Source organism: Oceanisphaera arctica, from assembly GCF_002936955.1.
In the GTDB taxonomy this organism is placed as follows: Bacteria; Pseudomonadota; Gammaproteobacteria; order Enterobacterales; family Aeromonadaceae; genus Oceanimonas; species Oceanimonas arctica.
The window spans coordinates 1-47,416 of record NZ_MPZM01000023.1; the positions used below are offsets into that span (position 1 = coordinate 1).

38 protein-coding genes, 8 tRNA genes and 2 pseudogenes are annotated in these 47,416 nt (G+C 59.1%); 28 read left to right on the plus strand and 20 right to left on the minus strand.

Going from position 1 to position 47,416, the window contains the following annotated elements:
- Positions 1-227, plus strand: a pseudogene (locus UN63_RS17315) (3-oxoacyl-[acyl-carrier-protein] synthase III C-terminal domain-containing protein); the annotation flags it as partial.
- 36 nt (positions 228-263) lie between these two features.
- Here UN63_RS17315 and UN63_RS17480 read toward each other — a convergent pair.
- Positions 264-353: pseudogene (locus UN63_RS17480) on the minus strand (hypothetical protein); the annotation flags it as partial.
- 108 nt (positions 354-461) lie between these two features.
- Between UN63_RS17480 and UN63_RS10850 the strand changes: the two are divergent.
- Positions 462-546, plus strand: a tRNA-Tyr gene (locus UN63_RS10850).
- Between the two features lie 116 nt (positions 547-662).
- Positions 663-747 (plus strand) — tRNA-Tyr (locus tag UN63_RS10855).
- Positions 748-1,242: 495 nt separating this feature from the next.
- Here UN63_RS10855 and UN63_RS10860 read toward each other — a convergent pair.
- Together UN63_RS10860 and UN63_RS10865 are read right to left on the minus strand one after the other, a co-directional pair.
- Positions 1,243-4,338, minus strand: a complete 3,096-nt coding sequence (locus UN63_RS10860) for an efflux RND transporter permease subunit (RefSeq protein ID WP_104486780.1) — start codon at positions 4,336-4,338, stop codon at positions 1,243-1,245.
- Entirely contained in the window at positions 4,325-5,359 is a 1,035-nt protein-coding gene (locus UN63_RS10865) for an efflux RND transporter periplasmic adaptor subunit (protein ID WP_104486781.1), read from the minus strand. Before UN63_RS10865 ends, UN63_RS10860 begins: the two co-directional genes overlap by 14 nt.
- Positions 5,360-5,558: 199 nt before the next feature.
- Between UN63_RS10865 and UN63_RS10870 the strand changes: the two genes are divergently transcribed.
- Positions 5,559-6,320 (plus strand): SDR family oxidoreductase, encoded by a 762-nt coding sequence (locus UN63_RS10870; RefSeq protein WP_104486782.1) that lies wholly within the window; start codon positions 5,559-5,561, stop codon positions 6,318-6,320.
- Between the two features lie 48 nt (positions 6,321-6,368).
- Positions 6,369-7,175, plus strand: a complete 807-nt coding sequence (gene xthA / locus UN63_RS10875) for an exodeoxyribonuclease III (RefSeq protein WP_104486783.1) — start codon at positions 6,369-6,371, stop codon at positions 7,173-7,175.
- Between the two features lie 276 nt (positions 7,176-7,451).
- Here the strand turns inward: xthA and hda are convergent, their stop codons facing one another.
- From hda to upp, 4 genes are all read right to left on the minus strand, one after another.
- Complete coding sequence (gene hda, locus UN63_RS10880) at positions 7,452-8,174, minus strand: DnaA inactivator Hda (protein ID WP_373294608.1); 723 nt, start codon at positions 8,172-8,174, stop codon at positions 7,452-7,454.
- Positions 8,167-9,168 (minus strand): DUF2066 domain-containing protein, encoded by a 1,002-nt coding sequence (locus UN63_RS10885; protein ID WP_181068231.1) that lies wholly within the window; start codon positions 9,166-9,168, stop codon positions 8,167-8,169. Before UN63_RS10885 ends, hda begins: the two co-directional genes overlap by 8 nt.
- A gap of 63 nt (positions 9,169-9,231) precedes the next feature.
- The gene (locus UN63_RS10890; protein WP_104486785.1) at positions 9,232-10,500 is read right to left on the minus strand and encodes a uracil-xanthine permease family protein; all 1,269 of its coding nucleotides are present in this window, start codon (positions 10,498-10,500) and stop codon (positions 9,232-9,234) included.
- A 51-nt stretch (positions 10,501-10,551) separates the two neighbouring features.
- Positions 10,552-11,178, minus strand: coding sequence for a uracil phosphoribosyltransferase (gene upp, locus UN63_RS10895; protein ID WP_104486786.1), 627 nt, complete (start codon positions 11,176-11,178; stop codon positions 10,552-10,554).
- A 429-nt stretch (positions 11,179-11,607) separates the two neighbouring features.
- Between upp and purM the strand changes: the two genes are divergently transcribed.
- Together purM and purN are read left to right on the plus strand one after the other, a co-directional pair.
- Positions 11,608-12,645, plus strand: coding sequence for a phosphoribosylformylglycinamidine cyclo-ligase (gene purM, locus UN63_RS10900; RefSeq protein ID WP_104486787.1), 1,038 nt, complete (start codon positions 11,608-11,610; stop codon positions 12,643-12,645).
- Entirely contained in the window at positions 12,642-13,280 is a 639-nt protein-coding gene (gene purN / locus UN63_RS10905) for a phosphoribosylglycinamide formyltransferase (protein ID WP_104486788.1), read from the plus strand. Before purM ends, purN begins: the two co-directional genes overlap by 4 nt.
- Before the next feature lie 582 nt (positions 13,281-13,862).
- Here the strand turns inward: purN and UN63_RS10910 are convergent.
- Positions 13,863-14,642 (minus strand): class II glutamine amidotransferase, encoded by a 780-nt coding sequence (locus UN63_RS10910; RefSeq protein WP_104486789.1) that lies wholly within the window; start codon positions 14,640-14,642, stop codon positions 13,863-13,865.
- 5 nt (positions 14,643-14,647) lie between these two features.
- On the minus strand, positions 14,648-15,229 hold the full coding sequence (lpcA, locus tag UN63_RS10915; RefSeq protein ID WP_104486790.1) for a D-sedoheptulose 7-phosphate isomerase: 582 nt from the start codon (positions 15,227-15,229) through the stop codon (positions 14,648-14,650).
- Positions 15,230-15,479: 250 nt separating this feature from the next.
- On the opposite strand from lpcA, the gene fadE reads away from it, so the two are divergent.
- The 3 genes from fadE (at position 15,480) to UN63_RS10930 (ending at position 20,885) form a co-directional block, all read left to right on the plus strand.
- Positions 15,480-17,924: an acyl-CoA dehydrogenase FadE gene (fadE, locus tag UN63_RS10920; RefSeq protein ID WP_104486791.1), complete on the plus strand. Its 2,445-nt coding sequence runs from the start codon at positions 15,480-15,482 to the stop codon at positions 17,922-17,924.
- A 76-nt stretch (positions 17,925-18,000) separates the two neighbouring features.
- Positions 18,001-19,455 carry an AAA family ATPase gene (locus tag UN63_RS10925; RefSeq protein WP_104486792.1) on the plus strand — a complete coding sequence of 485 codons (1,455 nt, stop codon included), beginning with the start codon at positions 18,001-18,003 and terminating at the stop codon, positions 19,453-19,455.
- Between the two features lie 122 nt (positions 19,456-19,577).
- Positions 19,578-20,885, plus strand: a complete 1,308-nt coding sequence (locus UN63_RS10930) for a vWA domain-containing protein (RefSeq protein WP_104486793.1) — start codon at positions 19,578-19,580, stop codon at positions 20,883-20,885.
- An 8-nt stretch (positions 20,886-20,893) separates the two neighbouring features.
- Here UN63_RS10930 and UN63_RS10935 read toward each other — a convergent pair whose 3' ends face one another.
- A complete protein-coding gene (locus tag UN63_RS10935; RefSeq protein WP_104486794.1) occupies positions 20,894-21,331 on the minus strand; it encodes a GNAT family N-acetyltransferase in 438 nt (145 codons plus the stop codon).
- 267 nt (positions 21,332-21,598) lie between these two features.
- On the opposite strand from UN63_RS10935, the gene UN63_RS10940 reads away from it, so the two are divergent.
- Together UN63_RS10940 and UN63_RS10945 are read left to right on the plus strand one after the other, a co-directional pair.
- Positions 21,599-22,948, plus strand: coding sequence for an NfeD family protein (locus tag UN63_RS10940; protein ID WP_104486795.1), 1,350 nt, complete (start codon positions 21,599-21,601; stop codon positions 22,946-22,948).
- On the plus strand, positions 22,945-23,748 hold the full coding sequence (locus UN63_RS10945; protein WP_104486796.1) for a slipin family protein: 804 nt from the start codon (positions 22,945-22,947) through the stop codon (positions 23,746-23,748). Before UN63_RS10940 ends, UN63_RS10945 begins: the two co-directional genes overlap by 4 nt.
- 144 nt (positions 23,749-23,892) lie before the next feature.
- Here the strand turns inward: UN63_RS10945 and kdsA are convergent, their stop codons facing one another.
- Genes kdsA through hemA form a run of 5 tightly spaced genes read right to left on the minus strand, consistent with a single transcriptional unit; the run spans position 23,893 to position 28,783 of the window.
- Positions 23,893-24,741: a 3-deoxy-8-phosphooctulonate synthase gene (gene kdsA, locus UN63_RS10950; RefSeq protein ID WP_104486797.1), complete on the minus strand. Its 849-nt coding sequence runs from the start codon at positions 24,739-24,741 to the stop codon at positions 23,893-23,895.
- Positions 24,742-24,749: 8 nt separating this feature from the next.
- A complete protein-coding gene (locus UN63_RS10955; RefSeq protein WP_104486798.1) occupies positions 24,750-25,580 on the minus strand; it encodes a SirB1 family protein in 831 nt (276 codons plus the stop codon).
- On the minus strand, positions 25,558-26,415 hold the full coding sequence (gene prmC / locus UN63_RS10960) for a peptide chain release factor N(5)-glutamine methyltransferase (RefSeq protein ID WP_104486799.1): 858 nt from the start codon (positions 26,413-26,415) through the stop codon (positions 25,558-25,560). The genes UN63_RS10955 and prmC overlap by 23 nt, the downstream gene beginning before the upstream one ends.
- Positions 26,415-27,500: a peptide chain release factor 1 gene (gene prfA / locus UN63_RS10965; RefSeq protein WP_104486800.1), complete on the minus strand. Its 1,086-nt coding sequence runs from the start codon at positions 27,498-27,500 to the stop codon at positions 26,415-26,417. The genes prmC and prfA overlap by 1 nt, the downstream gene beginning before the upstream one ends.
- Positions 27,501-27,523: 23 nt before the next feature.
- Positions 27,524-28,783: a glutamyl-tRNA reductase gene (gene hemA, locus UN63_RS10970; protein WP_104486801.1), complete on the minus strand. Its 1,260-nt coding sequence runs from the start codon at positions 28,781-28,783 to the stop codon at positions 27,524-27,526.
- A gap of 122 nt (positions 28,784-28,905) precedes the next feature.
- Between hemA and lolB the strand changes: the two genes are divergently transcribed.
- The 3 genes from lolB (at position 28,906) to UN63_RS10985 (ending at position 31,537) form a co-directional block, all read left to right on the plus strand.
- Positions 28,906-29,484: a lipoprotein insertase outer membrane protein LolB gene (gene lolB, locus UN63_RS10975; protein ID WP_181068232.1), complete on the plus strand. Its 579-nt coding sequence runs from the start codon at positions 28,906-28,908 to the stop codon at positions 29,482-29,484.
- The gene (ispE, locus tag UN63_RS10980; protein ID WP_229793571.1) at positions 29,481-30,350 is read left to right on the plus strand and encodes a 4-(cytidine 5'-diphospho)-2-C-methyl-D-erythritol kinase; all 870 of its coding nucleotides are present in this window, start codon (positions 29,481-29,483) and stop codon (positions 30,348-30,350) included. The genes lolB and ispE overlap by 4 nt, the downstream gene beginning before the upstream one ends.
- A gap of 239 nt (positions 30,351-30,589) precedes the next feature.
- Positions 30,590-31,537: a ribose-phosphate pyrophosphokinase gene (locus UN63_RS10985; RefSeq protein ID WP_104486803.1), complete on the plus strand. Its 948-nt coding sequence runs from the start codon at positions 30,590-30,592 to the stop codon at positions 31,535-31,537.
- 557 nt (positions 31,538-32,094) lie between these two features.
- Here the strand turns inward: UN63_RS10985 and UN63_RS10990 are convergent.
- Positions 32,095-32,823: a sulfite exporter TauE/SafE family protein gene (locus tag UN63_RS10990; protein WP_104486804.1), complete on the minus strand. Its 729-nt coding sequence runs from the start codon at positions 32,821-32,823 to the stop codon at positions 32,095-32,097.
- 194 nt (positions 32,824-33,017) lie between these two features.
- Between UN63_RS10990 and pth the strand changes: the two genes are divergently transcribed.
- The 8 genes from pth to UN63_RS11030 all read left to right on the plus strand — a co-directional run bounded on the left by pth (position 33,018) and on the right by UN63_RS11030 (position 35,644).
- Complete coding sequence (gene pth / locus UN63_RS10995) at positions 33,018-33,614, plus strand: aminoacyl-tRNA hydrolase (RefSeq protein WP_104486805.1); 597 nt, start codon at positions 33,018-33,020, stop codon at positions 33,612-33,614.
- A gap of 29 nt (positions 33,615-33,643) precedes the next feature.
- Positions 33,644-34,735, plus strand: a complete 1,092-nt coding sequence (ychF, locus tag UN63_RS11000) for a redox-regulated ATPase YchF (protein ID WP_104486806.1) — start codon at positions 33,644-33,646, stop codon at positions 34,733-34,735.
- 265 nt (positions 34,736-35,000) lie between these two features.
- Positions 35,001-35,077: transfer RNA gene (locus UN63_RS11005), tRNA-Met, on the plus strand.
- Positions 35,078-35,081: 4 nt separating this feature from the next.
- Positions 35,082-35,156: transfer RNA gene (locus UN63_RS11010), tRNA-Gln, on the plus strand.
- Positions 35,157-35,202: 46 nt separating this feature from the next.
- Positions 35,203-35,277: transfer RNA gene (locus tag UN63_RS11015), tRNA-Gln, on the plus strand.
- Positions 35,278-35,390: 113 nt separating this feature from the next.
- Positions 35,391-35,467: transfer RNA gene (locus tag UN63_RS11020), tRNA-Met, on the plus strand.
- Positions 35,468-35,473: 6 nt separating this feature from the next.
- Positions 35,474-35,558: transfer RNA gene (locus UN63_RS11025), tRNA-Leu, on the plus strand.
- An 11-nt stretch (positions 35,559-35,569) separates the two neighbouring features.
- Positions 35,570-35,644 (plus strand) — tRNA-Gln (locus UN63_RS11030).
- A 211-nt stretch (positions 35,645-35,855) separates the two neighbouring features.
- Here UN63_RS11030 and UN63_RS11035 read toward each other — a convergent pair.
- The gene (locus UN63_RS11035; RefSeq protein WP_104486807.1) at positions 35,856-37,025 is read right to left on the minus strand and encodes an FAD-dependent monooxygenase; all 1,170 of its coding nucleotides are present in this window, start codon (positions 37,023-37,025) and stop codon (positions 35,856-35,858) included.
- A 183-nt stretch (positions 37,026-37,208) separates the two neighbouring features.
- Here UN63_RS11035 and miaB point away from each other — a divergent pair, with 183 nt between their 5' ends.
- The 5 genes from miaB (at position 37,209) to lnt (ending at position 42,663) form a co-directional block, all read left to right on the plus strand.
- The gene (gene miaB / locus UN63_RS11040) at positions 37,209-38,639 is read left to right on the plus strand and encodes a tRNA (N6-isopentenyl adenosine(37)-C2)-methylthiotransferase MiaB (protein ID WP_104486808.1); all 1,431 of its coding nucleotides are present in this window, start codon (positions 37,209-37,211) and stop codon (positions 38,637-38,639) included.
- A gap of 87 nt (positions 38,640-38,726) precedes the next feature.
- The gene (locus UN63_RS11045) at positions 38,727-39,758 is read left to right on the plus strand and encodes a PhoH family protein (protein WP_104486809.1); all 1,032 of its coding nucleotides are present in this window, start codon (positions 38,727-38,729) and stop codon (positions 39,756-39,758) included.
- A complete protein-coding gene (gene ybeY / locus UN63_RS11050) occupies positions 39,755-40,219 on the plus strand; it encodes an rRNA maturation RNase YbeY (protein ID WP_104486810.1) in 465 nt (154 codons plus the stop codon). Before UN63_RS11045 ends, ybeY begins: the two co-directional genes overlap by 4 nt.
- Positions 40,220-40,228: 9 nt before the next feature.
- Entirely contained in the window at positions 40,229-41,110 is an 882-nt protein-coding gene (corC, locus tag UN63_RS11055) for a CNNM family magnesium/cobalt transport protein CorC (protein WP_104486811.1), read from the plus strand.
- A 2-nt stretch (positions 41,111-41,112) separates the two neighbouring features.
- Entirely contained in the window at positions 41,113-42,663 is a 1,551-nt protein-coding gene (gene lnt, locus UN63_RS11060; RefSeq protein WP_104486812.1) for an apolipoprotein N-acyltransferase, read from the plus strand.
- A gap of 105 nt (positions 42,664-42,768) precedes the next feature.
- On the opposite strand, the gene UN63_RS11065 is transcribed toward lnt, so the two are convergent.
- The 3 genes from UN63_RS11065 to UN63_RS11075 all read right to left on the minus strand — a co-directional run.
- The gene (locus tag UN63_RS11065; RefSeq protein WP_104486813.1) at positions 42,769-44,886 is read right to left on the minus strand and encodes a site-2 protease family protein; all 2,118 of its coding nucleotides are present in this window, start codon (positions 44,884-44,886) and stop codon (positions 42,769-42,771) included.
- A 4-nt stretch (positions 44,887-44,890) separates the two neighbouring features.
- Positions 44,891-46,234: an efflux RND transporter periplasmic adaptor subunit gene (locus UN63_RS11070; RefSeq protein WP_104486814.1), complete on the minus strand. Its 1,344-nt coding sequence runs from the start codon at positions 46,232-46,234 to the stop codon at positions 44,891-44,893.
- A gap of 9 nt (positions 46,235-46,243) precedes the next feature.
- Positions 46,244-47,416: putative Ig domain-containing protein (locus UN63_RS11075; protein WP_146084740.1), on the minus strand; the 1,173-nt coding region annotated here is incomplete at its 5' end.

The window sequence follows — 47,416 nt, forward strand, 5'->3', positions numbered from 1 at the left end:
TCGCCCTCGTGCGAGGCGGCTGGAGCAGGGCCGAGTCAAACCCGGTGCCCTGCTGCTGACCGCCGCCTTCCGGAGCCGGCCTGACCTGGGGCGCCGGCGTGATCCGCTGGGGCGATCGCGTCACCCCGCTGAGCCAGTCCGACGCCATTCTGGCGCCCTGCGAGCACAGCGCCCTGGAACTGCTGGCGCCGGCCATCGCAGGCTGCCGCCTGGCTCACGGCGACTAACGCCAGCAGCAAACCAAAATCACTACGCCGGCCATCGATGATCGCCTGATTAAGGTAATCTCCGAGCTGGCTGTCGTTGACGAGCAGGTTGGTGTTAAGTTCTGGCAGCAGAAAAAGTGCAAATATTAGGCATTTGAATGGTTATTGGCAGCAAATGCCATTTTATTAGCAAAAAATTACATTTCAGGGGTTCACAAGCCAAATCATTTTGGTAATATGCGCCCCACAAAGTGTGGAGGGGTTCCCGAGTGGCCAAAGGGATCAGACTGTAAATCTGACGGCTCAGCCTTCGCTGGTTCGAATCCAGCTCCCTCCACCATCTATTGTCAATCAATGCATTCTGTTGTTCATCAACACATATAGTGCCTTGATGTGGAAAGTAAAATTTAAAAACTGTTTAAAGGTTTTTATTTAAACAGGTAGAAGTTAACTCGTGGAGGGGTTCCCGAGTGGCCAAAGGGATCAGACTGTAAATCTGACGGCTCAGCCTTCGCTGGTTCGAATCCAGCTCCCTCCACCATCCTTTGAAAGCCGGTGCTCAGCACCGGCTTTTTTTATGTCTACTGAAAACTAGAAGCCTATCTCTTAGTCATAAATCGGCTGGCGGAATAAAGAGGTAACAGGGTTGCCTCCTCCGACACGCTTCAAGTAAATCCATGTAACGTTCAGCACATGACATCCGATCGCCAGGGACGGCGGGAGTGCCAGCATTGCAGGAGCTTTTGTTGGCCCTGTCATGTGACGGTCGAATGAGGCAATCCCCGCTGCTCCTTCTTAACGCCCGAGTTAACTGTTGGCATCATAAGCAGGCGACGCCGGAGCTTCAAGTAAGACAAAGGGATCTGCTCAGCCGACCATCCGCGCCACGGATGGCGCGGTTGAGCCTACAGGGATGTATTCACGACGAGTCGGCGGAGCGGGCCCTTTGTCCGATGTGCAAACATTGAGCGACAAAAAAAGCTGTTCTCCAGCTCTGGATTTGTGACTAAGAGACAGGCTAGAAGCTTCCCGCTTTCTATCCTTCAGGCTTTTCCTCTAACGCCTCCTCCAGCAATCGCTGCTGGTACTCCGGCGACTGGGTATGCCGCGCCAGCAACCGGTACATGGCCGGCACGATAAACAGCGTCAGCAGGGTCGCCAGTGATACGCCGGCAAACACCACTATACCCACCGCCTGTCGGCTTTCGGCCCCGGCGCCGCTGGCCAAAATCAGCGGAATGGCACCTGCCACTGTGGTAAAGGCGGTCATCAGTATGGGCCGCAGGCGCCGCACCGATGCCTCTATCAGCGCCTCGTCGAAAGGCCGGCCTCTGTCACGCAGCTGGTTGGCGAATTCCACGATCAGGATACCATTCTTGGTGACCAGCCCTATCAGCATCACCATGGCTATCTGACTGTATGCGTTGAGGGTCATCCCCGTCAGATAGAGCCCCAGCAGACCGCCGAGCAGCCCAAGCGGCACCGTCAGCAGTACGATAAAGGGATGAACAAAGCTCTCGAACTGAGCCGCCAGGATCAAAAATACCACCACCAGCGCCAGACCGAACACGAAGGCCACATCGCCCTGGTTGCTCTTGTACTCCAGCGACTCTCCCTTGTAATCGACGATGGCATAGTCGGGCAACTGCTCGCGCACCAAGCCATCCAGGTAGTCCAGCGCTTCCCCCAGACTGTAGTTACCGACCAGGTTGGCACTCAGGGTGATCGCCTTCTTGCGGTTGTAATGGTTCAGCGAGGGCGAGGCACCCTGCTCGGTCAGGGTGACCAGGTTATCCAGCGACACCAGGTCGCCGCCACCGGTGCGCAGATAGATGCCGCCCAGATCACTGAGTTGCCTGAAGGCGTCCTGCTGCCCCTTGAGATAGACATCAAACTCTTCCCCCTGGCGCGCATAGGTGGTGATGGCCTGACCGCCGAGCATAACGTTGAGGCTGTCGGCCACTTCGGTCACCGAAATCCCCAGCTTGGCCGCCCTTTGCTGATCCACATCCACCAACAGCTCGGGCTTGGTCTGGGCATAATCCAGATCCAGATCACTCAGGCCTAGGTTGTTTCGCGCCAACCGCCGCAACTGCTCGGCCCAGTCGTAGAGTTCGTCGTAATCGGCTCCGCCCAACACAAATTCCACCGGCGAGCTGGAGCCGCCGCGAATGGATGAGGGCAGTATCGGGATCACCAGAACATCGGCCACGTCGCGGGTCATACCACGAATTCGCCCGACAATGGCCTCGGCCGAGGGCTCCCGTTTATCCCAGGTTTCCAGGCTGGCGATAACCATGCCGCTGTTTACCCCGCCACCGAAGCCCGGGGTACGTACCGTCAGGCTGGTCACGGTGCCGTCTTGCTGCAAGGGGGCCAGTCGCGCTTCCACCTCGCCCATGGCCCGGCTCATCCGTTCGAAGCTGGCCCCTTCGGCCCCGCGCACCATGACGAATACCACGCCGCGGTCTTCTTTCGGGGTCAGGCTCTGCGACACCTCCCGGAACAGCAGGGTAATGAGTCCCAGCGCCAGCACCATGACTACCGGCGCCCACCAACGGTGACTCAGCTCGCTGCCAAGCAGGCGCCGGTAGCCCTTCTCCATTCGGGCAAAACCCGCGTCGAAACGGCTCGCCATCCAGCCCGGAGCCTGCCTTGGCTTAAGGATCTTGCTGGCCATCACCGGGGTCAGGGTCAGAGCCACCAGCGACGAAAAAGCCACTGCCCCGGCCAGCAACACCGCAAATTCGGTAAAGATGCGGCCTATGATGCCCCCCATGAACACAATAGGCAGAAAGACAGACACTAGGGTCAGAGTCGTGGCAATCACCGCAAAGCCCACCTCGCGCGTACCGTGATAGGCCGCCGCCAGCGGTGAGCGCCCCCGTTCCAGGTGATGGTGAATATTTTCCAGCACTACTATGGCGTCGTCCACCACCAGACCGATGGCCATGATCAGCGCCATCAGGGTGATCAGGTTAACCGAGTAACCCAGCGCATAGGCCAGTATAAAGGCACTGATCAGCGACACCGGAACCGTTACCGCCGGGAGCAGGGTGGCGCGTAACTGCCCCAGAAAGATATAAATCACCAATACCACCAGCCCCACCGTGATCATCAGGGTCTGATAGACCTCGCTGATGGCACTGTCGACAAACACCGAACTGTCGTAGGTCCAGGTCAGCTCGGCCCCCTCGGGCAGGAAAGGCTGCTGGGCAATGATCGCCCGCTTGACCTCGTCCACCACCTCCAGGGTGTTGGCCTGGGTCTGTTTGACGATGCCAAGCCCGACCACATTCTGGCCGTTGGAGCGAAACAGGGTATCTTCCGGCTTCTCCCCTTCCCATATCTCGGCCACATCGCCCAGATAGACCCTAGCGCCCGAGTCGATACGGCGAATACTCAGGGTGCTGAAGTTCACCGCCTGATCGTAGCCGCGCGGAATGCGGGCGGCGAAGTTCTGCTGGCTGTTTTCCAGGGTGCCGGCCGGCAGCTCCACGTTCTGGGCGCGCAGCGCGGAGCGGATGTCAGCCACCGTGACTCCACGCGAGGCCATGGCCACCGGATCCAGGCGCACGTTCATTACCCGTTCTTTACGTCCGCCCACCCAGACCGAGCTGACACCGTCGAGCAAGCTGAAACGGTCGGCCAGCACATTCTGGGCATAGTCACCCAGCGCCAGCGGCGACATACCGGTAGAGCGCAGCGTCACCCAGAGGATGACATCGTTACGCCCCGTGTCTTTGGTGACGATGGGGGCATCGGCGTCGTCGGGCAGGCTGCGGGAAGCCCGGGCCACCGCCTCGCGCACATCACTGGCGGCGTTATCCAGATCCCGCGCTGGATCGAATTCGATGGTAATGCTGGAACGGCCGTCGCTGGTGCTGGAGCTGATGAACTTGACCCCGCTGATACCCGACAACTCGTCTTCCAGCCGCTTGGTGACCTGAGCCTCCAGCACCCCGGCGCTGGCACCGGTATAATCGGTACGTACCGTCACCACCGGCGAGGTAGTGTCGGGCATTTCCCTGAGCGGTAACTCGAGAAAGGAAATCAACCCGAACACACACAGCATCAGGCTCAGTACTGTGGCCAGTACCGGGCGGGCAATGGACAGATCAGAGAGCTTCACTCTGCACCTCCACCAGCATGCCGTCCCGTACCTTGACCGTGCCTTCGCTGATCACCTGCTCGCCAAGGGTGAGTCCGTCGGCAATGGTTACCTGATCTCCCAGGTTACGGCCTATGCTCACGTCGCGCCGACTGACCTTACCCTCGTCATCCACCACAAATACGTAGCGCTGCTGGCCGGCATAGAGCAGGCTCTGGGTCGGGATCACCGCCTGGGTGCTGTTATCCACGGTCAGTTGCACCCGCATCAGCATGCCAGGTACCAGCAGACCCTCGCTGTTATCAAACAGCAGCCGAACCCGGGCATTGAGGGTATCCTCATCCACACTGGGGGCAATCACCGCCAGCTCACCGATAAAAATCTGCTCACCGTAGGCCAAGGTGCGCGCACTCAACTGATCGCCGACCTTGAGATGGCGAAAATATTTATCCGGTACCGCCAGATCCAGTTTGAGGCTACTCGCATCGAGCAGGTCCGCCACCGGGGTATTGGCCGCCAGCAGCATACCCGGCGCCACATCGCTCAACCCAATCACCCCGGCAAAGGGGGCCTTCAGGGTCAGGTAATCCGCCTGCACCCGGGCGGCCTGCAACTTGGCCTCGGCCATGGCCACCGCTGCCTGCTGGCCGTCCAGCTCGGTCTGGGTGACTGCCTTGCGTCGAAACAGGGTCTGAAAATTGTTGAACACGCGACGGGCGTCCATCAGTAACGCCTCGGCTTCACGCACCGTCGCCTGCGCGGCTCTGTCATCCAGGCTGAGCAGCACCTGATCTTTAATGATCACCTGTCCGGGCACAAAATGTACCCGGGTAACCCGCGCGCTCACCTGAGGCGCTATAGCCACCTGCTGGCTGGCCTTGAGGGTCCCGATCAACTCGATACCGGCCGTGATCGGCTGCTCCGTGACCCGCACCGTGGACACCACAGGAGCGCTCCGGGCCTGCACTGTCGTCGACATCATGGTCGACAGGACCAGCAGGCAGACAAACAAGAGTCCGGGATAGTGGTTATGAAGAAACATGTTTTTATTCCTTTGTTCACATTGGCCCTAGTGTACCCCTTTCACCCGGCCAGACTATGTCAGCCGCCGGCAAAGAGGTAACAAAGTGTGACAAAATCCCACTACTCTTAGTCGAAGACGCAACAAGGCTTAGTCGAAGACTCAGCAGGGATTAACCGAAGACACAACAAGCCGGCAGGAGCCTCGTTAAGGAGACAGCATGAAGCAGGGAAAAATTCTGATCACCGGGGTGGCCCAGGGTCTGGGGCTGGGCATGTGCCGCTACTTTCTGCAACACGACTACCAGGTTCTGGGAGTCGACATCGACAAGGACGCCCTCACCCGGCTGGACGAAACCGGGTTGCCCAGCTTGCAGTTGGTGCACCTTGATGTAAGCGAGGAAACCTCAGTACAGGCTCTGAGCCGACTGATTGAGCGTCAGTTCGGACAGCTCGACGGCATCATCAACAATGCCGCCCTCAGTCAGCCCCACAATGAGCCGTTGGCAGGATTGTCGCTGTCTCACTGGCAGCGGGTACTGGCGGTCAATCTCACCGGCCCCATGCTGATCAGCAAGCACATGGCCCCCCTGATGACACCGGGAGCTGCCATCATCAACATCGCCTCGACCCGGGCTCATCAGTCCGAGCCCGACAGCGAGGCCTATGCCGCGGCCAAGGGGGGCCTGATTGCCCTGACCCACGCCATGGCCATCAGCCTGGGGCCGGATGTTAGGGTCAACGCCATCAGTCCGGGCTGGATTGATGTCAGCCGGCTGCAGCCAAATCCGCAGGAGCCGGCCCCCAGCCTGCACGATCACGGCCAGCATCCGGCCGGCCGGGTGGGCGACGCCGAGGATGTGGCGGCGCTGGCACGCTTTCTGTTATCCGACGAAGCCGGCTTTATCACAGGACAGGAATACATTATCGACGGCGGCATGAGCAAACGGATGATCTATCCACAGGGACCGGCTGCCGACTGACCCCGGTTTCTGCTAGCATGGCGCCACCTTTTTAGATCAGGCGCCGTTATGAAAGTTGTTTCCTTCAATATCAATGGACTCAGGGCGCGTTTGCATCAATTGCAGGCGCTTATCGACAAACACCAACCGGACATCATAGGTCTGCAGGAAATCAAGGTTCACGACGACGCCTTTCCGCTGGCCGACGTGGAAGCCATGGGCTATCACGTGCATTTTCATGGCCAGAAAGCCCATTACGGCGTGGCCATGCTGAGCAAGCAGACGCCGCTGGAGATCCAGAAGGGCTTTCCCGGTGACGAAGAAGATGCCCAGCGCCGCATGATCATGGGGCGCTTTGCCCGCCCGGACGGCACCGAGCTGACCGTGCTCAACGGTTACTTCCCCCAAGGCGAAAATCGCAGCCACGAGACCAAGTTTCCCGCCAAGACCCGCTTTTACGCGGATCTTCAGCGCTACCTGACCGAACATCACCAGCCGGATGAGGCGGTTATCGTGATGGGTGATGTGAATATTTCCCATACAGATCTGGACATTGGCATCGGCGAGCCCAACCGCAAGCGCTGGCTGCGCGAGGGGAAATGTTCCTTCCTGCCGGAAGAGCGGGAGTGGATGGAGCGCCTGCTGAGCTGGGGATTAACCGATACCTGGCGGCTGCAGAACCCGCAGGAAAGCGAGCGTTACTCCTGGTTCGACTACCGCAGCAAGGGCTTCAACGACAATCGCGGCCTGCGTATCGACCTGATCCTCGCCACCCAGCCGCTGGTCGACCAATTGATCGATACCGGTATCGACTACGAACTGCGCGGCATCGAAAAGCCCTCGGATCACGCCCCCATCTGGGCCACCTTTGGCTGAGCCAGAACCCCTTGCCTTGCACCCCATTGTTGTTCTGACACTCTCAATGCTAAGGGAAGGGAGCTGTTTGCCCCTCCCCCTTGGCTGCGGGGTTACAGACATAACAGCGGGTTTGCGCCAGGGGGAGGCTGGGGGGGGGTGTCGTTTCGGCCGAAGCATCGAACCTGCGGAACATGCCAATATTCTGCAGTAACCCCTCCCCAACCCTCCCCTTGCGTTGCACCCCGTCGTCATCCTGCCAAATTCGAGGCTAAGGGGAGGGAGTAGATCTGCCCGCTACAGCCCCAGTATTTCCTTGGCGAAAGGAATGCTGAGCTTGCGCTTGGCCTGAAAGGAGGCGTTGTCGAGCAGGTCGAGGGCAGCGAGCAGGGTGCTCATATCACGGGACAGCCGGTTGAGCAGGAAGCGGCCGACGTCGGTGGGCAACTTGAAGCCTCGCAGCTCGGATCTGAGCTGCAGGGCGCTGAGCTTGCCTTCGTCATCCAGAGGTTTCAGCTGATAGGCCACGCCCCAGTCGAGGCGCGAAGCCAAGTCCGGCAAGCCCAGTCCCAGGTTGCGCGGCGCGTTGATGGCGCTGATCACCAGAGAGCCCGAGGCCCGATCGCGACGGCGATTGAAGAAGTTGAACACCGCCCGCTCCCACTCTTCCACACCGGCAATGGCATCCAGGTTATCCAGACACACCAGCGCCAGCAGCTCCATGCCGTCCAGTAGTCGGGGCGACATGTTCTGATAGCTGTCGAGAGAGATATAGGCTGCGGTCTCACCTTCGCCATCCAGCTCGGCACAGGAGGCATGCAGAAGATGAGAGCGGCCACTGCCTTGCTGGCCCCAGAAATACAGCAGCTCGTCACCCTGACCGATGGCCGCGTTTTTAAGGGCGGTGATCAGCTGAGCGTTATCACCCGGATAAAAACTGGCAAAGGTTTCATCGTCCGGCAGCTGTACCGCCAGTGCCAACTGGGCTGGCTGGTTATCTTCTTCATCACCGTTAATCACGCTTGGCTCCCGACCAGCTGAATTCCCGCTCACCGGTCACGGCAAGTCCGTTCATGGTGGTTAGCGCCTGCAGCACAGCGGCACGAGAGCCCGGCACACTCAGACGATAACGCCCCTGAGAGCCGGCACTGTCGATAACATAGACAGTTCCCACACCATCGAGCTGACGCAACTTGCGCTCCAGCAGCACAGAGTCGGAATACCGATGCAGGCCGGAGACCACTATGGTCAGCTCGCCGCTTGCATCAACCTCGGCCAACAAGGGCTGTATCGGCGCCGGATTATCTTGCCGAGGCGCCCGCTTTTGTCCGTTCTTTTCAACCCAGTAACGATTGAGACGCGCCATCAGTTCGGTCACCGCATCTGCACCCGAGACCAGCTTGCCTTGCGCCAGTTTGCCTTGCAACAAGGGCTGCTCTTGTTCGGAGCCGAACAGCTGCCAGCGACCGCCTCCTGCGCCCTGCTCGACGGCAAGCCAGTAATCGGCACCGTAGCGCCGGCTGGCCTCGCGCAGGGGCTTGGCATCAAACAACTCGCGGGCGTCCAGCGTCATGTGCTCCTCCAGATCCCACAGCGGCCACAGCAGCGGCATCTGATAGGCTGAAGAGGCCCGCCGCCAGGCACGATTTGCCTCGTTACGGCCACGGCCATCTTTCGATAACCACACCAGCACAGTAGGCCTTGGCGCCAGTAAGAACGGCAACTCGGCGCTTTGCAGCAAGGCCAGCAGCTCCTCTTCGTTGAACACGGCGTTATAACCTGAGCCTGACGGTTCGGACTGCAAATAGCGCGACAAATCACGCCGGGCTTCATCCTGTGCCCAGGAGCCATTGGCCCGACCGCCGGTCAGGCGATCCAGCACCAGCTCCACCGCCTGCGTACGCGCCTCGCTCCGGTTATAGGGTGCCGGGTCCAGATTAACCTCAAACACCGACTGAGCAGACGCGGCGGCGGAACATAGCAGCAGCGTCGTCAGTAACAGATTTTTCAACATCAAGTTGCCACGTTTAAAAAGCATAAGGCGCATGATAACCACAGACGTTAGCGCAAACCAGACTCAATGGGGCTGTGTTCTCGGCAACACCAGGTTGAGCAGTATGCCGACGATGCCGCACAGGCTGATGCCCTGCAGGCTGAAACCGCCGATACCGAAGGCCATGCCACCGATGCCGAAGATCAGGATCACCGCCACTATACACAGGTTGCGCGCATGAGACAGATCCACCTGATGCTTAATCAGGCTGTTCAGGCCCACGGTAGCGATAGAGCCGAACAGCAGTATCATGATGCCGCCCATCACCGGGGTCGGAATGCTCAGCATCAGGGCCCCGAATTTACCGACGAAGGCCAGTACGATGGCAAAGCCCGCCGCCCAGGTCATGATCACCGGGTTGAAGTTCTTGGTCAGCATCACGGCACCGGTCACTTCGGAATAGGTGGTGTTGGGCGGGCCGCCGAACAGCGACGCACCAACCGTGGCCAGGCCGTCGCCGAGCAGAGTGCGGTGCAGCCCCGGCTTCTTGATATAGTCTTTGCCGGTGACCGAGCTGATGGCCAGTACATCACCGATATGCTCGATGGCCGGTGCTATCGCCACCGGCAGCATGAACAGCACGGCGTGCCAGTTCCATTCGGGGGCAACGAAGTGCGGCAGAGAGAACCAGGCCGCCTCGCGTACCGGGGTAAAGTCGACCACCCCGAACCACAGCGCCAGGCCATAACCCACAGAGATACCGGCGGTAATGGGCACCAGGCGAAACACCCCTTTCGCTACCGTGGATACCAGCAATGTGGTGGCCAGGGCCGACAGAGACAGCCACAGCGCTATATTGTGCGGCATCATCTCGGCCGAGCCGTCACCGGTCTTGCCGATGGCCATATTCACCGCCATCGGCGCCAGGCCCAGGCCAATGACCATGATCACCGGTCCTACCACCACCGGCGGCAACAGCCGGGTCAGCAGGCCGGTGCCACGCCAGCGAACCAGCTGACTGAGCAGTACGTACATGACCCCGGCCGCCATCAGGCCGCTCATGGTGGCGGGAATGCCCCAGGTTTGTACGCCATACAGAATGGGCGCGATAAAGGCGAAAGAAGACGCCAGAAAAATCGGTACCTGACGCTTGGTGCACAGCTGAAAAATCAGGGTGCCGAAGCCGGCAGTGAACAAGGCCACATTGGGATCCAACCCGGTGATCAGCGGCATCAGTACCAGGGCGCCAAAGGCCACAAACAACATCTGGGAGCCGGCCAGTGCCTGGCGCAGCGGAGTATTGGCCGCACTCTGGCTGTGGGCCAGAGCGTCGGGTTGATTTGCTGAACTCATTAATATTTACCTTGTTCGAACGGAAAAAAACCGGCCTGCGCCGGTTTTGACTTACTTGGTACCAAAAATCTTGTCGCCGGCATCACCGAGGCCGGGAATGATATAGCCGTGCTCGTCGAGCCGCTCGTCGACGGAAGCACAGTACAACTCTACATCCGGATGAGCCTGTTCCAGCGCCTTGAGTCCTTCCGGCGCCGCCACCAGCACAATCACTTTGAAATGCTGGCAGCCTTTTTCCTTCAACAGGTCGATGGTGGCAATCATGGAGCCACCGGTGGCCAGCATGGGATCCACAATCAGCGCCATCCGCTCGTCGATATTGCTGACCAGCTTGTTGAAATAGTGCACCGGCTGCAGGGTTTCTTCATCACGATAAACCCCCACCACGCTGACCCGGGCGCTCGGCATATGCTCCAGCACCCCGTCCATCATGCCCAGACCGGCACGCAGAATCGGCACTACGGTGACTTTCTTGCCCTTGAGCTGATCCACATCGGTCGGGCCGTTCCAGCCATTGATGGTGGTTTTTTCGGTTTCAAAATCGGCAGTGGCCTCATAGGTCAGCAGGCTGCCAACTTCTTTTGCCAGTTCACGAAAGCGTTTGGTACTGATGTCGGCTTCCCGCATCAGACCCAGCTTGTGTTTCACCAAAGGGTGCTTAACCTCAACGACTTTCATCAACTTACTCTCCCGACGCACTGAACTGTATGCACATGCACAAAAAAACCGCGGGACTTTAGCATAAAATAGCGCCCTACGGCAGACATTCAGGGTAAATTTTAGCAAAGGATGTCGTCTTCTTCCTGTTTAGCCTTGTTCAGGTCCTTACTTTACAAAATCGGCGTCTGCCAGCTCCGCCGCATTACCTCCTCATCAGACAATGCAGAATCATCCACTGGCCACGCCACCGCAGGTTTCGGCTTCGATTGAAAAACATTCGCTTTAAGAACATGGCCCAACGGGCCAACGCCGGTGGCACTGCCTCGCGCATTAAATTAGAATAGCGGCCGAAACAGTGACTAACAGCCGGCAACGGTGCCAACAGCCGCCAACAAGAGCCAACTGGTACTAGATCCGCTCCTAAATAAAATGACAAGGTAACCACTCGTGACGCAGAAAAAACCCCTGAGCTATAAAGATGCCGGTGTAGATATCGATGCCGGTAACGCCCTGGTTGAACGCATCAAAGGCGTCAGCCGTCGCACTCAACGCCCGGAAGTCATGGGTGGACTCGGGGGCTTCGGTGCCCTGTGCCAGCTGCCGACCGGCTACAAGGAACCGGTACTGGTTGCCGGAACCGACGGCGTAGGTACCAAGCTGCGACTGGCCATCGATCTCAAGCGTCATCAGGGCGTGGGTATCGACTTGGTCGCCATGTGCGTGAATGACCTGATTGTGCAGGGCGCCGAGCCACTGTTCTTCCTCGACTACTACGCCACCGGCAAGCTGGACGTAGACACCGCTGCCGACGTGGTCACCGGCATTGGCGCTGGCTGCGAGCTGAGCGGTTGTGCCCTGATTGGCGGTGAAACCGCCGAAATGCCCGGCATGTACGAAGCCGGCGACTACGACCTGGCAGGTTTTTGTGTTGGCGTAGTAGAAAAAAGCGGAATTATCGACGGCACCAAAGTCGCCGCCGGTGATGCTCTGATCGCGCTGGGCTCTAGCGGCCCCCACTCCAACGGCTACTCTCTGGTTCGCAAGATTCTGGAAGTCAGCAAGGCCGATCTGCAACAGCCGCTGGGTGACGCCACCCTGGCCGATGCGCTGATGGAGCCGACCCGCATCTACGTGAAGCCGGTGCTGGAGCTGATCAAGCAGTTTGATATTCATGCACTGAGCCACATTACCGGTGGCGGCTTCTGGGAAAATATTCCTCGCGTACTGCCCAAGGGCGCCAAAGCCGTGATTGACGGTGCCAGCTGGCAGTGGCCAGAAGTGTTCAGCTGGTTGCAAGCCGCCGGCAACGTAGAAACCACAGAAATGTATCGCACCTTCAACTGTGGTGTAGGCATGGTTATCGCCCTGCCTGCCGATCAGGCCGAGGCTGCCGTCAAGTTTATGCAAGACGCCGGCGAGCAATGCTGGGTTATTGGCAACATCGATAACGCCGCAGACGGTGAAGAGCAGGTCGAAATAAAATGACCCGCATCGTCGTCCTGATCTCCGGCGATGGCAGTAATCTGCAGGTGCTGCTGGATCAGGCCGCCGCCGGCCAGCTTGGCGGCGACGTGGTCGCGGTCGTCAGCAACAAGGCCGAGGCCTATGGTCTGGAGCGTGCCCGCATGGCGGGCGTCGCCACCGCCGTGCTGTCCAACAAGGACTACGCCGACCGGGACAGCTTCGATGCGACGCTGATGGCGCTTATCGACGGCTATCAACCTGACTTGGTGGTGCTGGCCGGCTTTATGCGCATCCTCACCCCCGGCTTTGTGCGTCACTACGCAGGCCGCATGCTCAACATACACCCGTCGCTGCTGCCCCGTTATCAGGGGCTGCATACGCACCAAAGAGCCATCGAAGCGGGAGATGAGGAGCATGGCTGCAGCGTGCACTTTGTCACCGAAGAGCTGGACGGCGGCCCCGTGGTGTTGCAGGCAAGGGTACCCATCTTTGCCGGTGACGATGAAGCCATCGTTGCCAAGCGGGTGCGGGTGCAGGAGCACGCCATTTATCCGCTGGTGGTGCGCTGGTTCTGCGAAGGTCGCCTGGTGATGCAGCAAGGTAACGTCTTTTTAGACGGCGCCCTGCTGCCGGCTCAGGGACACGCCGGAGACTGATGCTCTCCCACTACTGAAAAAGCGCGCTTGTGGTGACACAAGCGCGCTTTTTGTTGTGTGAATACGACGGAGTGTTCGGTTCGGACAAAGGGCCCGCTCCACCGACACGCCATATGACCTGACACTCACAGTTTCAGCCAACTGCGAACATTCACTGGATGTTCGGTCAGGCTGAAACCGTTCGTCACGGCGAGTAAACCCGCCCCATGGGGGCTCTCTGTTTCATCCCTGAAACAGAAGGTCGGTGGAGCAGATCCCTTTGTCCTCCTTGATGCTCCGGCGTCGCCTGTTGGCGCCATCTGCAGAGAACTCGGTGTTCCAGAAGAAGCAACAGGGATTACCTCAGCCGACCGTCACATGACAGGGACGGAAAGTGCTCCTGCCATTCCGTCATTTCCGCCGTCCCTGGCGGTCAGATGTTATGTGCCGAGCGTTACATGGGGCAAGCTTGTCTTGCCGCGACGAATTGTTTCAACCTGACCGAACATCCAGTGAATGTTCGCAGTAGGTTGAAGCAATGAGTATCATATCCCGTAGCGTGTCGGGGGAGGTAGCCCTGTTGCCTCTTTGACTCGCACAAGCTCACAGATCGGTAGCCGCGATCCGTTCACCCAGCAGGAAGAGGTTGAACTCGCCCGGTTGCATCTTGTGCCACTGCTCGTTGTTGGTCAGCGGCTGGGTGGCTATCACGGTCACGATATCGTTGGGCGTGGTTTCTTTCTGAAAGTCGATTTCCACTTCTTCGTCGATCAGCCGGGCCGGGCCGAAGGGTGCACGCCGCGTGATCCAGTGCAGGTTGTTGCTGCAATAGGTCATCAGGTACTCGCCGTCGGTGAGCAGCATGTTGAACACCCCCAAGGCGCGCAGCTGATCACACAGGCCGGCCACATAACGGAACATCGCAGCCATATCATCGGGCCTGGTGGGGTACTGACGCTCCATGGCATCCAGAATCCAGCAAAAGGCGAGTTCGCTGTCGGTTTCGCCCACCGGATTGTGACGACCGGTTTCAAGATGGTCGTAGCCGCTCAGCTGGCCGTTGTGGGCAAAGGTCCAGTAACGGCCCCACAGCTCCCGGGTAAAGGGGTGGGTATTTTCCAGCGCGATGCCGCCCCGGTTGGCCTGCCGGATATGGCTGACCACAGAGCAGCTCTTGATCGGATATTCCTGCACCAGTTTGGCGATGCGGGACTGGCTGGACGGCTGCGGATCCTTGAAGGTACGCAGCCCCTTGCCCTCGTAAAACACGATACCCCAGCCATCCTTGTGCGGGCCGGTACGGCCGCCTCGCTGCATCAGACCAGTAAAGCTGAAGCAGATATCGGTGGGTACGTTGGCGCTCATCCCTAGCAATTCACACATATCGCTTACTCTTGCTCCATTTCTTTTTCGACCAGCTGGATCAGGATATGAATGATCTTGATATGCACTTCCTGAATGCGGTCCGCATAACCGAAGTGAGGCACCCGGATTTCCACATCCGCCAAGCCGGCCATCTTGCCACCGTCTTTACCGGTCAGGGCGATGACCTTGATACCCTTGGCCTTGGCCGCTTCGATGGCCTTGAGAATATTGCCCGAATTACCGCTGGTAGAGAGGCCGAACAGCACGTCGCCTTCTCGCCCCACCGCTTCCAGGTAGCGGGAAAACACATATTCGAAACCGAAGTCGTTGGCGACACAAGACAGATGGCTGGGATCGGAGATGGCGATGGCCGGGTAGCCGGGCCGATTTTCCCGGTAGCGACCGGTCAGCTCTTCGGCAAAATGCATGGCATCGCAATGAGAGCCACCGTTACCGCACGACAAGACCTTGCCACCGGCCTTGAAGCTGTCGGCCAGCAATTTGGCGCCCTGCTCGATGGCCTGAATGTTGGCGTCGTCGGCCAGAAAGCGATTCAACACGTCGGCGGCGTCGGTCAGTTCGCTACGGATCAGACTCTGATACATGAAATTGCCTCTCACTCACGATAAAAGGGCATTTTGGCACAAGTCACCAGCGGCGGGAAGCCAGGCGCCGCCTTCCACCGCCAGCCGACCCGACGCAGTTGGCGGGGCCAGGCCGAATACTGCTATTTTTTAACCTCGGCGCAGCTTGATTTAAACATCCGTATGAATTAAAACTAGACTCACCCAAGAGGTCGGACCTCACCGAATGCACATGCCGGCAAAAGTGCAGATGCCGACAAAGGAGTTATTCATGATTACCCTACTGCTACTGCTGATTTCCTGGGCCATTCTGGCTTATCACCGGTCCCGCCTGAAAACAACGACGTTGATCACCGCCCTGGTACTGGCGGTGGGTACCCTGCTGGGTGAAGTGAGCCCCGCCTGCTGGCTGGTGTTTGCCGTACTGGCAACCCTGCTGAATCTGCCCCCCTTGCGCGCCGGTTTGCTCAGCCGTCCCTTGTTCTCCTCCTACAAGAAGCTGATGCCGGAGATGTCTTCCACCGAGCGGGAAGCCATCGAGGCCGGCACCACCTGGTGGGAAGCCGAGCTGTTTCGCGGTAAACCGGACTGGGAAACCCTGCACAACTACCCCAAACCGCAACTCGGCGAGGCAGAACAGGCTTTCATGGACGGTCCGGTAGAAGAAGTATGCCGCATGACCAACGACTGGGAGGTGACCCACGAGCGCGCCGACCTACCGCCCGACGTGTGGGATTACCTGAAAAAGCACGGCTTCTTCGCCATGATCATCGAAAAGCAGTATGGCGGCCTGGCATTTTCCGCCTATGCCCAGTCCCGTGTGCTGCAAAAGCTATGCAGCACCAGTGCCGTGTTGGCCTCTACCGTGGGCGTGCCCAACTCCCTCGGCCCGGGCGAGCTGCTGCAGGAATACGGCACCCGGGAGCAAAAGGATCACTACCTGCCTCGGCTGGCCCGCGGCGAAGACATTCCCTGCTTTGCCCTGACCGGCCCGGAGGCGGGCTCGGACGCCGGGGCCATTCCCGATGTGGGCGTGGTCTGCATGGGCGACTGGCAGGGCGAGCAGGTGCTGGGCATGCGCCTGACCTGGAACAAGCGCTACATCACCCTGGCCCCCGTCGCCACCGTGCTCGGGCTGGCGTTCAAGTTGAAAGACCCGGAAGGCTGGCTGGGCGACGAGACGGATCTCGGCATCACCTGCGCCCTGATCCCTACCGCCACATCCGGAGTAAAGATAGGTCGCCGTCATTTTCCGCTGAACGTGCCCTTCCAGAACGGTCCTACCCAGGGCCAGGATGTGTTCGTGCCCATCGACTTCATCATCGGCGGCCAGCAGATGGCCGGCCAGGGCTGGCGCATGCTGGTAGAGTGCCTCTCGGTAGGACGCGGCATTACCCTGCCCTCTACCGGTACCGCTGGTACCCGGGTCTCGGCGCTGGCCTCCGGCGCCTACAGCCGCATTCGTCGTCAGTTCCGGCTGCCGATCGGCAAGATGGAAGGTATCGAAGAGCCGCTGGCCCGCTTGGGCGGCAACGCCTATCTGTCCGATGCGGCCAGCATGCTGACCGTAACCGGTATCGATCTGGGCGAAAAGCCCTCGGTGGTGTCGGCCATCGTAAAATATCACCTCACCGACCGCAGCCAGCGCAGCCTTATCGACGCCATGGACATTCACGGCGGCAAGGGCATTTGCATGGGGCCCAGCAACTACCTGGCCCGGGGCTATCAGGGCGCTCCCATCGCCATCACGGTCGAAGGCGCAAACATCCTGACTCGCAGCATGATCATCTACGGCCAAGGCGCCATTCGCTGCCATCCTTATGTGCTGGCAGAGATGCTGTCGGTGCAGGAGCCGGATGCTGGCAAGGCCCTGGCGCAATTTGACCAGGCGGTATTCGGCCATATCGGCTTTGCCATCGGTAATCTGGTGCGTAGCATCTGGTTTGGCTTTACCGGTGCCCGTTTCAGCCAGACACCGGTTCGCGACGATACTGCCTCTTATTACCGCCAGATGAACCGGCTCAGCGCCAACCTTAGCCTGTTGTCGGATGTAGCCATGGCCAGTCTGGGCGGTGAACTCAAACGCAAGGAGCGACTGTCGGCCCGCCTCGGCGATGTGCTAAGTCAGCTGTATCTGGTGTCTGCCACCCTCAAGCGGTTCAACGACGAGGGCCGCCCTGCCGAGGTGCTGCCGCTGGTACACTGGGCCAGTCAGGACGGCTTGTACCGAGCGCAGGTCGCCTTGGTGGAGCTGCTCGACAACTTCCCGACTCGTGGCCTTGGCGCCACCCTCAAGTTTCTGTTGATGCCCTATGGCGCGCCGTTCAAGCGGCCATCGGACAAACTCGATCATCAGGTGGCCCGCGCCCTGCAAACACCGGGGCTGGCTCGGGACGGTATCGGCCATGGCCTCTATCTGGCCGCCGAAGCCGGCAATCCGCTCGGCATGCTGGAGCAGGCCTTCACCGATATCATCGCCGCCGAGCCGGTGTTCGACAAGGTCACTCAGACCCTGGGACGTCGTTCTTTCACCAATCTGGATCAGCTGGCACAAGAAGCTCTGACCGCCGGCATCATCAGCAAGGAAGAAGCCGCCCTGCTGAAAGAGGCAGAAGTCAGCCGGTTGCGCACCATCAACGTGGACGACTTCGATCCGCAGGAGCTGGTGGCCAACAAGGCGCTGTTTAACGATGCCATGCTGAACAAGAACACTTGATTGGCGCTGGTCACTCGGAACTTTTTGAGTACAATATTAAAATACTTTTAATACAATTAACTCACAGGTCTGGCACATGGTCGTAAAATCCCGTATCGCAGCATTAATCAACCATTTGCAGCAAGGACTGCTGGAACGGGACACCCCAGCCAGGCTGGCGTTGCTGGCGGCCTTGTCCGGTGAACACCTGCTGTTGCTGGGGCCGCCCGGTACCGCCAAGAGCGAGCTGGCCCGCCGCCTGCACACCTTGGTGGACGATAGCCGTTACTTCGAGCGGTTGCTGACCCGCTTTTCGGTGCCGGAAGAGCTGTTCGGCCCTCTTTCTATCAAGGCCCTGGAGCAGGACCGCTACCTGCGTCAGACCAAGGGCTACCTGCCGGAAGCCGCCATCGCCTTTATCGATGAAATCTTCAAGGCCAACAGCGCCATCCTCAACAGCCTGCTGACCCTGCTCAACGAACGTCAGTTCGACAACGGCAGCGAACGACTCGGGGTGCCGCTGATTTCGGTGATCGCCGCCAGTAACGAGTTACCCGACGGAGCCGAACTGAACGCCCTCTACGATCGCTTTCTGCTGCGTTTTCAAGTGGCACCGATACAGGACGACAGCTTTACCGCCCTGCTGACCCTGAATCATGACTATCAGGAGCCGCCGACCGAGCTGCGTCTGAGCAACGATGATCTGACCGCCATCCGTGACGGGGCCGAGCAGCTGCCGCTGGCCGATGCGCTGATCCGCCTGCTACACAGCCTGCGCACCTTTCTGGCCGAGCAGGAAATTTCGGTATCGGACCGACGCTGGCGCAAGGTGGTCAAGCTGCTCAAGGTGTCCGCCTTCTGCAACAATGAGCCCGAAGCCGGCTTGTTCGATACCTGGCTGCTGCCCCATTGCCTGTGGCAGCAACCGGATCAGTTCGAGCGGCTGAACGACTGGCTGCACCGGCATATCGCCGCCGATCCGGGCTTCAGCCCCGAACTGATTACCGAGCTGGTCGACAGCTGGCAGCAGCGTCTGGAGCAGGATGCGGATCCGGTGTTACCGGCGCTGAACGAACAGGGTTATCAGCTGTATCTGGACGAACAGGGGCAGCCGGTGACCGAGGCCAGGGGCCAGCGGCCACGTCGCAATGCCAGCGGTGATCTGCTCTATCGTCAGCCCCGGCTGCCGGACGCCAGCTTCACCGCCGATGAAATTCGCAACCTGGGCGGTAATCTGGATCAGTATCAGCCGCTACTGGAAAGCTATCAGCGCCCCACAGCCCTGCAGCCCAAGGCCTGGCCGGCGGCGCATATCGCCTCTCGCCTGCGCCAGCTCGATGAACGCATCGACGAGCTGACCCATTATCTGGGCTGGCTCGGCCAGCAACTACACGGGCTGGCGGAACGACTGCGCCAGCACCTGTGGCTGGAGCAGGAGCTCGCCACCCAGGCCCAGCGACAACTGGAGCGCCAGCAACAGCAACTGGACCAGCAACGGGAACGGTTACAGCAGCTTCGTAGAGACTTTTCCGCCCTGCCGGTCGAGGGCTGAATCGTGATTGCCCCTCTGCCGTCCGGGCTGACGCCACTGGCGCTGATCCGGAAAATCTCTTTGCGCTGGTAGTCACTCATCCGCTCGGCAGCCTCTTGCCCAGGGCCACCCAGGTGCAACACATGCTGGAACGGCTGGACAAGGGCAAGGCGCCGCTGCCGGGCAACTGGCTCAACAGCAGTACAGAACGCCGCATCCGCCAGCTGCTGATGCGCTCCGGCGCTCTGGACTACTGCACACAAACGCCGGAAGTGGCCCAGGCGGTGGTGCAGGATATTCTGCTGGCGCTGGAGCAGGTCGAACTGAGCTGGCCCACCACCGCAGGGGGGCTGACACTGCACGGAACACCCGCCGATCATGCCGAGATCCGGGCCCGGGCGCGCCACACCAGGGCCGAGCTGAACAAGCTGGCCGAGCAGTGGCAGCACAGGGTCAGCCTGTGGCAGGCATTGGATCAGATGGCGGAAGAGCTGGGCATAGCCCCGGCCATCGGTACCGATCAGAACAGCGGCCAGTTGCGGGACAGGGCCTGGTTTGATCTGTTGCGGCTCAGTCAGTGGGTGGCACAGATCCAGCCGTTGCAACGTCTGTTGCAGCTGCTGGGCCAGCAAAGGCCCAATCCGGAGCAAAGCGCCAGCCTGAGTCAGCTGAAACAACAGATGAGCCCGAAGGAGCAAGGCCCGCAAGAGCGGAAAATTCCCGGTATTCCGATGGAAACCCAGGGCATTACCCGCTCCGACAATCTGGCCCGTATGCTGCCGCTGGAGGCGGCCTTCATGGGCCATGAGGTACTGCACATGTTGTGGCATGCCCGCCGGGCCGAACAGGGGCTGCTCAGTTATGCGGTAGCGGGAGTCATGCCCATCGACTCCGGTAACGACTGGCCCTCGCCCCGCTCCGGCAAAGGCGAAGGTGCCGGTCAGGGCCTGCAGCAGGGGCCCATTATTCTCTGTCTGGATACCTCGGCCTCCATGCACGGCATGGCGGAGCAGGTGTCCAAGGCGCTGGTGCTGGAAGCCCTGCGCCTGGCCAAGAAGCAGAATCGCGCTTGCCTTATCTACCTGTTTGGCGGCGCCGACGAACTGCTGACCCTGGACAACCAGAGCCTGACCCTGCCCGAGTTGCTGGACATGCTGCGCGGCTCTTTCAGCGGCGGCACCGACGTCAATACCCCGCTGCTGGCCGCCTTGCAACGTTTACAGCTGCAGGACTGGCAGCAGGCGGATATTCTGCTGGTGAGCGATGGTGAGTTTCAGGTTGACGCCGCCCTGCGCCAGCAGGTAGATCACGCCAAAGAGCAGCAGGGCGTTCGTCTGTTCGGGCTACAGCTCGGTTATGCCACCGCCCTGCATGCCATGAGCCAGCTGTGCGACCCGGTGCATCTGTTCAGCGACTGGAAAAGCCTGGAGCAGGCCGCGCGCCTGCAGTAACAGTTGAATTATCCTCGGCGCAGCAATACCTGCCGGGGCTCGTCGGGACCAAAATAGTCCGACTCCGTGGTCTCAAGCTGGAAGCCCAACGCGCGATAGAGCCCGGCGGCGCTGTTATCCGGGTGCACCGTCAGCCGCTGCGATGGGCAGCCTGAATCCGCCAGGTCACGACACAGGTGCTGCAGCAGCGCCTTGCCGATTCCCTGTCCACGCTGCCGTTCGTCCACCGCCAGCGACAGAATCCAGCCCTGCTCTTTCGCCTCGCCCATGCCACCCAGGACGTACCCCACAAGCACCCCTTCGTTTTCCGCCACCAACAGAAAGTGCGGCCACAGCTCCAGCAGCTGACGAAACAGAAAATCCGGATAGCCATGACTACCGAACGCGGCTTGCTCCAGCCGGAAAATGGCCCCCAAATCGGCCTTGGTCGCCGCCCTTATCTTCATCTTCACTCCCGGGCCGGTCTTCCGGCCAATACTCGTTACGTGGCGGCAAATGGTAAAGCAAAGTCCGCTGTCGGCATAATGGTGGTGTGCTTTCTCCTAGCCACAAGTACGCCGGTTTGTTATCGCGTACAAAGAGGCAACAGGTTTTCACGGCGGGTCGGAGGAGCGGACCCTTTGTCCGGGATTGAGATCCCGAAACTGGTCAAATAACAACCAAATCGATGCCATGCACTAAGCTCTAATGAGGATGGTGTTGGAGCAGAGCAGATGAACTGGCGTGGGCTGTTATTGTTGTTACTGATGCTGGGATTACCGGCGCTGGCGCAAGAGCGTTACTGGCAGCTTGAAGTCAAGGGCGGCATAGGCCCCGGCACCTCGGACTTCATCGTCACCGAGCTGAATCAGGCTCAGATAGACAAGCCCGCCTTCGTGCTACTGACCATGGATACCCCCGGCGGCCTCTACAGCGCCACCAGAGACATCATCACCGCCATACTCGAATCACGCATACCGGTAGTGGTCTATGTGTCACCCGGTGGCGCCCGCGCCGCCTCGGCTGGCACCTATATTCTCTACGCCAGCCATGTGGCCGCCATGGCGCCGGGTACCCACCTGGGCGCGGCGACACCGGTGCAGATAGGCGGCCCCTCCCTGCCTGGTACGCCGACCGAAAAAGACAAGGGCGAAGATGAAGACAAGCAAGACACATCGTCTTCCGGTGGTACAGCCATGGAACGCAAGACCCTGAACGATGCCATCGCCTACATTCGCTCCCTGGCCCAGTTGCGGGGTCGTAATGCCGACTGGGCCGAGCTGGCGGTGCGTGATGCTGCGACCCTCACCGCCACCGAGGCGCTGGAGCAAAACGTGATCGAGCTGATAGCCGACGACATTCCAACTCTACTGCAGAGCCTTGACGGTCGCACACTGGAGCTGCACGGCAGCAACTATACCTTCGCCAGCTCCGGGCTGCAGGGCGAACAGCGCCAGCCCGACTGGCGCCAGCGCTTTATCATCACCATCAGCAACCCCAACATCGCCTATCTGCTGATGCTGGTCGGCATGTACGGTCTATTGCTGGAATTCTATAGTCCCGGCTTCGGGGTAGCCGGCGTCACCGGCGCCATTTGCCTGATGCTGGCATTGCTGGCATTGCAGATGCTGCCGTTCAGTACCGCCGGCCTGGCCCTGTTGGGGCTGGGACTGGCGCTGATGGTGGCCGAGGGGCTTTCTCCCAGTTTCGGTATTCTCGGCGGTGGTGGCCTGGTGGCCTTCGTCATCGGATCCGTGCTGCTGTTCGATACTCCGGACCAGGCATTTCGTGTCGCCTGGCCCTTTATCGCCGCCTTTACCGTGTTTTCACTGGCGTTGATTCTGGTGGTGGTGCGAATGCTCGTCAAACAGCGCCACGCCGCTCCGGTTTCCGGGGTCGTCGCCATGATCGGGGAGCAAGGTATTGCCCTGACCACCATTGACCCCACCGGAACCGTCATGATTCAGGGAGAGCGCTGGCAGGCCCACAGTCAGCACCCCATCGCAGCCAATCAGCCAGTCGTAATACTGGCAGTGGAAGATCTTACCCTCAACGTCGCTCCGGCGAAGGAGACTCAAGCATGATAATCGATTTTCTCTACTTCCAGCTGCTGATAGTGGTGCTGGTGGTCATGCTGTTTGCCAGCATGTTCCGGATATTGCGGGAATACGAACGAGGGGTAGTCTTTCTGCTGGGGCGTTTTCACAAGATAAAGGGGCCTGGCTTCATCATTCTGATCCCCTTCGTGCAACAGATGGTACGAGTAGATCTGCGGATCATCACCATGGATGTGCCGTCGCAGGATCTGATCTCCAAAGACAACGTTACCGTCCGGGTTAACGCCGTGCTCTACTTCCGGGTGCTGGATCCGCAGAAGGCCATCATCAATATCGAAAACTACCTGGAGGCCACCAGCCAACTGGCCCAGACCACCATGAGATCCGTGCTGGGTCAGCACGAGCTGGACGAGATTCTCTCGGCCCGGGACACGCTCAATGCCGATCTGCAGCGCATTCTGGATCAGAGTACCGACAACTGGGGTATCAAGGTCACGGCGGTGGAGATCAAGCACGTGGATCTGGACGAGTCGATGATCCGCGCCATTGCCCGCCAGGCCGAGGCCGAACGGTCTCGTCGGGCCAAGGTGATCCACGCCACCGGGGAGCTGGAAGCCTCCAAACAGCTGCTGGAAGCCGCCCGCATGCTGGGCCAGCAACCGGAGGCGATACAATTGCGATATTTGCAGACACTGACCGAAATTACCAACGACAACAGCAAGATTATCGTGTTTCCGCTTCCGATGGAGCTGGGCAAGATACTGCAGCACATCACCGCCCCCCCCGCCTCACCGAAAGATCCCCAGTCACCCAAAGAGATCACCTGATTTTCAAGGCTTCATTACTCTTGTAATCCCCACTTCAGTGGGGCTATGTAAAAAACTCCCGACTAAAGTCGGGCCTACAGGGGGTATTAAAAAACCCGACTAATCGTCGGGCTTTTTAATAGGCAATTTTCGTTTGTCGCTTTTTTAGTTCGAGGTATCCAGGGGCTCGAAGTTTTTCACCAGTTCATCCAGAGCTTTTAGCTGGGCCAGGAAAGGTTCGAGCTTGGCCAGCGGCAGGGCGCTGGGGCCGTCACACTTGGCGTTGGCCGGATCCGGATGTGCTTCCAGGAAGAGCCCGGCCATGCCGGTGGCCAGACCCGCACGGGCCAGATCCACAATCTGTTCGCGACGACCGCCGGAGGCTTCACCAAGGGGATCACGACACTGCAGGGCGTGAGTCACGTCGAAGATGATGGGCGCGCCACCGGTGGCCTGTTTCATCACGCCGAAGCCCAGCATGTCGACGACTAAATTGTCGTAACCGAAGTTGGCGCCCCGTTCGCACAGCATCAGCCGGTCGTTGCCGCATTCGATAAACTTGTCGACGATGTTTTTCATCTGCCCCGGGCTCAGGAACTGGGGCTTCTTGATGTTGATCACCCGGCCGGTTCTGGCCATGGCTTCCACCAGATCGGTCTGCCGCGCCAGAAAGGCCGGCAGCTGGATCACGTCTGCCACTTCGGCCACCGGTGCCGCCTGATGGGGTTCGTGCAAGTCGGTGATCACCGGCACCTTGAAGGTGTCCTTCACTTCCTGCAGCAGTTTCATGCCTTCTTCCAGGCCGGGGCCACGAAAGGAATGAATGGAGGAGCGGTTGGCCTTGTCCCAGCTGGCCTTGAACACATAGGGAATGCCGAGTTTGTCGGTCACCTTGACGTAATGTTCGCAGGCCCGCATAGCCAGATCGCGCGATTCCAGTACGTTGATACCACCGAACAGCACGAAGGGCTGATCGTTGGCAACCGGGATATGATTGATATGAACGGTTTTCATCGCTACTCCTAGTGGAGGGTTTTGGGGCCCAGATCCAGGGCCACTATCTGGGCTTTGAGCACGTCGGCCACCGGATCTTCGGGACAGTGCTCGATAAAGAATTCAAAGTCGTCGGCGGCAAGGCGGTCGCAGTCGAGCTGCTCGAACAGAAACCCCCGATCCCGCCGCTCGAAGGGGCAGTCGGGCTTGAGCTTGAGCAACAGCTGGCTGCAGGCCAGGGCCTGAGAAAACTTCTTGTGATGAATAAACGAGGCCTTGGTCACGTTCAGCAATCGGGTCAGAATATCGAGACTTTCGGCCGCCTTGAGGTGATTAGGCTTCAAGCGGGCCAGGTTTCCCCGGGCGCCCCGCAGCAGCTGCTCTATTTCATTGCGAGACAAGGGGCGACCGGTGAAGGGGTCGATAACCACATCGCCCTCCGGGGCTTTGATTCGCAACAGAAAGTGGCCGGGAAAACAAATGCCCTCGGCCCGCATATCGAAGCGTTCGCACAGGTACAGCACCAGAATACCCAGGGTGACCGGAATGCCCCGCCGGCGGCTCAGCACCCGATTCATCAGGCAATTATCGGTGGAGAAAAAGCGCTCCCAGTCACCGGCCACGCCCAGAGAACCGTAAAGTGCCGACAGCAGCTGCTGCGCCGTCGGCGGTTCTTGCAGCTGCTCTTTCTGCTGATTTTGCAACTGCTCGGCCACCTCTTGCTCCAGGGCAAAGAGGCTGACTTCCGCCTGATCCCGTGCCTTGAGGCCATAAAGGCTTTCCACCACATCCAGCGCCAGCATCATCAGACTGCGAGGCTCGTCGCTTGACCAGCCATCACTGATGTTCGTTTTCAGCATTCAGCCTCCCGGGCCACTGTGCCAATGTTATCCGTTCCTGACCGCCATAATCGCGCAGGGTTTCTACTTCCTGATAGCCCAGCGCCGTAAAGTCGTTGCGCACCAGAGCGCCCTGCTGCCAGCCATGCTCCAGCAGCAACCAGCCACCGGGCTCAAGATGGTCACGAGACTGCACCACCAGATAATGCAAATCCGCCATGCCTTGCTGCTTCGCCACCAGCGCCGAGGCGGGCTCGAAACGTACATCCCCTGATTGTAAATGAGGATCGGCGGCGTCGATATAAGGCGGATTGGACAGGATCATGTCAAAACACTGCTCGGCCAGCGGCTCGAACCAACTGCCCTGGTGCACCTCTATGGCAAGCTCCAGCCGTGCACTGTTACGCCGGGCCAGCGCCGCCGCGTCGGGATTATATTCCACCGCCAGCACGGTATCGGCGGGTCGTTCGCTTTTCAGCGCCAGGGCGATGGCGCCGGTTCCGGTGCCCAGATCCACCAGGGTGGCAGGCCGCGCGGGCAAGCGGGCCAGGGCCGCTTCTATGATGATTTCGGTGTCGGGCCTGGGGATCAGGGTGGCCGGTGACACTTCCAGTGCCAGCGACCAGAATTCACGCTCGCCGGTCAGATAGGACACCGGCTCACCGTCCAGCCGCCGGGCCGCCAGCGCGTTCAGCCGTTCACACTCGGCCGCCGTCGGCTCGTATTCCGGCCAGGCCAGCAGAAAGCTGCGCGGTCTGGCCAGAACATGGCACAGCAGTACGTCCGCATCCAGCGCCGGAGACTCGCCCCCCGCCAGTTGTTCACGCAGCCGTTGCCGCCATTGCGCCAGGGTCATCAGTGCTCCGCCAGGGAGGCCAGCAAGTCGGCTTGGTGCTCCTGCAATATCGGTTGGGTCAACATGTCGAGCTGACCCTCCAGCACTTCGCTCAGCCGGTACAGGGTCAGGTTGATACGGTGATCCGACACCCGACCCTGGGGGTAGTTGTAGGTACGAATACGATCCGAGCGATCACCGCTGCCCAGCAGGTTGCGGCGGGTGTCCTGCTCTTGTGCATGACGCTTGTCCTGCTCCATCTGCGCCAGCCGCGAGTTCAGCACCGCCATCGCCTTGGCGCGGTTCTTGTGCTGCGAGCGTTCATCCTGACATTCCACCACCATTCCGGATGGCAGGTGGGTAATACGAATGGCCGAGTCGGTTTTGTTGACGTGCTGACCACCGGCGCCGGACGCCCGAAAGGTATCGACCTTGAGGTCGGCAGGGTTGATCTCGATTGCTTCGGCTTCCGGTACCTCGGGCATCACCGCCACGGTGCAGGCAGAGGTATGAATGCGACCCTGAGATTCGGTCTCGGGCACCCGTTGCACCCGATGACCGCCCGACTCGAACTTGAGCTGGCCGTAGACGCCGGTGCCATCGATGCGGGCAATCAGTTCCTTGAAACCGCCGTGCTCACCTTCGTTGGCGCTGACGATTTCCACTCGCCAGCGTTGCTGCTCGGCGTAGCGGCTATACATGCGAAATAGATCGCCGGCGAAGATCGCGGCTTCGTCCCCGCCAGCACCGGCGCGGATTTCCAGAAAGCAGTTGTTGTCGTCGTTGGGATCTTTCGGCAGCAGCAGTATCTGCAGCTCGACGCTCAGGGCCTCGATGGTGTCTTTGGCGGCGTCGATTTCTTCCTGCGCCATCAGCTTCATCTCGGCGTCGTCTTCCGCCAGCATCTCTTTGGCAGAGTCCAGATCGGCCTCGGCCTGACAATAGCGGCGAAAACAGCCGACCACGTCTTCGAGCTGGGAATATTCACGAGTCAGGGCCCGATATCGGTCCTGATTGTTGATAACAGAGGCTTCGCCCAGCAGCGCCTGCACTTCTTCGTAACGCTCCTGCAGGCCTTCCAGTTTCTTCAGTATGGATATGTTCATGATGTCTCGCCGCTGTGGCTCAATCAGCGCTGGCCAAGCCTCAGGCTCTGGGCCAGAACGGCCAGGATTTCCTGATCGCCGTCTTTGCCCGCCTGGTTCAGCGCCTGAGTAGGAGTATGGATCAGTTTGTTGGTGAGTCGGCGAGCCAGTCGCTGCATGATTTGAGCGGCATCGTCGCCCTGAGCCAGCGCCAGCAAGGCCTGGGCCAGTTCCTGTTGTTGCACCTGGTCGGCCCGGCTGCGGTAGTCGCGGATCAGGTTCACCGACTCGAGCGAACGGAACCAGCCCATGAATTGATCCCGTTCTTCCAGAATAATGAGTTCGGCCTGGCCGGCAGCCCGTTTACGGCTCTCCAGATTCTGTTCGATGATGCCCTGTAAATCGTCCACCGTATACAGGTAGGCGTCGTTGAGTTCATCCACCTCCGGCTCGATATCTCGCGGCACTGCGATGTCCACCAGCAGAATGGGCTGCTGACGGCGCGCCTTGAGCGCCCGCTCCACCATCCCCTTGCCGATGATGGGCAGGGGGCTGGCGGTGGAGCTGATCACGATATCGGCCTTCGGCAGATAATCGGGGATCTGCTCCAGAGTCATCACCTCGGCGCCGAATTCCTGGGCCAGGTTCTGGGCCCGCTCCAGGGTGCGGTTGGCCACCATCATTTTGGTGACCGACTGTTCCTTGAGGTGACGCGCCACCAGCTCGACGGTTTCGCCGGCGCCGACCAGCAATACCCGGGTTCGGCCGAGATCCGAGAAAATACGCTTGGCCAGGCTGACCGCGGCGAAGGCCACCGACACGGCGCTGGCGCCAATCTCGGTTTCGGTACGAACCCGCTTGGCCACGGAAAACGACTTCTGAAACAGCCGTTCGAGCACGCCCTTGAGGGTACCGACCTGATGCGACTGACTATAAGCCTGCTTGATCTGGCCCAGGATCTGCGGCTCGCCCAATACCAGGGAGTCCAGACCACAGGCGACCCGCATCAGATGTCGCACGGCCTCTTCACCGCTGTGTTGATACAGGCAGGCGGTCAGCTCGTCTTCATCCAGCCGGTGAAAACGTTGCAGCCAGTGCCGCACCGATTCGCTTTCGCCATCTGGAGCCAGACAGCAGTAAAGCTCGGTGCGGTTACAGGTAGACAGGATCACTGTCTCTTCCACGCCCTGGGTGTGCATCAGTTCCTGAAGTGCCCTGGGGGCAAGGTCAGGCCCGAATGCCACCCGTTCGCGCAGGGCGACGGAAGCTGTCTTATGATTAATTCCCAGTACCAGCAGGTTCATGAGGGTTTTGCGCAGCTCACAACATCTTTCGGATAGCCGGCTATTGTACGAGAAAGACCAGGGCTTTAAAAGGAGCTGACCTTGCCCTTATACTGACGCCAAATTTCATCCTGGGGTTATTCGTGCGTATTTTACTGTTCACCTTTGCTCTGTTGTGGTTGTCGGGCTGTGCCTACAAGGCTCAGGAAGCCCCCGCCGGCTCCTGGCAAGCCCAGAAAACCACCCTTACTAAATTACAGCAATGGCAGCTGTCGGCCCGGCTCGGCATTATCACCGCCGATGAACGAGGCAGCCTCAGCCTGTTCTGGCGTCAGAACAGCGATGACTACCGGATGAACCTGACCAATGTGGTCGGCAAGCGGGTGTTCGATCTGACGCGCAGCCAGGGGCTGGTGGTGATCACCGACAGCGAGGGCCAGCTGCATCAGGCCACCAACGCCCGGGAGCTGGTGTTTCGGCTGACCGGCTGGGATCTGCCGGTAGAACAGCTGTCTTACTGGATAAAGGGCCTGCCGGGTGAAGCAGACCAGGTAGAATATGACACCGACGGTCGCCCCAAGACCATTGTTGCCCATGGCTGGCGACTGCGTTATCTGGGCTATACCCGGATTGACGGGCTCTGGCTGCCCAGCCGGATCGACCTGACCCACGACGACACCACACTGCGCCTGGCCATCAACCAATGGGAACTTAAGCCATGATGGTGCTGCCGGCTCCGGCCAAGCTGAATCTTTTTCTGTATATCACCGGCCGCCGGGACGACGGTTACCACAACCTGCAGACCCTGTTTCAGTTTGTCGACCATGGCGACAGCCTGAGCTTTGCGACGGCACCCGACGGTGAATTGACGCTCTCGCCGCCCCTGCCCGGTGTTTCGCCGGAACAAAACCTGATCATCAAGGCCGCCCGTCTGCTGCAAAGCAAGACCGGCTGCACAAAGGGCGCGCATATCACCCTGATCAAGCGTCTGCCCATGGGCGGCGGCCTGGGCGGTGGTTCCAGCGATGCCGCCACTACTCTGGTGGCTCTGAACCGGTTATGGCAGCTGGGGCTGTCAACCGAACAACTGGCCCGTCTGGGGCTGACACTCGGCGCCGATGTGCCGGTGTTTATCCGCGGTCAGGCGGCCTTTGCCGAGGGCGTGGGCGATATATTTACCCCGGCCCACCCACCCGAGCCCTGGTATCTGGTGCTTCATCCCGACATCGAAGTGGCCACCGCCGCCATTTTTAACGACCCGGATCTGCCCCGTAACAGCCCGGTATTGAGCCTGCAACAACGACTGTTATTACCCTGGGAAAACGATTGCGAGGCACTGGTCAAAAAGCGCCACCCCGAGGTTGCCAAGCTCCTTGGCTGGTTGCTAGAATACGCGCCGTCAAGAATGACGGGCACCGGAGCCTGTATTTTCGCCAGCTTTGACCGCCGAGAGGCGGCAGAGGAAGCCCTGGCCAAGGCACCGGAAGGCGTGCGCGGTTTCGTTGCCAAGGGCTGTAATACATCGCCTCTTTTCAGTGCGTTACAGCAAATGAATGCCGCCAGCTCGTCATCAAACACGGCAACCTAGACAGCGCGATTGCAGAAAACGGGGATGGGCCCTTTTTCGCTCTTGGTTATTTAAAGAGTCAATCTGCTGCCAAGTGCCGCCGGCAGCACAACAGGGCCCAACCCCGGCTATCTGCCAGGCGTACTAGAGACTAGAATAGAATTCTAAAACGGGCTGGATAGCGGAAATTTTTCCGTGATAACGGGTTCACGGCCCCGTCCAGTCTCGCCACCCATGAAGTAACTCCGAGGTTTTCAACCGTGCCCGACATGAAGCTGTTTGCTGGTAATGCTACGCCGGAACTCGCCCAACGTATCGCCGACCGTCTTTTCATCAAACTGAGTGCTGCCGATGTTGGCCGTTTCAGTGATGGCGAAATCAGCGTACAAATCAACGAAAATGTACGGGGCGGCGATGTCTTCATCATCCAGTCTACCTGTGCGCCGACCAACGACAACCTGATGGAACTGATCGTGATGGTGGATGCGTTGCGTCGTGCCTCCGCCGGTCGTATCACTGCGGTTATCCCCTACTTCGGCTATGCCCGTCAGGATCGTCGCGTGCGTTCTTCTCGTGTGCCGATTACCGCCAAGGTAGTGGCCGATTTCCTGTCCAGCGTGGGTGTTGACCGGGTGTTGACCGTCGACCTGCACGCCGAGCAGATTCAGGGCTTCTTCGACGTACCGGTAGACAACGTATTCGGTACGCCGGTGCTGCTGGAAGACATGAGAGCCAAAAATCTGCACGATGCCGTGGTGGTTTCACCCGATATCGGCGGTGTGGTTCGCGCTCGTGCCGTGGCCAAACTGCTGGATGAAACCGACATTGCCATCATCGACAAGCGTCGTCCTCGTGCCAACGTTTCTCAGGTCATGCACCTGATCGGTGACGTGGAAGGCCGTGACTGCGTGATTGTCGACGACATGATCGACACCGGTGGTACCCTGTGCAAAGCCGCCGAAGCCCTGAAAGAGCGCGGCGCCAAGCGGGTATTTGCCTACGCCACTCACGCCGTGTTCTCCGGCAATGCCGCCCAGAACATCAAGGATTCCGTGATCGATGAAGTCATCATCACCGACTCGGTCCCCCTGAGCGATGAGATGAAGGCAATCAGCAAGGTCAAGCAATTGTCCCTGTCGCCCATGCTGGCCGAAGCCATTCGTCGCATCAGCAACGAAGAATCCATCTCCGCCATGTTCGAGCAATAAGCCCGACAGGCGTTGAAAAAAAGCCCGCTGATGCGGGCTTTTTTGTAACTGCTCTATTTGTTGGTTGCACTACAAAGGTCGGACAAAGGGCCAGCTCCGCCGACACGCCGTGAATACCTCCATGTAGGCTCAGCCGCACCATCCGTGGTGCGGATGGTCGGCTGAGCAGATCCCTTTATCCTCCTTAGATGCCGCAGCGTCGTCTGTTGGCACTGTCTGCAGGCAACTCGGGGCTCGAGAAGAGGCAACAGAGAACGGCTCCCACGACCGTGAAATGCCAGGGCCGAAAAATGCTCCTGCCGTTCCGGCATTCCCGCCATCCCTGGCGGTCAGATGGCATTTCCGAGCCCTCAGGGGGCGAGCTTGTCTCGCCGTGACGAACGGTTGCAGCCTGACCGAACATCCAGTGAATGTTCGCAGTAGGCTGCAATGGTGAGTGTCATTTACCAGTGGCGTGTCGTGGGAGGCGGCTGTGTTGCCTCTGGCGCTCCGCTCCAATATCTGGTCAGAGACCTAATGTGATCAGTATTAGTCTACACAGCCCCCAACCCCCGCAGTTACCCGTAAAACCGTACAAAGTAATAACCGCTGAGGCCGACGCCGAACGCCACTATGCTCCAGGCCAGTAGCCGCGGTTTGATCCACACCAGTACCCTGGCTCCCAGCTTGCCGCCGACCAGATAACCCAACGCCAGCAACAGCGCCTCGGGCCAGTACACCAGGTCCGACAGCGAATACACCAGTATGGTGGCGCCGCTGGCCAGCATCGACAGGTACAGCTTGATAGCATGCTGCTGCAGGTTGGAGCCCAGGCGCAGCTGCCCGGTCAGCGCTATCAGCAAGACCCCCAGGCCGCCGCCGAAGAAGCCACCGTAGAAACTGCCACTCAATAGCAACGGCCAGCCTCGGCGGCGTAACTGGAGTGGCCCCTCGGAACCGGAACGGCTCAATAGCTGACGCCCGTAGAGCAGGCTCACGCCCAGCAACAGCCAGGGCACCAGATAGTTGAAATTATCCGCATGGAATTGCACCAGCGTCAGGGCGCCCAGTCCACCACCCAGCAGACCGATCAGGGTCAGCGCCAGTAGAGGACCATGCCTCAACTGGCGGCGAATGCCCCAGAAGGCGCTGACATAACCAGGCCAGGACGCCACGCTGGCGGTCGCCACGGCTCCGGTACTGGGCACCCCCAACGCCAGCAGTGCCGGCAAGGTGAAAAAAAGACCGCCTCCGGCCAGGGCATTAACCACCCCCGCCAGCAACGACCAACCTAATAATTCGAACATGAAGTGATCCTGTAACAGACGTGTTTGCGGTATAAAACGGGCAATGACACGCCCGCTTTATAGAAAACAATAATATCAGATATCGTAAACAATTTTGTCTTTCCAGCCTATTATGGTGGATTGGCTCGACCGAGGTGGCCATTATTGCCGCTCTTAATTAGAATATGGCGTCATTTTAACGGCCGACTCAGCATATGCACCCTATCGAACTGATTGTCGGGCTCGGTAATCCGGGCCCCGAATACGCCCAGACGCGCCATAACGCCGGCGCCTGGTATGTGGCCGAACTGGCCCGGATGCACGGCGGCCAGCTGAAGGAAGAAGCCAAGTTCTTCGGCTGGACCAGCCGGGTACGCATCAATGGTAAAGATGTCCGCCTGCTGATCCCCGCCACCTTCATGAACCGCTCGGGCAAGGCGGTGGCCGCCATCGCCAACTTTTACCAGATCCCGCCCGAGTCGATTCTGGTGGCGCATGACGAACTGGATCTGCCCCCGGGCATCGCCCGCTTCAAGCAGGGCGGCGGCCACGGCGGTCATAATGGCCTGCGGGACATGATTAGCTGCCTTGGCAACAACAAGGATTTTTACCGGTTGCGGATTGGCATCGGTCATCCGGGCCACAAGTCCCAGGTGGCCGGCTTTGTACTGACCAAGGCGCCAGCCGCCGAGCACAGCCTGCTGGAAGCAGCGGTAGACGAAGCCGCCCGCAGCACCGATATTTTATTCAACGACGGCATGACCAAGGCGATGAATCGCCTGCATACCTTCAATGCCGACTCCACCAAGTAACTTTTAGTCATCACTCTCAGGACACTAATATGGGTTTTAAATGCGGTATCGTGGGCCTGCCCAATGTAGGCAAATCCACCCTGTTCAACGCGCTGACCAAGGCCGGTATAGAAGCCGCCAACTTTCCGTTCTGTACCATAGAGCCAAATACCGGCGTGGTACCGATGCCGGACAAACGCCTGGATGCCCTGGCCGAGATCGTCAAGCCTCAGCGTATCCTGGCGACCTCGATGGAATTCGTGGACATCGCCGGCCTGGTGGCTGGTGCCTCCAAGGGCGAAGGCCTGGGCAACAAGTTTCTGGCCAACATCCGTGAAACCGACGCTATCGGTCATGTAGTACGCTGTTTCGACGATGACAATATCGTGCACGTATCCGGCAAGGTGTCGCCCAAGGACGATATCGACATTATCAATATCGAACTGGCACTGGCGGATCTGGATACCTGTGAGCGCGCCATCCATCGTAACGCCAAAAAGGCCAAGGGCGGCGACAAGGATGCCAAGTTTGAAGTAACGGTACTGGAAAAGCTGCTGCCGGCGCTGGAGCAGGCCCAGGTACTGCGCAGCGTTGAGCTGACCAAAGAAGAAAAGGCGGCCATCGACTACCTGAACTTCCTCACCATCAAGCCGACCATGTACATTGCCAACGTCAATGACGACGGCTTCGAGGACAACCCCTACCTGGCCCAGGTCATGGAGATCGCCGCCGCCGAAAACGCCGTCGTGGTGCCGGTCTGTGCCGCAATGGAGTCGGAAATTGCCGAACTGGATGCGGAAGAAGCCGCCGAATTCATGGCCGATCTGGGTCTGGAAGAGCCGGGCCTGAACCGGGTGATCCGCGCCGGTTACGAACTGCTCAACCTGCAGACCTACTTCACCGCCGGGGTGAAGGAAGTACGTGCCTGGACTATCCCCGTGGGTGCCACCGCCCCCCAGGCGGCTGGTAAGATCCACACCGACTTCGAGAAGGGCTTTATCCGCGCCCAGACCATCGCCTATGACGACTTTATTGCCTACAAGGGCGAACAAGGTGCGAAAGAAGCCGGCAAACAGCGCGCAGAAGGCAAGGACTACGTCGTCAAGGACGGCGATATCATGAACTTCCTGTTTAACGTCTAAGCGCCTCAAAAGGGACTGGGGACCCGAGCCCCAGTCCCTGCTCCCTAATCCCCATTCCCTAATCCCCAATCCCTCCCTGCTCCCTAATCCCCTCGCCATGTTGTAAATCCCACCGGGTTTTGTATAGTCTCTCGGCAACACGTTCAGTTTCTGGCCAAACGATTAAGAAGGTCATTTTTTTCGGGAAAAAACGGTTGACGCTCCGGCGCTGGCTGAGCATAATGCGCCCCGTTCGGTGACGAGACGTCATCAACGAGAAAGCAATGGCTATGTAGCTCAGTTGGTTAGAGCACATCACTCATAATGATGGGGTCGCAGGTTCGAATCCCGCCATAGCCACCATTGCTGGGGTATCGCCAAGCGGTAAGGCAGCGGGTTTTGATCTCGCCATTCCCAGGTTCGAATCCTGGTACCCCAGCCATTTTTAAATGGCTGACTAGTATGTTATAAATGTCGTCCATTGTTGTTGGGGTATCGCCAAGCGGTAAGGCAGCGGGTTTTGATCTCGCCATTCCCAGGTTCGAATCCTGGTACCCCAGCCATTTTACTGAAAGTTGTGAAAACAGCTGGTTTTGATATCGGCCTCAGTGGCCGACATCGAGACTTGTTACCACAGCGATGTTTTACAAACATCGAGGAAACTCGATGCTGATGTGGCTATGTAGCTCAGTTGGTTAGAGCACATCACTCATAATGATGGGGTCGCAGGTTCGAATCCCGCCATAGCCACCACTCTTTGCGGGAGTGGCGAAATTGGTAGACGCACTAGATTTAGGTTCTAGCGCCGCAAGGTGTGCGAGTTCAAGTCTCGCCTCCCGCACCATTTAAGAAAATTGGGGTATCGCCAAGCGGTAAGGCAGCGGGTTTTGATCTCGCCATTCCCAGGTTCGAATCCTGGTACCCCAGCCATATTAAAAAGCCGACCTTTGGGTCGGCTTTTTGCTTTTTGATCTCGGCCTTAGTGCCCAGCTTCGGCTCTTGGTACCCCAGCCATTTTAAATAGTAAGAAACCAGCCCTAGAGCTGGTTTTTTGCTTTCCGGGATTAGGGATTAGGGATTAGGGATTAGGGATTAGGGAACCATACCATTCCCCATTCCCTAATCCCCAGTCCCTCTGCAGTCAAAGCCCCATGGCGTACTTCATCACCCGGGTTTTCAGCGGGCCGCTGTGCTGGGCAGCTTTCAGCCCCAGGTTACGCAGCAGCTTGATGGGCATGATATCGTTGCTGAAGGTGTGATAGCACAGGTCCATGGCCGACTGCATCAGCAGGTTGTCGGGCCGGCGCCGACGCTGGTAGCGCAGCAATCGTTCGGTAGCGGCGATGTCCAGACCCGCTTCCAGCCCCTGATGAATCAGCTCGCTCAACGCCGCCACGTCCTTGAAGCCCAGGTTGACCCCCTGCCCCGCCAGCGGGTTGATGGTATGGGCCGCATCCCCCAGCAATACCACGGCGCCTTTCACATAATCGTTGGCATGGCGGCGGCGCAGTGGGAAGTGTCCCTTGCTCAACACCTTGAAATTGCCCAGCCGAGCCGGAAAGTGAGCAGCTACCTGCTCGGCCAGCGAGGCGTTATCCAGCGCTGCCAGCTCGGCAATACGCGCCTTTTGGTCATACCATACCAGAGATCCCTGCAGGGGCCCCATCGGCAGGAAGGCCCGCGGGCCGCTGGGGACAAACTGCTGCCAGGTGGTGTCCGGCTCCAGACCATCGCCTTCTATACCGATCAGCATGCAGTGCTGAGCATAATCCCAGGACGAGATGCCGATACCGGCCAGCTGGCGGGTACGAGACTCGGCACCATCACAAGCCAGCACCAGCCGCGCCTGCAGCCGCTGTCCGCCCTCCAGGCTCAGCTCGGCGACGGCCTCGTTCTGAGTCAGGTCGGTCAGCCCATTGGGGCAGTCCAGCAGCACGTTTTGCAACTGAGCCAACGCCTGCCACAGCCCGAGCTGGATGACGCGGTTTTCGACCATGTAGCCCAGGTATTCGCAGCCCAGCTCCCGGGCCTCGAAATGGGTACTGAATCCCTGCCACTCGCAGGCCTCCAGCCGCTGATAAGGCCAGGCGCGCATGGCGACGATGGCTTCCCAGGCCCCCGCCTGTTGCAACAGTCGCACCGAGGTGGCGCTGATGGCAGACACCCGTAAATCCGGTGCCTGTTCAGGCGAAAAAGCCGCCGGTGCTTTCGCTTCGATGACACGAATATTCAGGCCGGTCGGTGCCAGCAGGGCCGCAGCCAGAGCCCCGACCATGCCGCCGCCGATGATGGCAATATCACAATGTTCCATATGCTAACCTCGTGCTAACCTCGCGATTTTTCAACTATTCTACCGCAAAAAGTGCGGTAACCCGGAGGGAATCTGCCCTTGCTGTCACCGGGCTGCGGCTGGATATTATCTGGTCACTGCCGACAGAAAAGAGTAGAATCCTCGACCCTGAAACATGTCCCTTGCCGTAATCCAAAGAGAGCCATGAGCAAAAAACTTCATATCAAAACCTGGGGCTGTCAGATGAATGAATACGATTCATCCAAGATGGCCGATCTGTTGGACGCCACTCACGGCTACCAGCTCACCGACGATGCCGAGCAGGCCGATGTGCTGCTGCTCAACACCTGCTCCATCCGCGAAAAAGCGCAGGAGAAGGTTTTCCATCAGCTGGGCCGCTGGCGTCCGCTGAAGGTCGCCAACCCCAAGCTGGTGATCGGTGTTGGCGGCTGCGTCGCCTCCCAGGAAGGTGACGCCATTCGCTCCCGGGCTCCCTTTGTCGATATCGTGTTCGGCCCCCAGACCCTGCACCGGCTGCCGGCGATGATCAAGTCCGTGCTCGAAGGCAACGGCGCCCAGGTGGATGTGGCCTTTCCGGAAATCGAAAAGTTCGACAGCCTGCCCGAGCCCCGCGCCGACGGCGCCACCGCCTTTGTGTCCATCATGGAAGGCTGCTCCAAATACTGCTCCTTCTGCGTGGTGCCCTACACTCGTGGCGAAGAAGTCAGCCGGCCGATGGACGACGTGCTCTACGAAATCGCCCAGCTGGCCGATCAGGGAGTGCGCGAGGTCAACCTGCTGGGCCAGAACGTCAACGGCTATCGCGGTGAGACCTATGACGGTGAAATTTGCAGCTTTGCCGAGCTGTTGCGCCTGGTCGCCTCCATCGATGGCATCGACCGCGTGCGCTACACCACCAGTCATCCCATCGAGTTCACCGACGATATCATCGAGGTGTACAAGGACACGCCCGAGCTGGTCAGCTTCCTGCACCTGCCGGTACAGAGTGGCTCTGACCGCATTCTGACCCTGATGAAGCGGCCGCATACCGCGCTGGAATACAAGTCCAAGATCCGCAAGCTGCGAGTGGCTCGTCCCGACATCACCATCAGTTCCGACTTCATCATCGGTTTCCCCGGTGAAGATGCGGACGACTTCGAAAAGACCATGAAGCTGATTGAAGATGTGGGTTTCGACATGAGCTTCAGCTTTATCTTCAGCGCGCGCCCCGGTACTCCGGCCGCCGACCTGCCGGACGATGTGCCGCTGGACGAGAAAAAAGCGCGCCTCTATCGCCTGCAGACGGTGATCAACAACCAGGCCCAGCTGATCAGCCGGCAGATGCTGGGTTCGACCCAGCGTATCCTGGTGGAAGGTCCCTCCAAGCTGGATCCCATGGAGTTGCGCGGTCGTACCGAAAACAACCGCGTGGTCAACTTCACCGGTCCCCATACCCTGATCGGCGGCTTCGCCGATGTGGAGATCACCGAAGTCATGCCCCACAGCCTGCGCGGCAAGTTTCTGCATGGCGAGAATGAAATGGGCCTGCGGGTACAGGTATCGCCCAAGAGCATTCTGGCTCGCCGCCCGGACGGCGTGGCCGACGAAGTCGGTGTGGCCACCTTTACACCCTAAAATACAGGGACTCGGGATTGGGGAATAGGGACTAGATACCCTACTCCCTACTCCCGAATCCCCAATCCCCGATATTCAGGAGTTATTTTGACAGCACAAGTCACCACCCTGGAACTTGAACTTCAGCCGGCCGATGGCCAGCGCCTGGCCAGCCTGTGCGGCCCCTTCGACGACAACATCAAACAGCTGGAACGCCGCCTGGGGTTGGAAATCAACTACCAAAACCAGTACTTCACGCTGGTGGGTCCGGCCAGTCTGGTCAAGGTCGGCGGTGAGCTGCTCACGCAACTTTATGTCGACACCCAGTCGGTGCGCGGCCAGTCGGTTCCCGATATCACCCCCGATCAGGTGCATCTGGCCATCAAGGGCAGCCAGGTACTGGAGCAGGGCGAAGAGCCCTCCGAGGGCTATCAGTACGGCAAGGAAGTGGTGATCAAGACCAAGCGCGGCCTGATCAAGCCTCGTACTCCCAATCAGGCGCATTACGTGGCCCATATCCTCAGCCACGACATCACCTTCGGCATAGGCCCGGCCGGTACCGGCAAGACCTATCTGGCGGTAGCGGCGGCAGTCGATGCCCTCGAACGTCAGGAAGTGCGTCGTATTTTACTGACCCGTCCGGCGGTAGAAGCGGGCGAGAAGCTCGGCTTTCTGCCCGGCGATCTGAGCCAGAAGGTCGACCCCTATCTGCGTCCGCTGTACGATGCCCTGTTCGAGATGCTGGGCTTCGAGCGGGTCGAAAAACTGATCGAGCGCAACGTCATTGAAGTGGCGCCACTGGCCTATATGCGCGGCCGTACCCTGAACGACGCCTTTATCATTCTGGATGAAAGCCAGAACACCACGGTCGAGCAGATGAAGATGTTCCTGACCCGTATCGGCTTCAACTCCCGGGCGGTGATCACCGGCGACATCACCCAAATCGATCTGCCGCGCAATGCCAAGTCCGGCCTGCGCCATGCCATCGAAGTGCTGACCGGTGTCGATGGTCTTTCGTTCAACTTCTTTCGCGCCGAAGACGTGGTGCGCCACCCTGTGGTGGCCCGTATCGTGCGTGCCTATGAAGCCTTCGAGGATCAGAAAAAATCTGAACAGCACCCGAACGAGAAAGCATCATGACCCTGTATCTGGACCTGCAAACTGCCTGTGATGAAGCGCCGGGTCTGCCGAGTGAGCAGCAACTGGAAACCTGGCTCAAGGCCGCACTGGCCGACGAGCGAGAAGAAACCGAAATCACGGTGCGGCTGGTCGACGAGATTGAGAGCCGCGAGCTCAACCGGGACTACCGAGGCAAGGACAAGTCCACCAATGTGCTGTCTTTTCCGTTCGAAGCTCCTCCCGGCATCGAACTGCCACTGCTGGGCGATCTGGTGATCTGCCGTCAGGTGGTTGAGCGAGAAGCGGCCGAGCAACAAAAGCCGCTGCAGGCCCATTGGGCACACATGGTGATACACGGCTGCTTGCATTTGCTCGGCTTCGACCATATTAAGGATGATGAAGCCGAAATCATGGAAGCCAGAGAGATAGCCATTCTGGCAGAACTCGGTATTACCAACCCCTATCAAGACGATGAAGGTTAAACAAGGTCAATGAGCGACGATAATTCGAACTCAGAAAACGGTTCGTCCACCAAGAAAAACTGGTTTGAGAAGCTGGGCCAGCTTTTTCAGGGCGAACCGAAGAATCGTGAAGAACTGGTTGAAGTGATCATGGAAGCAAGTCAGCGCGAGCTGATCGACCAGGACACCAAAGACATGATTGAAGGGGTGCTGGAAGTCAGCGAGCTGCGAGTGCGGGACATCATGATCCCCCGCTCACAGATGGTGACGGTAGAAAAATCCCAGCCAGTTTCCTCCTTCTTGCCGATGATCATCGAGTCTACCCACTCCCGCTTTCCCGTGGTCAACGAAGACAAGGATCACATCGAGGGCGTACTGCTGGCCAAGGATCTGCTGCAGTACGGCTTTGCCCTCACCGACGAAGAGTTTTCCATCGACAAGGTGCTGCGCCCCGCCGTGGTGGTGCCCGAAAGCAAACGGCTCGACAAGCTGCTCAAGGAATTCCGTCAGCAACGCTACCACATGGCCATCGTCGTCGACGAGTTCGGCGGTGTCTCCGGCCTGGTGACCATAGAGGATATTCTGGAGCTGATCGTCGGCGACATCGAAGACGAATACGACGCGGAAGAAAGCGCCGAAATCCGTCAGATCACGTCGCGCGTCTATGCGGTGGCGGCACTGACCGACATCGAAGACTTCAACGAGTTCTTTCATACCGACTTCAGCGACGATGAAGCCGACACCGTAGGTGGCCTGGTGATGCACGCCTTCGGTCATCTGCCCGCCAAGGGCGAACAGCTCGAACTCAACGGCTTCGTGTTCAAGGTCGCCCACGCCGACCGTCGACGTTTGCTGCAGTTACAGGTTAAGATACCGAACAATCAGGAAACCTCGACTTCGGAAGCCATATAACAGTGCGCCATTATCTACCTGTTCTCGGGGCCCTGCTTAGCGGGGCCCTCGGCGTTTTAGCCTTCAGCCCCTTCGACTACTGGCCACTGGCGCTGGTGTCGCTGTTCGGTCTTTATGCCGTTACCCAGAATCTTGGCCCCGTCATGGCCGCCAAACGCGGCTTTATCTGGGCCATGGGTTTCTATCTGCCGGGTTTGTGGTGGATTCACAACAGCATGACCATTTTCGGCGGCATTCCCCTGGCCGTCGCCTTTGTGCTGGTGGCCTTGCTGGCCGCCTACCTCAGCTTCTATACCGCCGCCGCCGTCTGGCTGGCACAACGGCTGGTGCCCTCTCCCCGCTGGCGAGCCCTGCTGGTGCTGCCGGCGTTACTGGTAATGGCCGACTGGCTGCGTGGCTGGGTACTGACCGGTTTTCCCTGGCTGTGGTTCGGTTACAGCCAGCTGGACGGCCCCCTCGCCGGGCTGGCACCGGTGCTGGGGGTGCAGGGCATCAGCTGGCTGCTGAGCTTTTCGGCGGCGGCGTTGTGGTTGTTGCTGCGCAATCGGTTCGTCTGGTGGCCGGGTCTGGCCGCGCTGCTGTTATGGGGCGCCGCCTTCGGCGCCGGCTTTGTACAATGGGTCACGCCTACCCAGAGCAGCCGCTTCGCCCTGGTGCAGGGCAATATAGAACAATCGCTGAAGTGGATTCCGGGTCAGCTGGAGCTGAGTCTGGAGCGTTATCTGGGACTGACCCTGCCCGAGCGGGATGCGGATGTGGTGATCTGGCCCGAGTCCGCGCTGCCGGCTTCCGAGCAACATCTGGCGCCCTGGCTGGAGCAGGTGGATCTGCTGATGCGCGAGCGCAACCAGAGCCTGATCACCGGCACCGTATCCCGCCCCGATACCGACGAGGTTTATAACGCCGTTATCACCCTGGGCCGCAACGCCATTCCCTACCAGTCCGAGCACAGTAATCGCTATTACAAACAGCAGCTGGTGCCGATAGGTGAATTCGTGCCCTTCGGAAGCCTGCTGCGACCACTGGCGCCCTTCTTCAATCTGCCTATGTCGTCCTTCTCTCGCGGTGCAACCGACCAGCCGGATCTGAATGCCGGTGGCCGTCACCTCAGCGTGGCCATCTGTTATGAAGTGGCCTTTCCGGGGCTGGTGCGGGATAACATGAAGCCCGATACCGATTATCTGCTGACCCTGTCCAACGACACCTGGTTCGGTCAGTCCATCGGCCCCTGGCAGCATCAGCAGATTGCCCGCATGCGCGCCCTGGAGCTGGGCCGACCGCTGATCCGCGCCACCAATAATGGCGTCACTCTGGTCACCGATGAAAAGGGCCAGATCACCGCCAGCCTGCCCCAGTTCGAAGCCGGCGTACTGCGCACCGAGGTCACCGGCATGACCGGACTCACGCCCTATGCCCGCTTCGGCAGCACACCGTTACTGATCTGGCTATTGGTCAGCGCGGCTCTGGGGATAACCCAAGGCCGGCGGCAATACAAATGGCGCCAGAAAAAGCTGAATGCGAAAGAAAACCTGAGGCAGAAAGCGAGAAGCTGAATAAAGTGAAGGAGTGAGGGGAAAGTCGGTGATCTGTCTTTCCCCTTTCTGTTTCTGTCCCGTGGTGTGGGCCTTGTTGTCCAGGCCAAGAAGAGTTGTCTTGATTCAGAAACCACTTTCCCGGATCAAAATCGCCAGCACCCTGCGTAACTGGTACCACAACCAGCTGCGCGATTCTCCCTCCACCCTGACCACACCGGGCAAGCGGGCATCAATGCGGCTTATAGGGCTGATATCATTCAGCGTCATCGATACCCGGTAGTGGCCTTCTTCCGGCACCAGACGATCTTCGACGACGCGTCGCACCGCAATGGGGCCGCCATATTCCGAGCTCAACTCACCATAAGGCAATGCAAAGACGGCGCCGATATCCACGTCACGGATTTTCACCGGCAGAGCCTCCATCCCCGGCCGGTCGGCAATAAAGACCCCCTGACTACCCGCCCGGACCAGATCGAGATATTGCTCCCCGATATATCCTTCTACATGGAACCGGGTCGGCTCAACCAGCGACAGCAATGGCATCTCGGTACCCACCCAAACACCGGGGTGCAATGATTCAATTTGTGTAACCCTGCCGGTAAAAGGGGCACGCAGTTGCAGCCGTTCTTGCCGAGCCTGCAATCCGGCTCTTCGTTCCAGCAACCGCTGATGTTGTTGTTCGGTAATGGCGCGAACGGCCTTTTCCTGTACCGAGCTGCCGCTGCGATCCAGCAACAGCCGAACCAGTTGCAGCTCTTCTTCCACCTGTTGCAACTCGAAGTTCAACGGCTCCGACTCCAGCCGCACCAGCAACTGACCGGCTTCAACTGCATCACCCTGTTTCACCGCCATCTCCATGATGACAGCCGGCTCGGATACAAACAGACTCTGTTCGGACTGGGCCTTCAGCACCGCCGGTACCGCCACTCCCACATGCAGAGGCAACAAGCTCAGCATCAGCACACCCGCCGCCAGTGCCCAGAACAGCAGGCGGCCAGTTCCCATGCTGCATTCACTTCGACGCTTCCACCACACGCTCACTTCCCTCCAGATTGGCAACACAATGAACCAGAGCACTTCCACCACAAACAGCAATATACCCAGCACCTTGAAGAACAGGTGATAAACCAGCAGGGCGATGCCCAGAAACAGAAAGAAGCGATACAGCCAGGTCGCCCAGGCATAAGCCACCATCAATCGGGTTCTGCCCCGGGGTTGCGGCTCGGGCAGGGGATCCTTCAATCCCAGCAGCAAATGACGCAGCCGCCAGCGCCCAAAGGCGAAGGCCCGCTGCTGCAGATTTTCTATTCCCAGCCAGTCGGAAAAGGCATAGTAGCCGTCGAAGCGCAGAAAGGGACTGATATTGACCAGTACCGAGGTAACCCAACTGGTGGTGGCAACAAAGAAGGCAGCGCTGCGCAAGGGACCATCGGGTAACAGATTCCACAGAAAGGTCGCCAGCAGGGCCAGATACAGCTCGGTACGCACCCCGGCGGTCACAATACGCAGCCGGGCGGCTCTGGATCTCAGCCGCCAGGCATCGGTGGTATCGGTATAGAGCACCGGAAACATCACCAGCAGGGCTACGCCCATGGAGGCGACCCGGCAGCCCTGACGTTTGGCGGCAAAGGCATGGCCCAGCTCGTGAGCGCTTTTCACTACCGCCAGGGTCAACCCATAAAAAACCAACCCCTCCAGGCTGAAAAAGTGCAGAAAGGTAGACCAGAAGCTGTCCCACTGGCGCACCACCAGCACCAGTCCGAGTCCCCCGAGTGACAACAGCAGATAATGGGTGACAGGCGCAAACAACCAATTCAGCCGAGGCGTCCAACGGTTCAGCCAGGGATCCGGGCGGAACAGTGGGATACGAATAAACAGATAGTGATGGATCAACCAACGCCAGAATCCCAGCAGCTGGTCAGCATACTGCTGATAAACATGTTGTGAGGCCTCGACGGTGCGGGACTCGATCAAGTTATTCGACACCACAAAGTCGATAAATGCCGCCAACTCTTCGGGGCGATAATCATGGCCCTGATTGTTCAACTCCAACAAGAACCCTTCTGCCGAGGCTCCCGCCTGCCAGTGACGGATCAAATAAAGCGCCTCGGCCGACAACGCAAAATACTTGTTACGCACCGCGTCAAACAGCAGCCAGCGCGGAGCGCCATCCTCATCGGGGGCTCCGGGTAACAATCGCAGGTTTTGACGCAATGGAGGCAATACAGCACCGATGGTCATGTCACTACCAACCCAGCCATTGGCGCGTACTGGTAATGGGGCGACGGAACAAATAGAAGAACAGACTTACCTTGTTGCCGTAGACTTTTGCCGTACCCCTAGTTCCTATTCTGGGCAGAGTCGTGTCGTTCTTCAGGCCATCAAGCCGGGCAATCAAACGATACGCCATCAGATCATCGGGAGTGCGTTGCGGCTCGTAGCTCGCATGCTGGAGGTGTGCCGACCAGGCAGACAGAGGATCATTATCAAAGAACACCTTGATCTCGGCACCCAGCTGCAAGGTAATCGAGTCTTTTACCGCCAGCATGATTTCAAGCTCTACCGCCTTGGGGTCGGCCAGCAGCAAGATGCGCTCGCCGATGTTGACCGGTCGCCCTTTCCACTCGTTCGGATCGCCCAACACCGCAATGCCGGCCCCCGGTGCGGTCAGTGTGGTCTTTGCCAACCGGGAACGGGCATAGTTCAGCTCTGCCTGCCGCAATCTTACCCGCGACTCCAGCTCGGCCAGACGTGCTTTCTGGGATGGATCCATAAAACCGCTTTGCTGGACGGTTTTCAGCTCGGCCCGGGCCACCAGTAACGCCTGCTGGGCTATCTCGTACTCATTGGCAAGTTCGCTATCTTCAAACTGCACCAATGGCTCACCGCGTTTAACACCCTGATTAGGCATGACGTTCAGTTGTTTGACGGCGCCATTGAGCGGCGCACTGATCACCAATGGATCCCGGGCGATGACTTCAACCGGAGCCAGGGTGCTGAGCCGCACCGGCGCCCACATCACGGCCAGCAGCAGGATAGCCAGCAACAGCCAGGTTTTTCTCTGACGCATACGCTGCAGAGCGTTTTTGAACGGCAGCCGACGCTGCAGTGCAAACAAGGCATGCCCTATGGTGCCGGACAGGTGCTCCATGACGCCTCGTTCCTGTTCGGTCCAGGGCTCGGAGCGAAACAGCAGCAAGACACCGAGTATGCGCCCTTCCTCGGCCACCGCTCGCAGCGGTGCCCAGAGCAGCTGCTCTGGGGCCATGTCCTGCCAGTCGAGCCGTAACGCCTCGGGCACCAGGCCTATATCAAACGCCGACAGCTGCCGGGCGTCCTCGCGTTGCGAAAGATGACCGGCAAGACGTTCAGTCCAGGCAACAAACGGTGAGGTGTAGTCCACCGTTGGAATATCCGACGCCGCCACCACCTGCAGATGACTCAACTCTTCCCCCAGTATCAACACGCTCTGGGTATAGGGAACACAATGATGGGTTTGATTGACGATGGTATAAAACAGCTGCGCAAGGCTGCTTGCCTTGCGCAATTGTTGTTCCAGCCCCAATAAAGCTGCAACATGTTGGTTCACATTTGCTCCTTAAACCGTGGTCAGCATATTCAACAACCGGTTGCCATAAGCTTCCATCGCATCTACTTCGGTAGCCAGCTGCTCGGCCAGCGGCACAAAGCCGGTCACCGGCAATTCTGTCGATGGCTGCTCCGGGCTGTCTGAAGCTTTGTTGCGCAGCAGCTCTTCAATGTCCAGCTTGATCTCCAGGATACGTATCTGGCCATCGCTACCCACCGCCTGGATCCTGAGCGTCAGATCTTTTACCTGCCCGGGGGAGTTTATAGTGACGTTGCCGGTGTTCGGGTCAATAATGACCCAGTTAGGCAGAACAGAACCGTCGGCCAGAGAGCCACTGTAGCTCTGTCCCTGCTCGGCTTTGCTGTCGGCAATGGCAATGGACAACTGATCCCTTGCTGTAGGAATAATGCTGGACACTTTCATTGCTATCGAGTCAAAAGCTTGCCGCTGTGCCTTGCTGAAGACCACTTCGCCATTATCACTCACATTGACATCAACCGATGCCCTGACCGTGGTATTACCATCGGTTCCGGTGGTTTGTACTACCAGAGCGCCAGACTCCGACAGCAAGACGGTGTCTGTTGATGTTTTGGGCGTCACAAAGCCGACTCCGGCACTGTCGTCCTGGCTTCCATCCTTGTTGACCAGCCCTTGCGGCAGGGACGACAAGGTGTTGGTCACCGGAGTGTTATCCACCTTGGGTGGCGGCACATCGGTGTTTTTGACCGGTGGCGTTACCGGGGTTTCCTTCGGTGGGGCCAACACTTCCAGCAGGTATTCACGGGACACTTGTGCTCCAGCCTGGTCCAGCGCAGTCAGGGTAACCCTGAACTTACCGGCTTCGGTCGGCTTGCCGGTAATGATCCCGGTCTCCGGGTTATAACTCAGCCCCTTGGGCAAGCCCTTGATGACAAAATCAAGGTCCTCACCGTTCGCTGCACTGTCTATATCGGTAAAGAGCACTGAAATATCACGCTGGTAGTCTTTACCAAAATTCCATTGCTCATTGATATTGGTAGTCAGCGCCACCGGGTTATCGTTCTGACCCTGGAGGGTGATGGTCAGGGTCGCACTGTCGCTCAGCTCACCGGCATCGGTGACGGTATAGCTGAAGGTCTCGGTCAGGGTCTGACCGCTGGTGCGCAGGGCCTGCACCGCCGCGTTGTTTTCGTCGATGACGTA

Bases quoted from the DNA above. Each gene is read 5' to 3' on its own strand.
- UN63_RS10865 (WP_104486781.1), bottom strand. From the start codon at position 5,359: ATGTTTCTTCATAACCACTATCCCGGACTCTTGTTTGTCTGCCTGCTG.
- UN63_RS10870 (WP_104486782.1), top strand. From the start codon at position 5,559: ATGAAGCAGGGAAAAATTCTGATCACCGGGGTGGCCCAGGGTCTGGGG.
- xthA (WP_104486783.1), top strand. From the start codon at position 6,369: ATGAAAGTTGTTTCCTTCAATATCAATGGACTCAGGGCGCGTTTGCAT.
- UN63_RS10885 (WP_181068231.1), bottom strand. From the start codon at position 9,168: ATGTTGAAAAATCTGTTACTGACGACGCTGCTGCTATGTTCCGCCGCC.
- UN63_RS10890 (WP_104486785.1), bottom strand. From the start codon at position 10,500: ATGAGTTCAGCAAATCAACCCGACGCTCTGGCCCACAGCCAGAGTGCG.
- upp (WP_104486786.1), bottom strand. From the start codon at position 11,178: ATGAAAGTCGTTGAGGTTAAGCACCCTTTGGTGAAACACAAGCTGGGT.
- purN (WP_104486788.1), top strand. From the start codon at position 12,642: ATGACCCGCATCGTCGTCCTGATCTCCGGCGATGGCAGTAATCTGCAG.
- UN63_RS10910 (WP_104486789.1), bottom strand. From the start codon at position 14,642: ATGTGTGAATTGCTAGGGATGAGCGCCAACGTACCCACCGATATCTGC.
- lpcA (WP_104486790.1), bottom strand. From the start codon at position 15,229: ATGTATCAGAGTCTGATCCGTAGCGAACTGACCGACGCCGCCGACGTG.
- fadE (WP_104486791.1), top strand. From the start codon at position 15,480: ATGATTACCCTACTGCTACTGCTGATTTCCTGGGCCATTCTGGCTTAT.
- UN63_RS10925 (WP_104486792.1), top strand. From the start codon at position 18,001: ATGGTCGTAAAATCCCGTATCGCAGCATTAATCAACCATTTGCAGCAA.
- UN63_RS10930 (WP_104486793.1), top strand. From the start codon at position 19,578: ATGCTGGAACGGCTGGACAAGGGCAAGGCGCCGCTGCCGGGCAACTGG.
- UN63_RS10935 (WP_104486794.1), bottom strand. From the start codon at position 21,331: ATGAAGATAAGGGCGGCGACCAAGGCCGATTTGGGGGCCATTTTCCGG.
- UN63_RS10940 (WP_104486795.1), top strand. From the start codon at position 21,599: ATGAACTGGCGTGGGCTGTTATTGTTGTTACTGATGCTGGGATTACCG.
- UN63_RS10945 (WP_104486796.1), top strand. From the start codon at position 22,945: ATGATAATCGATTTTCTCTACTTCCAGCTGCTGATAGTGGTGCTGGTG.
- kdsA (WP_104486797.1), bottom strand. From the start codon at position 24,741: ATGAAAACCGTTCATATCAATCATATCCCGGTTGCCAACGATCAGCCC.
- UN63_RS10955 (WP_104486798.1), bottom strand. From the start codon at position 25,580: ATGCTGAAAACGAACATCAGTGATGGCTGGTCAAGCGACGAGCCTCGC.
- prmC (WP_104486799.1), bottom strand. From the start codon at position 26,415: ATGACCCTGGCGCAATGGCGGCAACGGCTGCGTGAACAACTGGCGGGG.
- prfA (WP_104486800.1), bottom strand. From the start codon at position 27,500: ATGAACATATCCATACTGAAGAAACTGGAAGGCCTGCAGGAGCGTTAC.
- hemA (WP_104486801.1), bottom strand. From the start codon at position 28,783: ATGAACCTGCTGGTACTGGGAATTAATCATAAGACAGCTTCCGTCGCC.
- ispE (WP_229793571.1), top strand. From the start codon at position 29,481: ATGATGGTGCTGCCGGCTCCGGCCAAGCTGAATCTTTTTCTGTATATC.
- UN63_RS10990 (WP_104486804.1), bottom strand. From the start codon at position 32,823: ATGTTCGAATTATTAGGTTGGTCGTTGCTGGCGGGGGTGGTTAATGCC.
- pth (WP_104486805.1), top strand. From the start codon at position 33,018: ATGCACCCTATCGAACTGATTGTCGGGCTCGGTAATCCGGGCCCCGAA.
- ychF (WP_104486806.1), top strand. From the start codon at position 33,644: ATGGGTTTTAAATGCGGTATCGTGGGCCTGCCCAATGTAGGCAAATCC.
- UN63_RS11035 (WP_104486807.1), bottom strand. From the start codon at position 37,025: ATGGAACATTGTGATATTGCCATCATCGGCGGCGGCATGGTCGGGGCT.
- miaB (WP_104486808.1), top strand. From the start codon at position 37,209: ATGAGCAAAAAACTTCATATCAAAACCTGGGGCTGTCAGATGAATGAA.
- ybeY (WP_104486810.1), top strand. From the start codon at position 39,755: ATGACCCTGTATCTGGACCTGCAAACTGCCTGTGATGAAGCGCCGGGT.
- corC (WP_104486811.1), top strand. From the start codon at position 40,229: ATGAGCGACGATAATTCGAACTCAGAAAACGGTTCGTCCACCAAGAAA.
- UN63_RS11065 (WP_104486813.1), bottom strand. From the start codon at position 44,886: ATGACCATCGGTGCTGTATTGCCTCCATTGCGTCAAAACCTGCGATTG.